Here is a 57,671-nt window from a genome sequence, read left to right on the forward strand (position 1 = left end):
CCAATCGCAGTCGTGTAGATTCCTTTACCGGTATAGGCGATGAAAAAGCGCTAAAGATTTTGCGTAAGGTATCGGAGACTTTCAAGGTGCCTACGGTAACCGACATCCACGAAATATCAGATGCCCAAATGGCGGCCGAATATGTCGATGTCTTACAGATTCCCGCTTTTTTGGTTCGCCAGACCGATTTGGTAGTGGCAGCAGCCCAAACAGGCAGGGTGGTGAACTTGAAAAAGGGACAGTTCATGAGTCCGGAAAGCATGCAACACGCCGTTAAGAAAGTTACGGATTCGGGGAATGGGCAAGTTATGCTTACCGATCGGGGCACCATGTTCGGGTATCAGGATATGATCGTTGATTTTCGGGGAATCCCCACTATGAAACAATATGCCCCTGTAGTCTTGGATGTGACACACTCCTTGCAACAACCCAACCAATCTTCCGGAGTTACAGGAGGTAGACCCGATATGATAGAGACCATTGCCCGGGCAGGTATTGCCACCGGGGTAGACGGACTCTTTCTAGAAACACATTTTGATCCCGCCAATGCCAAAAGCGATGGGGCCAATATGCTGCATTTAGACCATTTGGAAAAATTATTGACCAATTTAGTGGCACTTCGTAAGACCGTGAACGCTCTAAAATAATACAAATTACTTACATTGGGGCACCTATTAAACCAGCCTATGAAACGTATTAACGCCTATTCGATCTTAATACTTTTTATCTTTCATACAAATGCCTGTAAAGAACCTAAAACGGATACATCCAAGACAAAAAGACCCAATATCGTCTTTATCATGTCCGATGACCATGCGTACCAAGCCATAAGTGCGTACAGTGACAAACTGATACAAACGCCGAACATCGATCGGATTGCCGATGAGGGTATGCTATTCAGCAATGCCTGTGTCACCAACTCCATTTGCGCTCCATCACGTGCCGTAATCCTGACAGGAAAACATTCGCACATGAATGGGAAAATCGACAATCGCTCCCCTTTTGACACCACCAATGTCACCTTTCCCCAAATTCTCCAAGAATCGGGCTACCAGACCGCCATGTTCGGAAAACTACATTTTGGCAATAACCCGAAAGGATTTGATGAATTTAAGATACTTCCCGGACAGGGAGATTACTACAACCCAACGTTCATCACTTCAAAGGGCGATACGACGATTACGGGGTATGTTACCGATATTATTACCGACTTGACCTTGGACTGGCTAAAGAAACGAAGAAACCCTGACCAACCTTTTCTATTGATGTACTTGCACAAAGCCCCACATCGATCATGGTTGCCGGCCGAACGGCACTACAAGGAATTCACCCAAAAGACCTTTCCATTGCCCGAAACCCTGTTCGATGATTATAAAACACGTGGTGAAGCGGCCAAAACGGCCGAGATGAATATTTTGAACCATATGGTCTTGAATTACGACAACAAAGTCCTTCCTGGGATTATAGAGGAGTTACAGATTGAAGACCGTAAATTGCACGACCCCTTGGAAAGAATGAACCCCACCCAGAAAGCCGCCTGGGACGCCATATACAACCCGATAAACGAGGAATTCAAAAATGCTTATCCGACCATGAACGATTCGACCCTTATGGTTTGGAAATACCAACGCTACATGCAGGATTATTTAGGAACCATTGCAGCCGTTGACGAAAATGTCGGTCGTTTATTGGATTACCTTGATGATGAAAAACTTTCTGACAATACCATTGTCGTTTATACTTCGGACCAAGGCTTTTATTTGGGGGAGCACGGTTGGTTCGACAAACGTTTTATGTACGACGAATCATTCAAAACGCCTTTGTTGATTAGGTGGCCCAATGAAATCACCCCTGGGACCACGTCGGATGAAATGGTACAAAATTTGGATTTTGCCCAGACCTTTCTGGAGATTGCGGGCGTAATACCCCCCAACGATATGCAAGGTGAAAGCCTCGTCCCTTTACTAATGGGCCAAAAGGAAAAATGGGACCGTGATGCCGTGTATTACCATTACTATGAATACCCGGCCGAACATGCCGTAAAAAGACATTACGGTATTGCTACAAAAAAGTACAAGTTGATCCATTTTTATTACGATGTGGATGAATGGGAATTGTACGATCGGGAAAAAGACCCCACTGAAACCAACAATGTTTATGATACTCCTGAATATGCCAAGATCCAGAGCGATATGAAGCTGAAATTGGATGAAATTCGGAAAAAATACAAGGATTCTGATTCGCTTAGCAATGGTTACCTACAATGGTACAAGGATGAAGGTTGGATTGATTGGTTGTTGGCTACTGAAAGGCATATCCACTATACCCTGTCAACATTAAATGGTAATAAATGGCAAAAGGCGTTTTTCCCTGAATTATCGCTTTCCATTGCCCTTATTCACAGATGGGCAGTATAAAAGAGCCCTCAAAAATGCTTTCTTCCGCTATGGAGCTCGCTGACCGGTTCAATTTCATTTTTCCGGTAATCTCTGTAGCACTCAATGCAATTATCTCCACAGTGTTATCGATATTATTGAAAGGTATATCGTCCCCATCTTGGTCAACGATATTTATATCCTTAAAAACACCTACCCTATTGGGGACAACTGCACCAATTCTTAATTCAAAATCAAAAATCGAATCATCGCAATCGGCTAGAACATTCGTAAGATTAAGGCTAATACCGGGTTCATCATCAAAAGTAGTCGTATTAAAGGCTTTCCCTCCCTTAAAGGTAAATGGCTTTCCCTGTACGGTACCTGTCAATACTTGATCCTTAATGCCTTCCGAATCATTTTCTTCGTCACTGGAACAACCTAGTCCAACAACAGTTAACAGTAAAAGCAATACTATTTTTTTCATGATCAGGGATTTAACATTTTGTAATTAACGTAAAACCCCATCTAAAAGTATAAGTGTTCTTGATTTCCGTATTCCACAACCATCCATGTACCCATTGTACTATATCCTTTCATCAAACTTCAATATAAAACAGGTGCAATCCATATGCGGGAATTAAAAACGTTCACGGTAAATCAAACAAAGAAGATAAACTGATGTTGTTGTAGTTGAATAAATTCCATTCCTATTTGTCCCCAAATTACCCATCCGACTAAAACAGTAACCATACTACCCCCTGCAATTAGTATCCCATGCCACTTCCTCTGTATCTGATTAAAAGAATAATTAGGAATCCTCGAAATAAATACTAACTTTGTTTTTCAAAGTACTTTTAAAATGGAATCAAAAAAATACCTTGATGATATAACGGAGATTAAAGCTCTCATGACCCGTTCTTCCCGATTTATATCCCTTAGTGGCCTATCGGGAATACTGGCGGGCCTATATGCGATAACCGGAGCAATACTGGCCTATATCTTTGTAATGCCGGAAAGTGGGGAATATGTAACCTTACATAGTTATAAATTCAGATACCTTATTGCCATTCTCTTGGCTGTTGCAGCATTAAGTATTATAACCGCATTTCTCCTGACCACCAGAAAAGCCAAAAAAAACAAGGAAGCTATATGGGATATGACCACAAGAAACCTATTGGTCAATTTCTTGATCCCTCTTCTTACAGGAGGTATCTATATTATTATAAAACTAAATAGCCAACATTATGGACTTACGGCATCACTGATGCTTATATTTTATGGCCTGGCTTTGGTAAATGCCTCTAAATACACCTTGGGAAACGTAAAGTATTTGGGATATTCTGAAATCATCCTTGGATTGATCTGTGCAGCCTTGCCTGGATATGGACTTTTGTTTTGGGTGGCAGGATTCGGCATTTTACACATCATTTATGGGAGTATGGTTTACTTTTTAGAAGAAAAAAAATAAATGGGTCTCATTGATAACATCAATAAGCTTTTTGATCATCGGATACGGCTGGGCATCATGTCTATACTGATGGTGAATGAATATGTTGATTTCAACGGATTAAAGGAATTGTTAAACGTCACCGATGGAAACTTGGCCAGTCATACCAAAACTTTGGAAAATGCGGAGTACATAAAAATTGAAAAATCCTTTATCGGCAAAAAACCCAATACAAAATATGCCATTACCCCTTTGGGTAGAAAAGCTTTTCAGAAACATATCAATGCCCTTGAACAAATAATTAAACAACACGGATAATTTTTTTATCAATTTACTTTGTTTTTCAAAGTACTTTCAAATATAAAATATGGAAACAAAAAAGCAAAAAATCGGAAATTGGTTCAGAACAAGTATCTCGGCTAGAATGTTAGTGGTCGGATTCATTTTTCTTATTCTTCTTATTCCCCTTGGATTTGTCAAGGATTTAATTCGCGAACGTGAAACCAGACAAGTTGAAGTAATTGAAGAAATCAATGAAAAATGGGGTAACGAGGTTATATTAAATGGCCCTATTATCAAAGTACCTTATAAAACCTATACTGAAGAAAAGATCTTTGATGAGAAGACAAAAACCTTCATGAAGAACTACAAAGAGGTCTTGAACCATGCCTATTTACTCCCCAAAACACTTGACATTAACTCTAATGTAAACACCAAACAACTAGAACGTGGCATTTATGAAACCGTAGTTTACTCCTCTGATATCACAATGGAAGGAACATTTTCCGAGTTCGACTTTTCTACTACCGATATACCTAAAGAAGATATTGATTGGGAAAAGGCCACACTTCTTTTACAAACTTCAAATCTCAAAGGTATTCGAAATGAAATACGAATATCGATGAATCAAAAAGATCATACTTTAAAACCTAAATTCGATGAAGCCTATATGAGCACCTTGGAATCCGGGTTCATAAAAGACCAATTGAAAGGCAATGGTGATTCAAACTTCTCACTAAAAATAAAAATAAATGGTAGTGAGGCCCTTCGTTTTGTGCCTGTTGGGGCTGAAACCTCGGTAAGTATGTATTCGGATTGGCATTCCCCTAGTTTCAATGGAAACTACCTTCCCAACGACGAAACCAAGAAAATTACAAATCAAGGATTTGAGGCTCATTGGACCGTACTTGAAACGAACCGGCAATTTGGACAGCAGTTCTTTAACAACCTACCCAACTTAAATAAATTCGCCTTTGGCACCAGTTTGATAATCCCTATAGATGACTATCAAAAAACAGAACGAACCAGCAAATATGGTATCCTGATCATTGGACTAACCTTATTGGTATTTCTTTTGATTCAAATAATCAGTAAAATCCCCATCCATCCTTTTCAGTATTTCATGATCGGTTTGGCGTTGGTAATGTTCTATACCTTATTGATATCTATATCTGAACATCAAAACTTTCTACTGGCTTATTTTATCGCAGGTATAGCAGTCGTAGGTTTGATTACCGCGTACTCTAAAACTATTTTGAAAAACAAAAAATTCCCTTTACTGGTTTTGGGCTCATTGTCGGCATTATATGCTTTTATCTTCGTAATCATTCAATTGGAGAATTATGCGCTATTGGTAGGAAGCATAGGTTTGTTCATAATCTTGGCAATCGTTATGTTCACTTCCAAGAGAATCGACTGGACCAATCAATAATCCATCTAATAAAAATCAACTTGCCACCCTGCGGTAGGGTAAATTTCAGACAGCCACAGGATCTTGGGTCATCTTCTTTTTCGCATCGACCAATAGGGCATGCAAAATCTCTGTTGAGAGTCCATGCAAAGTAAGACGAAAAGCAGCTCCGTACGTAGGCAAGGGAATCATAGGATGCTTGTTATTGAGTCCGATCAATTTTTCGGGACAATCCATTATTGTTGTCGCATAGATTCCAATGACCTCATCTAGTTGCAATGAATTACTGGCCCTCCAAAAATCATTGTCGGTCAGGAAAAACTGATAGACCGGAGTGAATATCTCAATAGCCGTGGACAAATCCATGAAATTGGACCATTTGTCCCTAAAATCCTCGAAAGGTATTTCCCCTTCGGTCAGCGCACTAAAATCAGGTCGGTCAACTTTTTCCACTTTCAATCCTTTTTCAGCAATAGCTGCATTAAGATTGATGATAAAATTATACAGATTCAGGTCATGCTCCAGGAACAGGTCATCCTTTACTTCATTCACTGACAGTGGTTTTAGCGGATTCATGGGTATTTCCCCAGCGCCCTTGACATTGTCCTTTATAAACTTCAATATTTCCGAACCCAGGTAAAAATGCCTTAATATCAGATAATTAGCTTCCGGACTAACCATGTATTTCATACCTAGGTACAACGATTTGTGCAACAATTTCGGAGCATTTATGAGATTTGGGGAAATGGCCTTGAAAAGTTGCATCAAAATGATAAAGAACCTAGACATCACCCTTACGAAGGGCAACAGAAATTGTCTTGACTTCCTACCCGAATCATAAAGAAAAGCCGCTTTGGCGTCCGCACTGAAAGGAATACTTTTATCTAGATAAAGCGTATGCCAATGACTGGGATCCCTCGGGTCATTTTTCATATTCTCAAAATACTCACTCTTATGCAGCATAGGTCATTTTTTCAATAGTTACCGATTTCCTTCAATTGCATACGATACAATTTGGCAACGACCTTGGCGGTCTTCAGTATTTTATTTGCCAACTCTTGGGTCAAGGCATCTGAATTTATCGCATTTTCAAAACGCTCAAAATGGTTTTCGTTGCTATCGCTAATCTCGTGATAGGTAAAAAAGGAAACCTGATCATCATTCAAATGTAATAATTGTTGTACTGCCCTACCCCATTTACCAGCGATTCTGTTACCGAGCCCTTCAATAATGAACATGGCCCCTAGCAGATCAAAGGGGTTTGGTTTACTTGCGGTATGGAACATGAAAGCACTCAGTGCTTCACTTCCGATATTTTTCTCCCCACTGTAGAGTTCCTCTTTTGATCCTCCACAGTTGATATAATTTTTTTCCAGCATTTGATAATCACGGTGTTCATCCCTTGAATGGGAAATAAAGGAAGACCGTACATCGAAATATTCCATACTCACGTTCGAGGCGGCTCTGGCAATCCATTGGGATCCGTCGACCACTTGGTGTCGAAGGTTGAACAATAAGAGTCGATATTCCTCAAGTGTGATCGTACCGTTATATATCTTCTTAATAATCGGCACCCTGCGAAGGTCGTTTTCAAAATCCACCCAGACAGAAGTCAACCCCCTGACCAACCCTTCTTGTATGGGTTTTCCTTGAGTCGAAATCGAGGGGGCCAAAATTTCATCTTCGTACATCAAAGGCAACTCTTTCTTAGCGCTGGTTCCCTCCACCACCGTCAGCATCATAAACGAAGTAATAAACCGACCACTCTCAGGAACCATACAAAGAATCTTTTGGCCATCTTTAAGGTCTTTGTTGTACAATAGCTCTTCAAGCATTATAAAGATAGAGGCCGACCCTGTATTACCTTTTGTATGCAGATTGGTAAACCATTTTTCCTCGGGAATTTCGACACCGCCCTTTTGCAATAGGTCCAGTATCGGTTGCTTAAAATATTCCGAGGAATAGTGACAGAGAAACCAATCCAAATTTTTGGGATCTACCTTCCCTTCATCTATCAATTGAAAAAAATGTTGAACCCCCAAGCCCACGATATTGTTCACCAGACGAATATCTTGCTTAAGATTGATCGCCCCAGCCTTATCGGCCGCTGTAAAATTTTTATAATCGATCCATGATTTCCCCTGTCCGCCTTCATCGTTCTTGTTCATTCCCGCATACATACAAGGCTCAAAAAGTGTCGCATGCGATTTCAGTTCTATCCATTCCATTTTTAGGGAAAATGCGTCCTTTTTAGGTTTGTCCTGTAGTAAAAAGGCACCGGCCCCATCGGAAAGCATCCATCTTAAAAAGTCCGTTTCCAAGGGAAGTGACCCTTTTTCGGAGACTAAATCCTGATTTTCGAAACGTTGTGCCTTAAACATTCTACTTGCAAGTTCCCCCGCACAGGCGACCGCATTATCCACTTCACCGGAGCCTACATGCATAAATGCATTTTTAATGGCCATCATACCTGCGGCGCAGACACTTTGATGACTGGCTATGCCACAAATCGGCAATTCGGATTCCCCGTGCACCATGCTTGCAAAACCGGGAATGGGAAGATCCCCTTGTGTCGTGGCTGCACTCAAAAATTGAATGGCTTCTTTATCGATTGTACTTTTTTGCAAACATTCATTTATGGCCTTTACGGCCATACCTGCTACCGATTCTGTAGTTTCTTGGTCCTTGCCCAAGGCATAATAACGGTTCTTGATACCGTTTTGGGCCAGCATCCTACTTTTGCTTCGCGATGGTTTGCCATTGATCATCCCTAGATAGTTCTCCATCTCATCGTTATCTATAGGATTCCCTGGTAAAAATTTGCCAATGGCGTTTATGTAAACAGGTCTACTCATTTCATTTTATTTTTCGGTGTCGTTGTTTTAAAGCACATATCCAGATAGGGCAGCATAAAACCGAAATTACCTTTACTCCATTTATGGTGCATCGTATGTCTGAATGTAAATCTACCCAAATAATCGGGGTTTTTGGACGTTTCCGTTTCATGGTTCCAATGGCCTAAAAAGTTGAGCAAGATGCTCATTATCGGCAAACTTAATATGGATATGATATGGAAGGAATAAACAAGTATTGGTATAAAAATAACGGCGCCTAAGAGAAAAGCCTCGAACCAATGAAAACTATATACCGAATATAAGGTGGGTTCCCGGGATTCATGATGCTTGTAATGCACTTTCATAAAAAACCATTTCCGGTGCAGGAGCCAATGACTGGCATAAAAATAGATTTCGTTCCAAAGGAACAAAACAGGAATTTCCCAAAGTAGGTTCAAAGTTCCTGTATGAGCAAATTGTACGGCCCCATGTTGATACAATATTTGCAGGGGAATGGCCTGCAGGGCGAATATCAATATACTCACCATAGCGTTTTTGATCTCAACCTTTTCTTGTCCAGCTTTTTTGTAATCAACAATGGGACGAAGAACATTCTTCTCTTTTAAAATATTCAAAAGGTTCCGCATCAGGAAAATCCCCCCAAAGTATAGTACTGAAAAAAACAGGAAGGTAAACATGAAAGTTAACCACCATTCCGAAAAAACGTACGCTATGATCGAATCTATCATAAAAATACCCAATACCTTTTAAACGTTCAAATTCCGGTTGACGCACCTATGAACTTGACCATATTCACTTCCCATCCACATAATCCTGTAGATAAGCATAACGTTCGGTCAATTTTCCGTTTTGTGTCATACGGGCACGTTCCAGGACCCCATCCTTATCCTTATTGAAGAATGCGGGAATCACATGCTTTACAAAAGCCTCCCCAAACCCCCCACTGGCATCCCTTGGCAGTTCGGCTGGCAGGTTGTCCACTGCCATAACCGCTATGGCATTTTCTTTTCTAAAATCGGTTTCGGATTCCGATTGGGGATCATACCCGTAAATGGGGTCGGATATGGTCGATGCCCTTAAGGTGCTCGCTACCGGTCCATCAATATCACAACTGATATCAGCGACGGTGTTTATCTTGAATTCCGGTTGTTTGGCGTCATCCCGAGTGAAAAGATAAGGTGCCCCATCACCATGGAAATGACCGGCTATAAAGAAATCGGTTACTTTCGTAAATCGTAAAAAGTTAGATCTATACTCCTCTGGATTTGCGAAAAAATCGGCTTTATTACCACGTACACCGTCTTTTCGTTTATTATAATCCGAGGCATCAATCTGGCAATATACCGGCTCCTTAAAATCTTCCTCCAAATATTCATGGACATTGACTTTTCGCAAGCCCATACCATCGAGCATTTCACGGGCGCCATTACCTACCCTCCCCCTACCGGTAAGCAATATCTTTATATTGGGCAATGTTATTTTGTTCAACTCCTCGATCAAAGCCTTCTGATCTTTCACCAATTCCGCTTTCGGCATCTTATACAAGTTGTTTTTTAAACCGTAGGCACGAAAGCCATTATAGGCACCCACTATACCGGCATACCTACCAAAGGCCACCAAACGCACCCCTTTATCATTGGTAATGACCTCATGGTCGTACATTTCGATATTCTTGTCAAGTATGGCCCGTAACAAGTTTCTGTTGTACGGCTGCTTTTTAATGGTGTGGGAAAAGAAAAAATATTTCTTATTGGGAATCAGGTTTTTGATAGGTACTTCCTTTACCCCCAAAAGAACATCACATTCTTGCATTTTGGAAGCTACTTGAATACCGGCATCGCGATACTCGGCATCGGTAAAAACCCGAATGGGGGAAGGTTCTACCACGATTTGAGCGTCCTTATAATGGGAAAGGACTTTTTGACATGCCCTTGGTGACAGGACCACACGCCTATCTGGTGGGCTTTTACGTTCTTGAATGATTCCTATTCTCATAAATCGTAATTGGTATAAAATTTGTTCTAATGTAAGTGGAATTGTATGGGTACGCAAATTTTTCGGGCATTGCCAGATAAATGTTATCTTTGCTGCCCGCGTTAGGGATTGAGGTGAGTACCGTGTACTGCCGAAAGCCCGACCTGAAATCCTGCAAGGTTTTAAAAACCTTGTAGGTATTGAAGGAAACGCCCAGATAACCTCGATTCACCATTTGAAAACGAGGTTCTCGAAGCAGTTTAAGTTTAATGAAAAGGGAACAGAAAAAGGTTCTTTGGAAGAAAGGAACGTAGATTGAATCAGTTTCTTGGAAGAAAGGAACTAAAATAAGTTCCTTGAAAAGGGAACCGAAGAAGTTTTTTGAAAAGAAAACAAAATAGTTCCTTGAAAGGGGGACAGAAAAAAGTTCATTGAAAAAAAAGATGGGAAAATCCAATCCTGATGAAAATTCGGGAATGCATTTGATCCTGACGTTCGCCTAAAGGCTCAGTCAGGATTCAATTCGATAACGGCTCGCTTTGCGAGCCTATCTCATTGAAGGGGCCGACTGGTTTTGACAGCGAGACCAATGGCAATGTAAGCATGTCGAGCGCTGGGATACAGCTCGTAAATCTCATTTTCCACACTTTTAATTGGCGAAAATAATTACGCTCTTGCCGCTTAATCTGAATTATAGTAGGATAAGCCTCGTCCCTACTAGGTAGGGAAGCGAGATGTTCCTGAATAGCCTCTGTCGACGGCGATTCAATCCGGAGCACCATAAATGTCGATATAAGGGTAGTATTCGCTTTGGTACTACCACCAAAATCTTAAGAAGCTAAGTATGTATTAGGCTGTTTCCGGTCAGGTACATATCGAAAACCAATTGGAAACTAAACATGTAGAAAGCTTTGTAATTGCTTGTTTGGACGAGGGTTCGACTCCCTCCGGCTCCACCTTCGCCCACCATAGCTCAGTGCAACTGAGCTATGGTGGGCTTTTTATTTTAAATAATAATTTTCTAGGAGCGAGAAACAGCGGGCTACGGTGTATATGGATCTACTCTAAAAACCACCTTATGGGTGGTTTTTTTATTACCAAATATCCCCAAAAATAGCGAAGGGACAACCCGACAACTTGGTTTAGAACATAAATAAGTGGAAGTACATTATTTGTCGTGGGGTTGAACTGCGTCCTCCTGTTCTATGGTCTTGAACAGATCACTAAGAACGGCATCTGACAAGGGTTTCACGATAAAATCCTTTACAATAGTATAGGTATGGGCCTTTTCAATATCCCGTTGATCTATCGAAGAGCTTACAATATATAACCTAGGGATATTTTCGAGGGGTAGTTTCACAAATTCATCCAAGAATTCCCATCCATCCATAACCGGCATATTCAAATCCAGGAAAATAACATCAGGTAATTGCTCGCCCTTATTGATCATTGAGGTAAGATCCTCCAAAGCCTCCTGTCCGTTCTCATGTACAATGACCGTGGTGCAAAAACTGCAGTTGTGGTTCAATAAAACTTTTGTTCCATAAACAAAAATGGGATCATCATCAATAATGCAAACTGTTTCAATCTTCATAACCTTCAAAAGTGTAAAAAGGCACATTCAAATCAGCTGTGAACTAATTTTAGGATATGATGAAGGCCGATGATATCCAACCTACAATATCGATATAATTATTACGAACGATTTGGCAGTTCCTATTGTGGTAAGTCTATAATTTTAAATTGTAGTATTTTTCTTATTTATTTCGCTTTTTGGCAAATGTAACATAAAATTAAATACAAGTGTTGATTTTTTTGCGCTAACCCCCTAAATTCCAACAACAAAGCCCTTATTTTGCACTAAATCCAACAACCGAGCACCCTACATCCCTCTATAGAAACACAAAACGCTACCTTTTATGGGTAGCGTTTTGGTCTGCTGTTGCTTGTTATAGTATCCAATACGGATTCAAATTGATGTGAGGGCCATTGTAGTCCTGAATCAAGTGATTCATTCTTTCCATGGACAAGCCTATTTTATTTCCAATACTTTTCCGGGCATATCCCCTGTAGGCACCTTCAAATCCAATGTTTTTAAAATGGTTGGGGCAATCTGATTGCTATACAACTGTTCTTCCTTGGCAACCTCCCCTGTATCGGAAACACCTTTCCCGAAAAGTATCATCCAAACACTACCAGACCCGGCTATTTCATCCCCATGGCTTTTCCATGTTTTCAAAGGCATGGTGCCACGACCATGATCCGTGGTTACAATAAACAGGGTTTGGTCTTTATAAAAAGGATCCTGCTGGGTAAACTCCCATAGCTTTTTTATAAACCCATCCGTGGTATGGGCTGAATTCAAGTAGGCTTCATAATCCCCATCGTGGGCAAAATCATCGGTCTCCCCATAGGCTATATACAAGAGTTCGGGATGGTTTTTCTTCATTTCCTCCAAGGCATAATGATGGGTAAAGGCATCCAAGCGAACAGAATTCCATGGACTCGGAACATTGGGTTGCAATTCATTCAGGAATTGTTCCCGCTCGGAAAGATTGTTCCCTTTGGCCAATTCAAATCCAGCATTTACGGGTACCCCCGACCGTTCTTCATTGATAATGAACGGAAAGACATCCCAACTCCCAAAAGCAGCAACCTTTCCCTTATACCGCCCATCGTTATTCGCAATTTCCAAAAAGGTGGTATTGGGATTATTGACTTTTTTATTGCTGGTTATACGGATATCGTCCGCCTTACCGGTTAAAATTTCATTGTACCCTGGAAAGGAAAACCACATTTGATTGGTCAGATCCACGGTACTGCCCAGGGCCCTATTGCCATGTATCTGTCCTTGATCAACGATTTGGGTCCATACAAAAGGCAAAAGGGCCTCCCTGCGCTGTTCGGCGGTTTCCCTCCAAAATTTATCCTTTAATGCCGTGGTATCATGTACATAGGTTTTATTGGTGATCAATAAGGGATCGGCTCCCGTAAAAAGTTCCTGCCAACGAAAACCATCCAAGGTAATCAGCACTACTTTGGTATTGTCCTTTTGGGCATATACACCCAATTGTAGGAATAAAAAGGCGATCATTACTATATTTCTCATTTCATACTGGTTTTAAAAGTTGCTGTTTGCGACCATTGGCTCCAATTCAAATGCTGATCACGGTATCTCACCCGCCAAAAATAGGTGGCATTGGGCTTCAATCGGTTGGTAGGCTCATCGGTTAGGTCATCCCCTTTTTGTCTATCTTCCAAATAATACCAGTTTTCCGATTGTTTCCAGCTATCGAAAACCAAAGTAGTGAAATCAGCGGTTGTGGACACTTGCCAATGTGAGGCCGCATGATAGGCATCGGCAAACGTACTGGTAAAGGGTCCCGCTTTCAACAAGGCGCCGGTAATGGGAACTTCCGAGTCAATGGGAGCAATTACCGCTGGAGTTTCCGGTAGATGATCTTTCGCATAGATGGTGATCTCATCGGTCTGTTCATTTTGTCGAAAAACATTTTCGTTACCCCGGCTTATTCTTTTTAGGGTGAATTTTGGATGTTCCTTGCTGCCATCGACCTCAACCATTACAAAACCGTATTCATCCTGTGTCACTGTAAACTCATCATAGTCCCTACCTTCAAATTCACCCCAATTATCGATAGCGCCTCCGGCTGAAGCCACATTGACCCATAAATGTTTATGGTCTTTGGACTGACCGCGGGAGTACCCATGGGTATGCCCGAAAAAGTGAATACTGGGCTTCCCTGTCGATGTGGTGAAATTCTCCAACATCTTAACCACCTTCCCTGTGGATTCCTCTTCCCCGGGAATCCATAATTCCGATTTATGGGGATGGTGCAGTTGGGCAAATACAAAATCGATATCTTCATTCTGGGCTGTTTCCTCCAGCACTTTTTCAAGCCATTCATATTGCAGTCCTATATCGCGATACCCATCATTCGAATTCAATCCGATGATACGTGTATTGCCATAATCCTTATACCACCAATGTTCTGCATAGGCCGGCGTTCCGTTCTTTGGAAGGCTGAAATACTTAAAATAATAGGTGGAATTGCGTTCGTGATTTCCCAAAACCGGATAGACCGGTACTTCCGCGAATAATTTTTGGGCCGGACCGAAAAATTCATCCTGCCATTGTTCATAGGTAGAGCCCCGATCGACCAAATCGCCAGGTATCATCACCAATGCGAGGTTATCAGGCACCGATTTGCCGTATTCCTTATGCAAATAGGGAATGATTCCCTCATTGACGATCTCGCTGAACTTATCGGGATTCTGTTGATCTCTTTGCATATCGCTCATGGCCAACATATTGAAGGATTTGTGGTCACTGGCAAAGGGCGGTGTCTTAAACTGAAAAATATCGGAGACCCATTTTCCCGTCCTTACCCTGTAATAGTATTCGGTAAAACGTTTTAAGCCGGTAATCTTGACCTCATGGAGGCGGTTATCGGTAAAATTCACATCGAATGAAATACCCGATTGCTTTTTACCCAACTTGGGTGATGCACCCCATTCCACGATACTTTCCTCCCCTTCCGAAGTCTCCCACATAATAGTCATCCTATCGGGGCCCGCATCCTGGAGATACGGTTGTACCACAAATCCCACGTCGTTGCCCTGTGCCGAGCAAAGTACGCCGGTAATCAAACATAAAAAACTCAAAATACCTCGTGCTCCCATAATTTTCATTTAATTAACCCCATGGGCCAAAATCGGACCCAATCATAATCCATTATTACCGGACGGGACCTAAAGGCCCGACCGACAATTGTTTATTTCCCTAAAGTATAAAAATCCTCATTCCAACCAACATAGAATACAACGAATCTTATCATTTCCTATCCCCAACTGTCTTTCTATGTTTGCTGCCGTATTCGTTGTATTACAATTAAACCGGAATTTGGTTACATCCATTTTAAAGAAGAAATAGCTCCCGGCGAATCCTCCCAAAAGATTACCACAATTCGGGCGCTTTGTCTAACAAAGGTCAACATCGGTAGTCGATACCAAAAAGAAGGGAATGAAACGGAAATAGACCTAGGGAATAGACTTAAAAACGGTAGTAAAAAAAGAAGCCTTCCCCAAAAAAGGGAAGGCTCCATCAAAATTGTATCCAAGACTGTTGGCCGCATTGGATAGGATTTCCATTTATTTTTTGGCCCCATAGCCATAGCCATAGCCATAATTGTAATTCTTGGAGTTCCCCAAGCCCACATTGTTGAGCACAAAGGCCATATGATGCAGTTTCTTGGTGGCGTCCAGGTTTTTCGCAAATTCGATAACCCGCTTGTCGGTAAAACCGGCCCGTACTACAAAGAGGGTCAGATCGGCATATTCGGATATCAACAAGGTATCGGTCACCAATAAGGTCGGGGCCGTATCGACGATGATATAATCGAAATCGGCTTTTGCCTTGGCGATAAAATCGCCAAACCCATCGCCGGACAATAATTCGGCCGCATTCGGGGGAATGGCGCCACTGAAACACACCTTGTGGTAGTCCCCATTCATGCTGCCATCACGAATTATAGCTGACCAATCCATGGTCGGATCACTTAGGTAATCGGAAAGCCCTATACTTTTCTTACTGTCGAAATGGTCGTTCAAGGCAGGGTTTCGCAAATCGGCCCCAATAAGCAATACCCTTTTCTTCATACTGGCATAGGCCAAGGAAAGGTTATAGGCGACCAAGGTCTTGCCTTCGCCTTTGACCCCGGAGGTAACGAAAACCACCTGTGCCTGTCCTTTGTCGTTCTTGGGCAACATATAGTTTACATTCGTACAACCAATACGGAATGATTCGGCCAAGATCGAACGATCGTTCGGCCCATCAAAACCCTTTTTCCCTTTTATGAAAGGTACCTCGGCAATGATCGGAATATCCGCTTTCAATCTTTCGATATCGGAACGATCATGTACTTTGGTATCGAGGGTAAAACGGATATATAGCAAGGCGAAGGGTATGAACATCCCAGCCAAAAGGGATACCGCATAGACTATCGTCTTCTTTGGTGATATAGGTATGTCATTCGTAAGCGCGTAGTCCACCACCTTAACCGTAGGGGCCGTAACGGCATAGCTGATGGCGGCTTCCTCCCGTTTTTGCAAGAGCAATAAAAAGAGGTTTTCCTTAATGCTCTGTTGGCGTTCTATGGAGCGTAGCATTTTTTCCTTTTCCGGTAATCTAGAAAATACGGAGCCTGCCCTGTTTTCTTCACGTTTCAGTTGTTGGAGCGAATTTTTTAATTGGGTACCGTAGATATTTACGGATTTTATGATGTTGACTTTGGCACGTTCCAATTGGCCATTCAAATTCTGAAGCGTAGGGTGGTCACTCCCCATGCTCGGCAATAATTTCTCTCTTTCAAGGGACATTTCGTTATAGCCAACCACCAAATTGTTTAGACTGGAGTTCTCAATTCCAATATTGGCAGGCAACAAGCCGAAATTACTTTGATTAACGACCGTTTCTTTAAGGATTTGTGAAATGGATATCTGGTTTTCCAGCTGTATTACCTGTTCCTCGGTCTCTGATTTCCGTTGTAGGCTCATTCCTGCATCTGCCTCAATATAGGAGAGGCTGTTGGAGCGCTTAAAAACCTCCTTTCCCCCTTCAATGGAATCCAGTTCCTGCCCTAGGTAAAGGAAGCGTTCATCTATAAAGTTCAGGGTACGTTGGCTCACTAGTTGGCGATCCAAGACCCCGTCTTGGTTAAATTTTTCGATTAGGGTATTAATGATGGCCTCGTTAAGATCCATACTTTCACTTTCTAAGGTAAGGGACAAAATTTCACTGTTCTTACTCGTGGTCTCTACCTTAATATCCTTTACCAATTGAAGTACCGTACTTTTCAGAGGGTTTAATACCGCTTTATAGGTAATGCCCTCGTAAAAGACAGGGTCAATTCCTGGCACCATTTGGATGTCGAAGGGGAGGCCTTCCACCGATTGCCCTGGTTCGTTAATATTTGACGTATATGTCTTTTTATCGGCGTCTGTAATGCGAATCCCTTTTTCGCTTAATTTAATGATATATGGCTTTGCCCGCCCTAAACTATCCGCATCTATATGTTTTGTAATCTGAAAAGGTGGGGCCCAAATTCGACTGGTTTTTATATTGCCCACCTCATAGAATGAAATGTCAAGTTGTAATTCATTGACCACTTGCGATAAAATACGATAGGATTTTAGAATTTCAATTTCATTTTCCAGATTGATTTTGGAGCCTCCCCCTAAAAGTGACATGGCCTCTGAGGCAATATCCACTTCTTGGGATTCGTCTATGATCTTTATTTTGGCTGTGGATTGATAAATGATCGGGGCATATCGCATATAGACCACCCCCAACCCGATGCCAATGATAATTGCCAAAATAAACCAAGGCCAATATCGCAGGTATTTTAACAGGATATCCTTTATGGCGAAGGTATCATCGGTATCCTCAAAATCCAGATTAAAAGGAGTTTCTTTCATCTTTAATATTCAAATATAATTATGCTTAAAATAATTTAATTACAAATGTACATATTTACCTACTTCCAATATTATCCATTACGGGTCATAAGCACCATAAACAACTTATTTCTCAACTATCCGAGTATTTACATAGTACTTTTTAAATCCATTTAAGGACCATAGATATAATAAGTAAAATGAGCGGACAAAACTTAGTTTTTCTACGTCCCGATACACTTTCCAAACATAGGGGATTAGTTTTAGTTTATTTCTGGATATAGAATCCTTCCGCATTCTGTAAATTACCATAGGCTCTATAATGCCGTAAGCATATTCAACTTCCTTTAAAACCGATAGAAAGAAACACCAATCTTGTCGTTTCTTCAAATCGGGCATGTAGTGTTTCCCTATCCGACGTATATCAATAAACGTACTGGAACATAATATAGGACAAGATTTCAAAACATCCTTATAAGTGACTTTTTGAGGAACTATAAAATCACTGATCAAAGAATTTAAACCCTCATCTCTTCTTTCATAGGAAGAAAAGACAAATTCATAGTTATTGACCAAACAAGTATTCAATGATGTTGCCAAAAAATTGGGAAACCAAAGATCGTCACTGTCTAAAAAAGTGATAAAGGTACCCTTTGCAACCGAAATGCCTTTGTTCCTCGCAATACCAGCACCGGATTTCTCAAGATTTTTTATCAACTTAAAGCGCCTGTCTTTTTTCGCCAATTTTTCAATAATAGCTACCGACCCATCTTCGGAACAATCATCGATCAAAATCATTTCCCAATGGGAATAGGTTTGCTTTAAGACCGTTTCAATTGTTGCTTCAATAAATTGAGCCGAGTTGTGCACTGGGGTGATGATACTTATTAAATGCCTCTCCATTATCCTATAGTAGTTATAAAATCGTTTAATTTTTCTTCCATATTGTGAAGGTTTTTACCATAAAAAATGTTAAAATCGATTTCATCTTTAAAATACTTTTTCAACTCCTTTTCCAATATACCTTCGGAGTTTTCCTCATTTTGCTCAATATAAAGATCAACCACACCTTTCATGTGTTGCCTTGCTTGATAATTTAAAATAATGCCATGTTCGATGGATAAGTTTTTTATAACATTGTAAATCATCCTTCCTGGGAATTCCTGGGATTTTCCAATTATTTTAACCCCTACCCGCCCTTTAATATTTAAAATAACAGGGTGTGCCCTGCCACAGGAACATTTAAAATCCTTATCCGCCAACTCTATCATATCTCCCAACCGATATCTAATAATTGGAAAAGATTTAGACAACAGATTTGTTACCAAGATTTCACCATCCTCTTCCTCTACAATAACGTTTTCCATAGCAATATGCATATTCCCTTCTGGACATTCAAAGGCTATGACACCTGATTCTGCGGACCCATACTCGCTAAGGATTTTTAATCCAAATGCTTTTGTCACTTCTTCCTGATAAGCGTCAAAAATCATTTCGGAGGTCCCTTTAATCATTTTAAGTTTATGATCAATTTTCAATCCCGATCTGTTCACCAGTTTGGCCACTTCATAGATCATTGAGGAATACCCGTGCAAGTACCCTGCGCCTTTAAGATTCTTGGCAAAATATTCTATTTCCTTGGTATTATAAGAAAATATTCTAAATCTGTTTTGCAAACGATCCAACCATTTGATTCTTAGGGCTTGTTTTGGATCTATATTGTAACCCCAAAGATATCCATTCTTATCTGCGGGATGTACCCCGTACCAACTATAGCCCCTAAACATGGCTGCCCGATTACTAGAATCCCATTCTTCATTCTTCAAGAATTCCAAGGATTCACCAGTAGTACCGGAAGTCAAGGCCGGGAATACTTTTTTAAAGGGGTAATCAGAGTGTATTGAACTGTTATATCTTATCAAGGCAGTCTTGGAAATCGTTGGCAATAGCTTCATTTGTTCCAAGTCCTTAAATTCCGAGGGCTTAAAGTTAAGGTCATCAAAGGTGGTCTTGTAAAAAGACGAATACTTATAAGCAAACTCCAAGAACTCCTTGCACTTTTTAGTTTGATAAGCAATCAACCTTTTATGGGACCAACTATCGGATTTCTTCAAAAACGAAAGATAATCATATAAGGATGGATTCCTTAAACGTACACCATATTTAAAAAGTAACTTATGCATCATAGTATTTTAGTCCTTTTCACATGCCTATCCTTTTTGTATTTGGCTAAGCTTAATTCTATATTCGTATTTATGGATTTTTATTTGATTTTATTGCCTCATTAAAAACCGTATGTAATATGACAGGTAGTTCTTCTTGAGATTTTATTTTTTAAAAGCAGCATCAAAAACAAATCGATCTTCAATTTGATGCAAATGATGTATGGATATTATTCCTGCATGAAAATCGGGTTCAACGATGCTACTGATTTCCTCTTTATAGGAGTTGATCGTTAATTCCTTGATCTTATTAATATTCAAGGCCCTACCATAAATACCATCTACATTTCTTTGGGAAGGCCTATAAATTTCATCACCATAACTAAAAACCGCCCCACCATTCCTACCTGTTCTAGAATCTATAATAACCGGATTCTGTGCATGTGGGATTAATCTTTTGAGTTTTATAGAATCAACCTTATAAATAAACAACTCACTGTTTAGCGGCAAATTCTTAATTTCCTTTTTATTGACGAACAACCATTTTTGCCCCTCATTATCAGTGTAAAAGGATGGATCTGCCACCATCTCCCCCTCAAAGGCCGTTGTATATAGTTCCCATTTGTCTGGAAATCTAATGCATTTGTAAATCTCCAGCCTTTTGTTGTCCATAGTTTCCGGCATCAAATATATTTGCCCCTCTTCCTCAAAAACAAATGGGTAGGACAAATGATAGTCCAAATCAAGAATATCAATAATATGGGTCAATTGGTCTTCCTCAAGAATACCACAAGAAAGTTTTCCCTTTTTTGTTTTATAGCAAAAGGTTTCAAAAAACACATAACATTGATTGCCGTAGCGGAATAGAAAGGGATCTGCCCAAAATTCATCTTTTGGGGGTATTGTAGGCGTTAATTTAGAGAGTTTAGTGTTTAAAAAATTTCCTTGGCCCAAGAACAAGCTCCACCTTTGATAATTTGCCCCGAACAACGTGGTATTCATTGATTTATATAGCTTTATGGTAAGTGCCTTGTAAAACCTGATACAGTACTTCAAAACTTCATTGATTTTTGGCCGAGTAGGAATTGAATTGGAGTTACTCCGTTCAGTGCTGTCTAGATTTATGCCTTTACTTAGTAACCTTAAATTTTTAAGTAACAAAGAAACCGACCCCTCTAAAACAAGATCTCTTGTTTTTACCAACGACCAATGTAGACTAAAATAGGCCCTATCGATCACAGAATACTGGTTGTTGCCTAATCCTATCTGTTGCAAGGCCACTTCAATGGCCGGTTCTTTATATAGTAATTCAAAAAAGCCAATATAATTATAGTGATGTACAGAATTTTTAGAATGTAAAAGTGACCATACACCCAGTTGTGCCAAGGTGGCTGTTTCGGCTCCAATGTTTTGATGGCCCAGCTGTAACAGTAAATCCAAATCGTATGCTTTAATTTTTTTCAAATCCTCAGGCACAAAAGCATTTATCCCCTTTTCATCTTCGTCTTGTAACTTTATAGTAGCGCAAGTATTTAAAAAATCATATATGTTCTTTTTATTTATGGTATTGATTTTCTTAAAAAAGAACTTTCTTTCAACTGCCAATTGCTTTTTAAAAATCCATTCCCCCAAACCCCATTTTGGTACAGTTCGGTGCTTAAATCGTGCTTCTCCATTTTTTTTATTACTCCTAGGAAATCCAGCATCCAAAATTATTAGAGATAACTCAATTTCAGGATCCTTTCTTATCCCTTCTATTATCCGAAGCTCCCAATTCCCAAGGCTTTCAAGTTCATTTATAGATACACCTATTCTCATGTTTTTTTTCAAAATTTTTGTGCTTTCCAAGGGTATGTGATCCAGGCCCTCAAAACCAAACCAGTGTTAATTCTTTAAAGTGGTGATAAAGTTTTTGAGTTTACCATCCATTTTATGTATGTTTTGGCCATATCTTATGGTAAATTCAATATCATCTTTGAAATAATTCCTAAGTTCCTTTTCAAGAATAGGTCCATTGCCAAGTTCTTCTTGTTCAATATCCATATCCACAAGTCCTTTAAAGTTTTGTCTCAATTGATAATTCAATAATATCCCATGTTTCGTCGTTATACCTTTAAAGAAAATATTCAATAGAACACTCGGATATTCATGTACTTTACCTATTATTTTCTCTCCAAGACGGCCCTGGACGTCCAGGATAACAGCATGTGCCCTACCACAGGGACATTTATAGTTTGGATCTGCCATTTTTATACTGTCGCCCAGTCTATAACGGATAATGGGAAACGATTTTGACAATAAATTAGTGACCAAGATTTGACCATCTTCTTCTTCAACAATAACATTTTCCATGGCTATATGCATATTGCCCTCCGGGCATTCAAATGCTATTGCCCCTGACTCTGCTGATCCATACTCCTCGATTATTTTAAGTCCAAACGCCTTCTTAACTTCTTCCTGATAACTATCATAAACTTTTTCTGAGGTCCCCTTTATCATCTTTAAATCATAATCATCTTTTAACCCTGATTTATTGACCAGTTTGGCCACCTCATAAATTACTGAAGAATACCCGTGTAGGTATTTGGCCCCTTTAAGATTACGGGCAAATTTTTCAATTTCCGATTGAGTATAGGAGAAAAGTCTAAACCTATTTTGAAGCTTATCCAAAATCTTGATTTTCCTTGCTTCTTTTTGGCTAATGTTATACCCCCAGAGGTAGCCGTTTCTATCCCATGGATTAACACCGTACCAAGAGTACCCCCTAAATATTGCAGCCCTTGTCCCAGAATCCCATTCTTCATTTTTCCAAAACTTCAATAACTGTCCTGAAGTTCCTGAAGTACTCGATATGAACAACTTTTTAAATTGATAATTAGTTTGGATTTCGTCATTGTACTTTATAAGGTTCTCTTTTGTAAATGGCGGCAATTGCTTTAATTGCTCCAAGTGTTTAAATTCTGAGGGCTTAAACCCATTTCTATCAAAAAATCCTTTAAAATAGGGAGAGTACTTATAAACAAATTCCAAGAACTCCTTGCATCTTTTGGTTTGATAATCCAATAACTCCTTCTCGGACCAACCATCTGATTTCTTCATAAAATCCAGATAACCCATTAAGGAGGGATTTCGCTTTTTTACGCCAAAATTAAAAATAAGCTTCCTTAGCATCTCATCATATTTAAATAATCAATATACTATATTATCAATGTTAGCTAATGCCAACTTCATTTAGCCTTATGACAGCAACTTTTCCCATTGACCGCGAACATGATTCCAATCATACTCCTCTGCTTTTAATCTACCCTGTTGGGACAGGCCATGGGCCAGTTTTTCATCTGTGATCAGTTCCTGGATTTTATCAGCAAGACCCGTGGCATCATTGGATGCCACATACAGCACCTCCTTATGATCGGTTACCAAATAGGGAACCCCCCCTACATTGGTTGTAATTACGCACATCCCAAGTGCCATACCCTCTAACATACTTACTGGAGTATTGTCAATTATTGGGTTGCTTACCATAATATCAAAATCTTTGGATTCTTCGATCCAAACCGATTTTTCTTGCTTGGGCAAAATTGTAACACAGTCTTGAAGATTATGCTCAGAAACATAAGTTACGACCTCATTATAGTGCTCCTCATCAGTATTCCCCAATAGTCGTAGTTCAACAGGAATCCCCCTCTTTTTGAGAATATGAATCGCCTTTACGGTCATTAGAGCGTTATACACCTTTTTAAAGCCTCGTAAAGCCAATATTTTTGGGCGAACTTTAGCGCGTTCCAAATACGGATATTGTTCCAATTGAATAATATTGGGTATCAATTGCACCGTATACCCCTTAGTTTCAAAAAAAGTTTTTAGGTAATGTGAAGGAGCTACAATATGCAAAGCTCCATTAAATAAATACTTCATCGCCTTCTTTCCCTGACTGAAAACCGCTGGCAAATTCCCCCCGTGAAGTACCAGTATGTAGTTTTTCTTAAAAATCCGGGACAACAAACCAATCATCTCGGCGTAGATAAGTGCCTTGGTAGAATACACATCAATGACTATATGATCGGCAGCACGTACATTTGTCAAAAACCCCATTAACATATCGAACAATCGAAATAGTTTATTTACCTTATCGGAATATGTGCGTATATGCACAATTTTTGACAATAAAGGTTCTAAAGTTTCCAAGGTAGATTTTGCACTTTGGAATTTCGACGTCTTATTTCCGAAATAAACCACTTTTTTCATCCTTACTCTGGTGTTATTGATATGGTTGATGGCCATTATTAGTTTGTTATCACACTTTGATTCTTGAAACATTCAACATTAAAAAAACACAAATTTTCCTCTTAACACTTTGTCTTACATAAAAACAAATGTTTGAATTCAACCCGACTTCACTTTTTTATCCCCAAGCAATGTTAAATAATTTTCAATCAATACTTCGCTATTAAATAATTTATCAGCCAATATTCTATTGGTATCACCCATTTTATTAAGTTGTTCCTTTTCCGCTGCCAGTAACTTTTTTAGGGCATTAGAAATTGAAACGATGTCCTCTGGATTGCAGAAAAAACCATTTTCATCTTCCTTTAGTAATATTGGTATATCCGAAACCGTACTACAAATGACTGGTTTATTTAAGATCATCGCTTCACAGATTATGTTGGGAAAACCCTCATAATGACTGAATAGGCCTACCACATCCGATTCCTTAATTTTAACATTCACGTCCTTGATTGGCTCATGAAAGGCAAAAACATCAACCAATCCATAACGATCTATTTTTTTCAATGCCTCCAGGTCATGATCTTTTATATCTCGCTCTCCATACCAGTTTATCCGCAATCGCTTTCTTTCGTTTTCCCCCAACATATTAACGGCCTCTACCAAACCATTCAGGTTTTTCAACTTCCTTTGATTGGCCAGAATAACCATTTTGAGTTTGTCTTTAAAGAAGTTTGATTTATTGATATTTGCAGTATCATTGATCCTTAGCATATTGTAAATCACCTTACACTTCCTATTTGGCATTAAAGGGTTTATGCGCCTTACCATCTCCAAATTGGTCTGCGAATTGGCCACCACATAATCTGCGAATAAATGCACCCAGCGATAAAACCTCCGCTTAAAGGAAGAAAGAATATTCGGATCGGCACTTCTTTCGCCAACGACCAACTTCCATTTTCTATATGGGAATCCGGAGACCGTTGCAATAAAGCAGGGAGCCTCAAGAAAGGCCAACACAGCATCATATTGGCCACCCCTTATGAACTTTCTCATCTTTAAAAGTCTTTTTAAATAATTGGGTTCCACTAAGAAGGTCGTCGGAATATCATTTTCCAGTAATTCGGACGTATAGAAATTTTCATTATGATAAGCCAAAAAAGAAACCTCATGACCATTCCTTTTAAACCCAATGGCTAAATTTATAAGCTGTCGTTGTGCCCCTCCGGGACATAAACTATTAATTACACAGAGGATTTTCATGAACTATATTTTATAAAAAAATAAATTACCGATAAGGCTGAATAAAGGGCTATGGACGAATAAGAATAATACATTCTCTTCCTTTTCGGTAACATGTGCCTAATGTTCAGGTAAAGAATAAAGATCAACGGATAAATACAGAGAATCCTACGGGTATTCATTTCCGATGAATTTCCCAATAGAAAAACCAAGGCGATTACCAACATCACTATATTTTCTTTGGACAAATGTTTTCTAACCTTCTTATTGGTAAAAGCAAAAGTCATGAACAAAAACAGACACGACCAGAAAATGGCCCCACAGCATTCTATCAAGGAAATAATATATTCAAAGCTTGTTTCCGAAACCAAAAATTTCCCCCAGGCAGGAAAAGGCATTATTTGAGAAAAAAAAGTGACAGCAAGTTGCTTTAGACCTACGGGCAACTCATATAGCATTGCGCCTAATCCACCCCCTAAGTTCTCCTCGGTATAGCTGGAATAACTTTCAAAAGATTTTAAGGTAGCTTCAATTGAAGTGACCAAGAAGTTTAGAATCATCCCAAACACCGCAACACCTACAAAAATAAAACTTGTCAAAAGGAATTTATAATTTCGATGTTTTTTGCCCCTGAAATAAAAATAATATACGGGCATGAAAAAGCTAAACAACCCCATCTCCAACCTAAACTCCAAAGTGACAATTATGAGGGGAATAAATAACAAGAGCCTTTTTATGGTAAACCGGGTGTGCATCATATAAATGCCTATGGCATACAACAAGGCTATATGAACATCCCTTAAGATCCACGGGGCATAAAAAAACAAAGGTGAAAAAAAGGCAAATAGCAGTGCAAATTTTAATGCCTCGGACCGGTAGGTGTGAAATCGAATGGTTTTGTATAGAAACAAATTTAAAATCATAGCCATAAAACCAACATGCAAGGATTGCAGAAGAATACTATTGCCATCAAAATATTTATTGGCAACAAAGCCAATGAGGCCAAAAATAAAATATGCCCCTTCATTTTCCTCATGAATTCGCAGGATAAAACAGTCCTGAAAAATTTGGGATAAACCAGTGCCTTTACCTAAGGTTTCACCCACTTCAAAAAAGAGTGTTTGATCTGGAAATAAAAAAAAATCATTGATGGCGTTATAATCCAAATAAGACACCAAGGAAAACAACACATAAGCCACATAGGATGAAAAGAATATTTTCAACAAGTTCAACCTATCCCTTCTGTTGCCTTTGGTTAGCCAAAAACTGATTCCCGTACCAAGCGTAACAAAATATAGCAAGGATGTGGCAATGGAGGTACTGCCCGTTAGAACGATGACCCCAGCCGACACTAAAACCGCTAATAATATTAATATCACCATCAAAGGATTGTATTATTACTTCTTTATTACTTCTTTAAAAATTTCCCGCCATTGTCTTACTATGTTATCTGGAAGAAATTTTTTTACATGTTTTAAAGCTTTGGCAGAAAGTTCCAATCTCAATTGTTCATCATTTATTAGTCTAATTATGGCATTTTCTAACTCTTTTAGGTTTTGGTTTTCCACCAAAAGACCACTTTCATCGTTAACAATAATCTCCCGTGGCCCTGATATACAATCAAAACTAATACAACCACAGCCTTGCGACATTGCTTCAATGAGTACCATGGGCAAACCTTCAAATCTGGACGATAATACAAAAATCGATGTTTCTCTCAATACCCTATCAATATTTGGCTGAAACCCAATAAAATTAATCCGAGTCTCAACATTATTTTTTACACATAATTCAAAGAGATAATCAAAGTTGTTTTGGCTACCCTTACCTGCTATTTCCAGAGTCCATTCTGGATAGTTTGCAGCTATTTTCCCCCAGACACGAATTAAGTTATCAAAGCCTTTATGTTTCCATCGATCTAGACTTCCTACAGCAAGAATATTTTTTTTGCGCGATGTTTGTCCATTATAAATTGGAAAGGAAAGAGGATTATGAATTACAACCTTAGAAGGTAACTTGGTTCCAAGAAAATCATAATCGTGATGTGTAAGTATAATTAGCTTTCTTGCTAATCTACTAATCCAAAACCGCATAATATATTCTGAAAAAGTATGACGTCTATGAAGCGTATTATGTTCCGATGCTATGACGGGAATTTTCATACCTAGTGTTGCTATAAGCACAAAAGAGTTCATTTCGTACATAAAAGAAATTATGATATCCGGATGCACCTCTTTGGATATCTTTTGTATTCTTTTAAGTATTTTAATTCTATTTTGAAGAGGGGTTGGGCTGCCTTCTTCTGAAGGGTATAGGTCATGTAAATTTATACAAGATTCTAATTTATAAGCAAACGGAATTTTAGTATCGGTAGCCAAATGTATTTCATCATTGGAAGTCGCTAATTGATTGCACAACGTCGCCATTACACGCTCCGCACCACCACCATTTAAAGATGAAATAAAAAACAATAACCTCATCTCTTTTTAATTTTTAACTTAAATTTTTCCATACTCTTCATTGCCTTATTTCTTTCTGATTTATTTAAGCCAATACCCCAAAATAAAAAAACTATAAAAATAACAATAATCAATATAGAGATGATCGTGGTACTTAAAGAGTTTGATAACGTTAATAAATAATATACTAGAGGAATGGTAGAAAGAACCACCAAAACACAAGGCAATATAACGTTGGTAAAATAGCTCTTGATATCGAAATTCGCAACTTTATTGGCTAATAGTAAAAGGCAAATTAAATTTATAATTTCCACAACAATCATAACATTAAAGACTACAGAGAACTCCAATCCAAGTTTAAGTAAAAAATAGGAAAGCGGTAAATTCAAGAGCAGAATTCCACTATCGATTAATTGATATTTTTTAATCTTTCCCGTAGCCTTGAATAGGGTGTCCAAAGGACCATGAAACACGCGTATTAATACAAAAACTAGAATAAGACGAACAAAGATAAGGGTGTGTTCTGGAATAATTTCAAGCCATAACTTTAAAATTATATCCGCATAAACTAAAACCGGTAAAGTAATGGCAAACAAAAGGAAAAAGGAAATTTTGGAACTAAAAAAGATTAAATCCATGACAGGTTTATACTTTTTTTCGGCGTATTGTTTAATTATTTGGGGATTGATCGCCATCATCATGGTACTAGTGACTTGCGTACTTACATTTCTAACTTGATAAGCAACTGCGCGAGCTGCATTAATAGGAGTACCTCCAAAAATATTAAGTAATATATTGGTTCCCTCATTCGTTAATACAAAGGCAGAATTTCCGAGAAAATTCCATCCAGCAAAACTTCCCATTTCCTTGAACAACTTGGGATCCCAAAACAATTTAAATTTACATTCCCTAAAATTCCTTTTACAGTACCAAGAACTCAAAAATCTAATAATCAGTGACACCAATAGTACTAAGAAGCTATATAATACTAGTGGATTATTGACGACGCTATATGATAACACTAAAATAACCCCAATCTTTAGAAGAACATCGAGGATAGATAAATAAGCATAAACATCCATTTTTTCATTCGCAATTATAACAGCGTCAAAAGGAATGGTCAAAAGGGTAACCAACGAAGTCAATATAGAAAATTGATAAACCAAATTGGCAGAAGATAATCTTTCCGGATTAATCACTAATTTATTATTGACAAACCAGAGACCTACTGTTTCCGCGAGAATTAAAAGCAACAGTGCTAAAATCAAGTGAATTATAATACTTTTATTAAAAATTCTGTTTAGGCCTTCTTCATTTTTTCTGCCCATCTCAAAATTGAGAAACCGTTGCGTCGCCGAAGCAAAGCTACCTCTTAATGAAGTGAACATGGCCACAACCCCTCCCACAATGTTATATATTCCAAAGTCTTCTACCCCTAATTCCTTAAGCAGAATACGCGTCATAAAAAAAGCAACACCCATCATTAAAAGCATCCGGACGTATAACATCACGGTGTTTTTGGCTATTCTTTTATTGTTTGAATGGTTATTGTCCATAAATTCACTTCCCTATTCCAAATTTTAAAATTCAGGCTGCCGATTCAGTGGAATCTTCACTTACTCCTAATTTTACCAAAAAATATTGTTCCTGACCTGTAAATTGAATATAGTATGTGCTTTTCTTAATTTGATATTTTCTCTACCATTTACAGGAACAAGAAGCGTGCAATATCTTTAGAATTTTCTCGATTCAGTTATTATTCCTATAAATTACCATAAGCCTTATTGTTTTCGAATATGATTTATATATCCTTCTGTAGGATTGTCCCTGGCTAATATTTTAGCAGGATTTCCTATAACAAGTGAATTATCAGGCACACTTTTATTAACAAATGTATTGGGAGCGATTAAAACATTATTCCCAATGTTAATATGCCCTACTATAACAGAACCTGTGCCTATCCAAACATAATTACCAATTGTCGGGTAACCTTTTAATTTACCTCTATTCGCTTTTCCAATTGTTGTGCCATGAGCTATATTACAATTCTTTCCGATTTCAGCTTTTCCGTTAATAACAATTGTGCCAAAATGACCAATATAAAATCCTTCTCCAATTTTTGTATTCACAGGTATTTGGAATCCATATTTGTGGCTATATCTTTGAACGAGTAATCTGTAAAATATCCCGAAAGGCGATTTCTTTCTGTATTTAGAAGCCTTCCGTAAAAAGTACATGTATTTAAACCCCGGCACTCTTAACCCCTTTAAAACAGAGGTTTGACTGTCATATCTATACAAATCTGCTTTTATAATATTCTTCATTTACGCAAATAAGCCAATTTTCACTCCTTATAATTTACCATCTACCTTATTCCTTAAAACACCTTTTACATCGTACACCACAGTGTCCTTGTTTTTTAAGGGTTCTAGATCCAAATCCATAAATTGTTTATGGGCCACAGCGAGGATTATGGCATCGAATTGCCCATCCGGCACATTTTGGGTGGTAACCAGCCCATATTCGCGGCTCACTTCTTCGGGTTTTGCCCATGGATCATAAATGGTTACCACGGTATCAAAATCACGTAATTGCGCTACCACATCCACCACCTTCGTATTTCTTACATCGGGGCAATTTTCCTTAAAAGTAATGCCCAACACCAATATCTTGGAACCTTTTACTTTTTTATCGGCCTTGACCAATAGTTTAATAACCTCATGGGCTACATGTCCCCCCATGGAATCGTTTATTCGTCTACCTGCCAAAATTATTTCTGGATGATAGCCCAACTCCTGTGCCTTTTGCGCCAAATAATACGGATCCACACCAATACAATGCCCCCCTACAAGCCCGGGTTTAAAGGGTAGGAAATTCCATTTCGTCCCAGCCGCTTCCAAGACATCTTGAGTGTTTATGCCCATTAAGTTGAATATTTTGGCCAGTTCATTCACAAAGGCTATGTTGATATCCCGCTGTGAATTTTCAATTACCTTGGATGCTTCAGCAACCTTTATACTCGGTGCCAAATGGGTTCCTGCGGTTATTACCGATTTATACAAGCCATCAACGAGTTCACCTATTTCAGGCGTTGAGCCTGCGGTTACCTTTAAGATTTTATCCACCGTATGTTCCTTGTCCCCTGGGTTTATCCTCTCCGGGGAATAGCCAGCAAAAAAATCCTTATTATACGTAAGTCCAGAAACCTCTTTCAATACGGGCACACATTCTTCTTCCGTTACCCCAGGGTACACCGTGGATTCGTAAATAACCACATCGCCTTTCTTTAAGACCTTCCCCACCGTTTTGCTTGCTTGATATAGGGGGGTTAAATTGGGGCGGTTATTTTTATCCACTGGGGTTGGAACGGTAACGATATAAATGTTACAGTCCGCAATATCTTCAACATTTGAGGAGCAATACAACCCAATTCCATTATGAGGATTTTCATCCATAGCGGGCTGGGCAGTAGCCCCAACCACTTCAGCAACCATCTCGCCCTTTAGGGATGGAACAAGAACTTTCCTAAGCACTTCATCCGAAATCTCCAAGGTGCTGTCATGGCCATTATTCAACTGTGTTATCCTATCGACATTGATATCGAAGCCTACCACGGGATATTGGGTTGCAAAAAGTCTGGCCAATGGCAGCCCAACGTAACCTAACCCTATAATACCTATTTTAAATTGTGCCATATCAGAATATTGTGTATTGTAACTTTTCCGCATTTAAGAACGAACCAAAAAACCAATGATCATGCTTCTATCATATCCTGTACATCCATACCTTATACACCTGTTAATGAAGGGCAATGCCTTTAATTCGCCACCCTCTTTATCGGAATTTTGGGCTTTTCGGATTTTTTGATTTCGACGATGCCTTCTTCCCCCAACCGTATTTTCTTTGTCGCTATTTCCTTAGCAACCATCCCAGTTTCCTTAGGGCCCATAAAAACAGGTTTTAGTGTTTCCATACCACTAGTTCTAGTCTCTTGCCCCTCCCCTATTATTTTGCCTTGTTGGGTTTCCACTATTTTACCCACGATGTGCTTTTCAAAAAACCTTGAAAACGGTAAGAGGTAAACCAATGACCCGACCAAAACACTGATAAAGAGTTGCACATTAATGTACAGATCACCCATAAGCAGCACTAACTCGATAAGCAACACATTACTCACCGCGATATATATCGTCGCCTGAACATGGGAAAGTCCGACATCCAATAGGCGGTGATGGATATGGTTACGGTCGGCAACAAAAGGACTGCGCCCTTTGCGAATCCTTAGGATAAAAACACGTAAGGTATCGAACAACGGAAACGACATGACGGCCATAAGTAAAACCGGGGATTTAGCGAATACAAAAGACGTGCCCGCACTCTCGTTCATGCCCAAAAACCCGATCCCCAGATAGGTCAGCAGAAAACCGATAAACAAGGATCCCGAATCGCCCATGAACAATTTTTGCGTCTTGGAAAAATTAAACCCTAAAAACCCGATGATGGCCCCGGTCAAGGCAAAGGAAACCATGGCCAAAAAGAGTGCTTCGTTCAAGGCAAAGAACACCCCGAAAAACAGACTTGCCACGATACCGGTGACACCCGCCAAACCATCGATACCATCGATAAGGTTATAGGCATTGACCATCAATAAAAAGACAAAAAAGGTAAAACCGACCGAAACCCAATAAGGCAGTTCCCCGATCCCCAAAAGTCCCTCAAAATCTTGAATCCGAAGATCCGTGGCAAAAATGACGATCCCAGCCGCTATAAACTGGCCTATGAATTTTTTCCTTGGGGAAAGTAACACCAGGTCATCCTTGATCCCTAGGAACAACAGGATGATTGTAGCCCCCAAAACCGAAAGGAGCTTGACCAATTCGGGCCTTCCCAGCCCAACGCTAATTGCAAATAGGATCATGGTCAACGAAAATGCCAGGAACAAACCCACACCACCCAAATTGGGCACTTCATGGGTGTGCGACCGCCGCCCTTCCGGCACATCGACCAGCCCTTTGGTCTGGGAAACATAAATGATTACGGGATACATACGGATGCTTAACACCCAGGCTACAAAAGCAACCGCGGAAACAATGAAAAAAGTGTTCGAAAACAACGCTTCGATGTGGAACATAAGGGTACTTTTTTATACTTTTTAGCCAATTATCCACAGCATCCGCGACGTCAACAAAATCGGTTGAAAAAATACGCATCGAATGTATTCCATATAACTAGATTAACTCGTTTTAATCGACGAAAGGCATTAAAATGGGATAAACGTAAATAGGCCTATTCCTCTTCCTCAAACCTAAGACATTACCAGCACATTTCATTACGGAAATCCGTAATTACCCTGTTTTTATTTTTATATGAGGGTCATCACTTCCCTTTACGCTATTAGTTGAAAGAACCTGTTTTAGGAAGTACTTTTTTTTATACCAAAAAGAATTAGGGTCCACCTTATTTCACCGTGACCACCCCAACCTCGGCAAAAGACGTCTGATAATCATGCCCGGCCACTTTAATACCCCTTAGTTTGATATATCTACCCTGGGTAGGCTTGAACATTACTTTTTGTTCCGTACGATGGTTGACTATATTCGGGAATTCACCGCGAACAACCCTTTTCCAACTTCTGTTATCGGGACTCACATAAAACTCAAAATTGGTAATGATGCCAAAAGGATAACGTTGTTGTATGGGCCAATAAGTGAACCCTTTTAGATTGTAGGTCTTACCGAGGTCAATGATGACCTCCTGAATGGTAGAAACCCCATCGTCCGTCGCCCAGTATGTAATGGGATCGTCATCAAAGGCTTTGTACGCCTCGAACATATTCCCTGTGGTCGTATATACGATATTCCAATTCGATTTTGCGATATCGTACTCCTTCCTGGACACTTCGGTCCTGGCCTTGGTTTTGGAATCATAGGCGAAGTACTTGACGGTAGTGGGTTTGCTTACCCGAAATGGCTTTTTGTATTTGTTGGAGGAGATCGTAGGTTCCCTCCCATCCAGGGTATAATAGATTTCAACCTCCTCATCAGGGACCGTAAGACTTACCATCCCTTCCCGTGATCTTTTGATAACCGGGGGCGTCAATAAATTGGGAGCCCTATACAAGGCTATGTTCGAAAGGGCTATCGGTCCTTTTGCATCCATGATCTGTACCTTGATCTTATCCGCCTCAACGGTTTTGAACCTAAGGATACGCTTGTATCCTATGGTCGTCTGACCATCGATTTCGTGCCATTTGCCATCGATTTCTGCCGATACGATAAAATTCTTGATGCGTTGGCCCAAGGGAATATATTCCTGTAATAGGATACGGTTTACCTTCGTTGGGACATTGAATTCCAAAATGATCGAAGCCCTGGAGACCCCATCATTGGTCGCCCAATAGGTCTCCGGATTCCCATCGTTTACATTGGCGGCCTTATATTCGCTTTTATCACCCCGTTCATCGGTGGCCGTCAATTTGATTCCTTGGGCAAGTTCGGTGCCAAATTCCAGATCCAACCGCCGGCGAAAATCAATTAAGACCTCAACTTCGCTTTCATGTATCAATCCGCGCTTGTCTACCGGTAGGTTCAATAATAAGGAGGTGTTTCTTCCCACGGAATTGTAATAGATATCCAACAATTGGGGCAAGGTCTTTACCTGATGATCCTCGGCAGGATGATAGTACCACCCCGGACGCATGGAAACATCAGCCTCTGCGGGCAACCAATGTGTGCCATCCTCATGGCCAGAACGCAATTCCATATAGCGGGGCCAACCGGGATACATTCCATCCCTACGCATAATACTCCAATTGGTTTCTTCGGCCCAACCCTGCTCGTTGCCTACCCAACGTACATCCGGGCCTCCATCACTGAAAATCATGGCATTCGGTTGCAATTCACGTACAATGGCCACAGTCTTATCCCAGGCATAATACGTTTTATTATCGACCTTACGCACCTCATTGGCACCGCCATAATATCCTAATCCCCCATTGGCACCATCGAACCAAACCTCAAAGACCTCTCCGTAATTGGTCAATAGTTCCCGAAGTTGTTCGTGAAAAACATCTATATATTCCAGCTTGCCGTAAGTGCTATGGTTCCTATCCCAAGGGGAAAGGTATACCCCGAATTTTAGTCCGTATTCCTTACAGGCTTCCGAAAGATCCTTGAGTACATCGCCCTTGCCATCCTTCCAAGGCGAATTCTTGACGGAGTGCTCCGTGGTCTTGGTAGGCCAAAGACAAAACCCATCATGATGTTTGGCGGTAAGGATAATACCCTTCATACCGGCCTCCTTTACGACCTTGGCCCATTGCCGGGTATCCAATTCCGATGGATCGAACTGCTTAGGGGATTCACCCCCTGTACCCCACTCCATATTGGTAAAGGTATTCATGTTGAAATGGACAAAGGCATAATATTCCAACCCGTGCCAAGCCAATTGCCGTTCCGAAGGTAGAGGTCCTATAGATTCCGGTGATTCTATTTCATTGCAGGACTGGGCACAGACAAAGAGCGATAAAACCAATATTCTAAACCGTACCATATTCCCTGAAATATCTTGTGTAATCCGCCCCTACGTTATTCAACAAATGCTAAAACCAAATTTTCACATACCTAGGGAAGGCACTATTATGATTTCAATGTAATAAATTAATGTGAATTTTACACTTATAAAAGTCCATAATCCAATTCCCTTTGCCTTTTGGCTATAAGGAAATCCTAAAAACACAGGGGAACACTTCCCAATTGAAAACTTTGCCATAACTTTAATGTTCCAATTCTAATTAGCACATTATTTGTACACGATAGTCGATATAGAGACCACAGGAAACGGTATCAAAGGAAACAAAATCACTGAAATCTCCATTTTTAAGTATGATGGCCATAAGGTAGTGGATGAATTTACCTCCTTGGTCAATCCCGAATGTGAAATTCCGTATTTCATTACCGGGTTAACGGGCATTGACAATGATATGGTCCGTAATGCGCCTACATTGGACAAGATCGCCGATAAGATTCTCGAAATAACGGACGAAACCATTTTCGTGGCCCATAGTGTGGGGTTTGACTACAATGTGATAAAGAATGAATTCAGCTCCCTTGGGATCGACTTTGTACGAAAAAAACTATGCACGGTGCGCTTATCGCGAAAGCTCATTCCCGGATACAACTCCTACAGCCTCGGCAAACTATGTTCCGCCTTGAACATTCCCTTGACCGACAGGCATAGGGCCAGGGGTGATGCCCATGCCACTACCCTCTTATTCCATAAATTGTTGCGTACCGATGGGGCAGAGAGCGTTTTTAAAACCTTTCTGAATGCCCGGTCCCAAGAGACCACCCTTCCCCCTTCATTACCTAAAAGCATTTATGATGAATTGCCCACCACTCCGGGGATCTATTATTTTAAAAACGCCAAAGGCAAGATCATTTATATCGGTAAGGCCATAAACATTAAAAAAAGGGTTTTGAGCCATTTCTACGACAAGGCCACCAAAGAAATACAAATGTGTGCGGAAACGGCGGATATTGACCATGAACTCGCAGGCAGTGACCTTGTTGCCCTTTTGATGGAGTCGGCGGCCATAAAACACCACTACCCGCAATACAACCGTTCGCAAAAGAGAAACATACAACGGTATGGCATCTTCACCTATGAGGACCGCAATGGCATTCTTCATATGGCTTTCAATAAGATTAAACTGACGCCAGACCCCATTACCATTTTTTACAATACCACGGATTGCCGCTTGTATTTGGAAGAGCTATGCAAGACCTTTTCCCTATGCGCGAAATTCTGTCATTTACAGGAAAACGTGGCTACCTGCTCGCACTATCGTATAAAGAAATGCGATGGTATTTGTAGCGGTGACGAAAGCGTAGAGGATTACAATAGTAAAGTGAAAGAGGCCGTGGCCCATGCACGCCATAAGGAGGAAAGTCTGATGCTAATTGAAAAAGGACGGAATTTTGGTGAACATGCCTTCGTGATGATCAAAAACGGCATCTATTCGGGGTATGGATTTGTGGACAAGGACATCCAAATCAACACTACCGAAGACTTGGAAGCTTTCCTAATACCCCAAAAAAGCACCTTGGAAAGTGAGCGTATCGTTAAATCATACCTTATACGAAATCCACAAAAACTACAGGTATTGCCGGCTACCTAGGGATTAACCCCAAAAGTTGGGTGTGAGTTAGAAAAAGAAAGCATAAAATAGGCCGGGAAACCATTTGACTAGCTTTTTGACCCGAATAGGGCTATGATTTAAAAGGCTGACATTCTTTTTAAGGTCAGCCTGTCATTCCGAATGAGGCACGAAGAGGAATCGCACTAGCATAGGAGTATGGGATTTCCCGTGCTCGTACCTCGCTCTGTCGAAATGACAAGGTCTTATGCGTAAACACAACAATTAGTCATGATTTCCACCTAGGATAGATACAGTATCTAATCGTCCAATTTGTTGTACATACGGATGACAAAGATCATCCATATCACAAAAAAGACAGTAACGATAATAGAGTAAATGAGGATGAACTCCATTACTTCTTATATTTAAGATAGTTCATAAAGCCCAAAATAGTTGGAGCCCAAAAAGCAATGAAAATAGCATCCAACTTATCCCCTGTAAGAAAGATTATCTCCGAAACTATGATTATTGATAGAACGACGAGCAACATTATGAAGTTCATAACACCGATGCGCTCAATAAAATTTTTCATCATCACAAGTGTATTACAGCAATCAATATAGCCAATAAAAATATATTAGCGTAATATAAATTACCTAAAACCAAAGAAAATAAGGTTGTAGGATGTACTATACAACCGTCAAAAAACTTAAGAGAAAAATCTATCCAGGATTCACAAATACAGACAAAATCTTAGTTTTTGTCCTTTTTTCCACTATTCATGAATATCAAGAGCGTAACGACCAAACCTATTACCACAGCGCCAAAAACGCCGATCATAATAATTCCGTTACTCCAGTTTACCAAGGGTAGTATCAATGCCATACTATTCTGTTTTAAATCAAGATATTGTAAATATAACAGTCCATAGCAGCACAAAATATGATAAAAATCAGCTAATTACAAATTGGACGATTCCAAAAAAGTAGAAGTTTACTTTTTTCTACGGCAGGTATCCACTCCGAAAATACCGTACAATGGACAAAAGCCCACCAAACTTGTCAGCACAAAAACCGAGGCAAGCGCCAATAATATATAGGATACAGTACCATCTACCACACCAAAATAAACCAAAAGTCCTGCTATTAGGGCCAAAATTACCCGAACCAATTTGTCGATACCTCCCATATTTTTTTTCATATTATTCAGTTTAAAGTCACTACATATTCTATGGTCAATACGACCACAGAAATTATAGCGACACATAACATACATGCCATTGCAATCCTTATTCCCTTGGGTATATTCATTTATAACGTGGTTGGACACACATAATCCGTGACTTTGATACCTGATTCCTTAATGGCCGAAAAACCTTCAGCTATATCAATAATATTATGGATACCCCTACTTTTCAGTATCGATCCCGCAATGACAGAGCGATAACCCCCTGCACAATGCAGTAAAAAGGTACGGTCTTTTGGGAATTCCGCCAAATGTTGGTTCAATAATTCGAGTGGGGCATTAATGGCATTTACCACATGTTCCGATCCGTATTCACTCTCTTTGCGAACATCAAATACGGGTACTTCATTCGCGTTGATCATTTCACTTACCTCGTGTGCCGTAACTGCGGTTATCGTATCATAATCCTTGCCTTCATCCTTCCAAGCTTCGAATCCCCCTTTCAAATATCCAAGGGTACCATCAAAACCTACCCGTGATAAACGAATAACGGCCTCCTTTTCCTTACCCAAAGGGGCGACCAATAGTATAGGCTGTTTCACATCGGCGATCAAAGCGCCTACCCAAGGTGCAAAATCACCATTCAAACCAATGAAAATGGAACGCGGAATATGTCCCTTTACAAATTCATCCTGATGTCTAACATCCAAGACCAGTGCACCGGTTCCGTTGGCGGCTAGTTCAAAGGCATCCGGGGTCAAAGCGCTATTGCCACGTTCGAGCACATCCCCAATATCCTCATAGCCTTCCTTATTCATCTTTACATTCAAAGGAAAGTATTTTGGTGGGGGCATCAGTCCTGCTGTCACTTCCTCCACAAACTCCGCCTTGGTCATATCGGCACGCAGGGCGTAATTCATTTTTTTCTGGTTCCCCAAGGTATCCACGGTTTCCTTCATCATATTCTTACCACAGGCCGAACCTGCGCCGTGGGCCGGGTAAACGATAATATCATCTGCCAATGTCATTATTTTGGTCCTAAGACTGTCGAACAAAATACCTGCCAAATCCTCTTGGGTCATATCAGCGGCCTTCTGTGCAAGATCTGGGCGACCAACATCACCTAAGAACAGGGTATCCCCAGAAAAGATGGCATGATCCTTTCCGTCTTTATCCCTTAAAAGATACGTAGTACTTTCCATCGTATGCCCGGGGGTGTGAAGCACCTTAATCGTAAGGTCCCCAATTTTAAATTCCTGGTTATCCTCGGCTATAATAGCATCAAAGGAAGGGTTTGCCAAGGGTCCGTAAACAATAGATGCCCCGGTATTCTTGGCCAAGGTTACATGGCCACTGACAAAATCGGCATGGAAATGGGTCTCGAAAATGTACTTGATTTTCGCATTATCGGCCTTTGCCCGCTGCATATAGGGTTCTACTTCCCGTAATGGATCAATAATCGCAGCTTCCCCATTACTCTCAATATAATATGCCCCTTGGGCCAAACAACCCGTATATATCTGTTCTATTTTCATTTTTTCTTTCAAAATACGCTCAAAAATAAGGTTTTATCCTTCCCTATTTTGTAACATAGGTTACTATCGGGTTTTCCTTTGATGCGCAATTTTTCGATCGGTATCCTGAATACTTTCTGGATTATCAAAACAGGCCACCGCCTCTTTAGTCCTTACAAAAAGGAAATCCTTACCCAATACCTCGGCAATGCCACTATTGAAAATGATATCCCGAGTAGGACCAATGGCACCTGCAATATAGAACCGTATATCCCGATTGTGCAATTCCTCAATTACTGAGATCAACATATTCGCTGCGGTGGAATCGATGTAATTTATGGGTTCCGCATTTAAGATAATCCCTTTTAGTGTCTCCCCTTTGGCATTGACTTCCGCCAACAAATGTTGCTTGAAAAAATTCTTGTTCCCGAAATACAATTGCGAATCGAAACGAACGATAAGCAGGTCGTCCCTTTGTTCGATATCTTCCCCGAACCGATTGATATTTTTGTAATACTCCGACCCCCGAACCTTTCCCAAAACGGCAAAATGGGGTTTTGAAGTACGGTATACCATCAACAGCAAAGAAATGAGCACCCCTATAAGCACCCCCTCCTTGATACCCACAAAGAGGGTAATCAAAAAAGTAAGCATCAAAATAATATATTCATCCTTCCGATATTTAAGTAGTGTTTTGGGATACTCAAAATCTATCAGGCCAAATACCGAAACCATGATGATACTTGCCAGTACCGCATTGGGCAAATAATAGAACAAAGGCGTTAAAAACAAAAGGGTCACTACGACCATAATAACACTGAACAAAGCAAAACCCTTGGTTTTACCTCCAGCATCACTACTGATGGCGGAGCGGGAAAAACTAGCCGTAATGGGATAGGCCTGAAAAAACGAACCGACTATATTCGATGTACCCAAAGCAACAAGTTCCCGATTGGCATCTATGTTGTCTTCCTTGATTTTTTCTTCCATGGATTTCCCTATTGATATCGTCTCAAGATATCCGATCAAGGCCAAGGTCAAGGCTATAGGCCATAGATCCATGCCCTTTTTTAAATCAAAATCGGGGAACTGGAAATTAGGCAGTCCTTGTGGAATATCCCCAACAACCCGAACACCGTATTGTTCAAGATCCAATACATAAACGGCCAAGACACCCAATACGACCACAACCAATATCGACGGTATTTTTCTATTCCATTTTTTCAGTAACACAATTATAAAAATCCCAAGGATCCCAATAGCGAAATCATAGGGATTGGTATCCCCTACCTTTTCCAAGGCGTATACGACCAACTCATGCATTTTACTGCTTTTTTCGATATCGACACCCAGCAGATGCCTTAATTGACTAAGGATTATAATGCATGCGGCCCCAGAGGTGAAACCACTGATTACGGGCTTGGACAAAAAATTGACCAAAAAGCCCATTCTCAAAAACCCCAGTAACAATTGGATCGACCCGACCATAAAGGCCAGAAAGATGGCCATGGCGATATAGTTTTCGATGCCCGTTATGGCCAAAGTACCCAAACCGGCAGCCACCAAGAGGGAATCCATAGCGACGGGACCTATGGCCAATTGCCGGGAAGTTCCCAAAAACATATACACCAAAACTGGAAATACCGATGCATACAGACCGTATACAGGTGGGAGTCCGGCTACCATGGCATAGGCCATGCCCTGTGGTACGAGAATGACACCCACTGTAAGTCCGGCAATCAAGTCCTTTAACAGATAGCTTTTTTTGTAGTTAAAAATCCAATCTACAAATGGTAAAAACTTTTGCATTGTCCAAAATTAAACAAATCGCCCAGTATTACTGAAAAATTATTCCATCAGTAAAAACCACATCTGGGAATATCGCCTAAATATCCCTATGGTAAGACCGCTATATGACCCAATGGAAAACCGATTCCTTTAGGCCGTACATCACGAAATCGCCCTATGGAAACCGCGAATTAGTCAACAATCAAACAAGTGCAACCCGAAATACAGTACATGAACCCGCTAGGCCATTTCCTTCATTTCCACCAATTTTCGTATTTCAAGTGATAACAGCTGTAATCGCTCTTGACAATTATCCAATTCAGCAAAAATCTTGTCCTTTGAATCCTTAAAGGCTTCCGTTGAGGAATCGAACATTGATTCGTAGTACGCTATACCCTGATTAAGGTTCTTGACGAAAGTGGTAAAATAATTCTCCTGTTTTTTATTGGCAATCGCTTTGACCTCATCAATTTTTCCTTTCAGGTAATCGATATAGATCGATAGTTCCTTAACGAACATATTCGGACGTATACCATCGGCAATCACATTGGTCCTTCCATAAATATGATCTGTCATCTCCTTGAGGCTCATCAGTTTTGAAAAATAAGCCATATTGGGACCGGGACAGACCGAAACCCCTTCACCCTCAACCTTATGGTCTATTTGATTGACCATTAGGGCCGATGCACTCAAACCTACGCAGATACAGGATTTTTCAACGATTTTATCAAATTGTTGTTGATATGATTCTTTGGGCAAGTCCTGCGCATCCAATTCCTTCAATTTCAGACGTTGGTACTGTCTTGAAGCTACACAGATATCCTTTTCGGTAAACTCGTGGTTTAGGGATAAATATTGGCGTGGGCACGAACTTCCCGGTCTTCCCTTGGCTATCAATGCATCTTTTTCCAAATCCTTGGTATTTCCCCTAAGGCTATTGAAAGGAACCCCTAAAGGTGATATATTACTCAAATACAAATCTTCTTCCTTGGCTTGCACCAATTTTTCCAAGGTAACCTTATCGACCGTTGTGACCTCGGGTACCAAAAGAAAGGGAGTACCCCAACCTACGGAATCCAGCTCATAGGTATCGAGAAGGAATTGATGCTCCTCTGCCGTACCTACACCCCCTTGGGCCGTAACCTTAAGCGGTAAGGCTGTCTGGGGAACTATGCGATCCTTATTTTTCAAGGCCTGAACAAGGACTTCATGGGTCGATGAAATAAGTTCATCCCTTTTTTCCTTGAATTCCTGCAATATGGGGCCTAGCAAATAGCCATCACTGGCAAAGGCGTGACCCCCACAATTCAATCCTGACTCGATACGGTATTCAGATACCCAAAGCCCTTTTTTAGCCAAGAACTTCCCTTGGATCATGGCTGAGCGGAAATCACTTACCTTTAAGATGATCTTCTTTTTCATTTCCCCATTTTCATTGGGGTAGAAATCCTCAAAACGCTCCATGTACCCATATAACCTAGGGTTCATACCCGCGGAAAGGATTACCGAGGACTGTAGGTCACTTTCCGCAAACCCCCTTAGTGCGGCATGGGCATCATTATACTCGGAAGGCAATTTTTCGCCATTCCAATAATTTGCCTTATCCACTTTGGTCATGATATTCACATCGATGCTACCTAGGGACAAATGGTCCTTGATCCAATTCCCGGCCTCACTGATATGCATTTTTTCGGTAAGGTTCTTAAACTCTTTTTTTAAAGAATTCCCATCGGGCAACATACTGATGTATTGTTTCAACTCATTGCCTTTGTTAATGGTCGTATTTTTTAATTCCTCGAATTTCTGCTCTGTCAGGTTATTGATCAGATTGAGGTAAGAGGTTATGCGTTTGGCCCTAAAATCCTCTATTTTATCCGTAATTTCCTTATAGGGTATTTCATGTAGTTCGCAGTACATTTTCCTCAATTTCTCAAGAAGTACATCATCGACAATGGAAATAACCGAATCGATACCATATTGGGCTACTTTCAAAGGAGTATCTACCGTAAATCCTATGCCCATTACAGGAATATGGAAAGAATGTGCTTTTTTCATAAATTCATTGATTGTTAGATTGAACGGGAATCAAAACCCGTCTATGGCATCCATAAAAATCGCCAAAAAGGAAACAAATTTAATTAGTGAAAATGAAAAAAAACATGATAAATATCATTCAATCATAGCTTGTTCAAAACTTTTTCGAAACACACACTATTTTCAATATCGATATATGGCCCGTAGTTGGGAATGACCATATAGTCGTTTCTTTGGTATAATTGGATCGCTTCCGGCTGCTTTTTTCCGGTTTCCAAGACGCATTTTCCATAAGACATCCCGGCCGCCCACCTTTCAAGTTCCGTCAATATCCTGGTGGCAAGACCTTTACCGCGATACGCAGGCAAGATAAACATCCGCTTAACCTCCATAACGATCGGGGTCATTTCCTTGATGGCCCCACAACCACAGGGCTTTTCATCCTCATACAACACCACAACGTGTCTTAGGGCATCGATTTTATTGAATTGTTGGTAAAAATCATGGTCTTCCCCATCACGAACGGCCAGATCGGCATCGAGAAGCTTTACGAGGTTCTTAAAATCCGTATTTTCCGAGTTCGTCCTCACCAATCGTACCATAGCTCTTATTCCCTTACTTGTCCCGTGAACATGTTCACCTTTGCATTGAATGGATTACCATCGGAACGACGCATCATTACAATTTGGCCCGCATGCCATACCGCATCCTCGATCGGGCCGTTAATTTGATACCAAAATGGAAACTCGGTCAGCCCTTTTTTATTCTTATAAACGATCTTATGTGCTGACAAGTCTTCCGAAGTCTTGAACAAATTACTTGCCGTTTTCAGATTGATCAAGGTCTGTACCCTTAATTCATGCCTTGAAGGCTTTTCTTTTTCCACTGTTCGATCATTGGGCACCTTTTGGGCCGAATTCAGGATCAGTACCGACAATCCGTAAACATGCTCCATGGTTTCCGCGATGTTCCTGCCTTTTTCACTGGGCCTGTAATCCATATTCCCTTCCGTTAGTCCTTCCGTCGCCCAATAATACCGAAAGCCGAGGCCATCGATCATTCTGGATACGACGCCACCCGCCGAATAGGTTGTGGGAGCTTCGGGTATGGAAGCATAAGGCACTTCTTTGGGTTTCATTTCCTGAGCGTTTACGGTAACCACCATCAATAGGGTCAATAACCCAATATTCGTTTTCAAGGATTCCATATTAGTTGTCCGGATGCAAATGCACCTTAAAGTTATGGGTATCCTTGTTCAATTCAAGAAATCCCTGATGCAGGTTTTTCTCTTCCACGGCATAGGGGTAAAAAGTTATGGGCTCTATACAAACCATATTGTCAACTTCGGTCCATAACATGAAATTGCCATAACCCTCGGTCGTAATGGTCAAGGTCCTTTGATCCTTAAGGACGATTGAACTACAATTTGGAATTTCCATCGCCCGACTGCCAACCTCGATGATTTCAGGTATGGTAATCGACCTTCCCTCCGCTTCGATAGCTACATTTTCACCATGCAATTTAAAGGCTGGATGGTACCCCAACATAAAGGGCATACCGTTTTCCCCTTCTATGGCAAAGGTGATATACAATCCATCTTTTTTTAACTGAAAGGATTTTGTAAATGTAAAATCATAGGGCCAGAACAATTCAGCTGCTGTGGATTTTTCGGGATATTTAGCGTTCCCCACCTTGGCATCGGCCTTATATTCCTTTACTAGGATTACGGAATCCCCGGATTTATCGGCAACCACATACTCGAGTTCCCGAAGCAACCCGTGTTGGTCCTGAACGGCATTTCCCTTGGGTGTCTTGACCAAGAATCCGGCATCGGCCGTAGGACCTATGATCGGAAACATTTCGGTGTCCGCATTTCTCCAACCGGGGCTCCCTTTTTGATGGATGTACTCATAGCCATCAACATTATAACTTACCAGTTCACCTTTCTCGATTTTTACTGTTTGATTCCCTAATTTTAAGTCCACCATCTTCACTTGATTAATTCGTATTCGATTTGGTCTGGTTCTTTATTTGACCAACACATCGATTCTATTGGGTTCCACATTCCTTTCCACAGACCGATTCACTTTCCATGTATTGATTTCCACTTATTATAATCCGTCAATGGCACCATCCAACCAAATTAGGCGATCATCTATCCAATTTTTCAAATAGCTGATTTCCCCATCATAATTATTACCGATATAATTGTTTGGCCACACGTAAGTTCCCAACACATCCCATTTTTCAAAATTGGATGCTATAGCACCAGCATCCTTTAAGGTTTTGACGTACCCATCAATTTTATCATGGATACCTCCTGTTGAAAATGTACTTCCGCGTAAGGTGTTCCATCGCGCTTTTAAGGCGGTCACAAATACGGGGTCCTGCAAAAGTCTATCCCACCAAAAAGGCACTTGCCAATAATCCTCGGAACAGCGTTCATTAAACTTATATGCCCATACATTGGTCGCCCCACCACTACAATAATCGGCATTACCAAAGGCCAGGTTAAAATCCCAAATAGGACCCATTTTCAATTTTTCGTTTTTATCCTTGTACATATAGGTACTCAAACGATAACCATCTACATTATTGGAGATTTCGTTCAATAAAAAGAAATCTATAAAGCTATCGACATCCATATAGGCGGCATAACCCAATTCGGGATCCGCAAAATCCTCGGAGGCCAAAGCGTTTTCAAACTGGTTGACATAATCGGAAATATAAACTTTCTGCTCGGGGGTAATATCCTCCGCGTCGGGATATTCATACAGGAAATCAATAGTTTGCCCCATACTGGAATTCATCGGGGCATGGGATGACGTAAACGAATTTTGATCATTGAGTCCACCCCCCAAATTACTCCCTGCCGTTTTATCAATCTTCAATATATACCCTCCCGTAAGATCCTCTCCTGAATTCTCATCATCTTTCAATTTATTGATATCAATTCGATTGCCATCCCTTTTCAGCTTTTCCATAAAAACATAAACGCCTTGGTAATCATCATTAATGTTGAGTTCAGCAAATACCGTACGACTGGCATAAACATCGATTTCCCGGGAAAGGTCATATATCAATTTATTTCGGACAAGGGTTTTATCACTATACGGACCATAAAAAATCCAATCTTCTTCCTCAGGAAACCCAAATAAGGAAACATCGTAATCCTCATTATCTGCATCCCTGGTTTCCATTCCATAGGATTTCTTGGGAAACATTTGGGAGGAAGCCCCCCTGATCTCAATCCCGATTTTACCTGTATAGGAATCAACATCGGCCGTTGTGATGGTCATTTCGGCATCTATCTTCGGCTCATCCAAGATTGCCGCCCCATTGGTGCGTATTGTAATCAAAGGAAGTTTATCTTCTGGGGAAACAATAGTTTCGCCAGGTTCTTCCCCTTCAGTTCCCTGCATTGGGGAACCATCGTCCGAACTACAACCTAAGAAAGTAAGAACGGAAAACAGAATCAATAAGGACCCATAATAAAATGTATGTTTTTTAATCCGTTTCATTTTAGAATAATTTCACCCCAAGTTACCAAAACCAATCCATAGACCCAACGCCCCCTTACCATGAAAATCGAATATGCCATCCCATAGACCGCAATAAAATCAATATGGATTGTATGTATTGATTACTTTGGCCGATACGTCATCACAGGACCCTATCAAATCATTTCCGGTCTATTCGAATTTTATGGCCTTGACAGGACTGATCCTTGTTATGATATAGGAAGGCACCAACAGCATTAACAGACACAGCAACAATACCCCTAAATTAAGAAGCCCTATTGTAACGACATCAATATGCACGGGTATGTATTCCATATAATATTCTTGGGGGTTCGGAAACTTCAACAAGCGGTATTTTCCTTGTATCCATATAAAACCCAATCCCAACACATTACCCCAAAAAAGTCCAATGGCAATCAAATAGGCCGCATTGTAAAGGAAGATCTTACGTATGCTCCAATTCACAGTACCCAAAGCCTTTAAAATCCCGATCATTTGGGTGCGTTCCAAAATCAAAACCAAAAGGGCCGTGATCATATTTATGCCCCCAACGATAATCATGATTCCAATGATCAAGGCAATGTTGAAGTCGAACAACCCGATCCATTCGAAAATCTTGTAGTACTTATCGGTTATCGTCTGTGTATCCAAGGTGGATAATATCTGCCCATAAATCTCTCGATTCTTCTCCTCCAAATCATCAAAACCGTTCAAAAACACCTCGAAGTTCCCTACTTGGTTTTCATCCCATTTGTTCATTCGTTGAATATGGCGAATATCGACAAACACATACATACCATCGATCTCCTCAAATCCACTATCGTAAATACCCACTACCTGAAAACGTCTTTGATTCGGCTTTAACGGATCTTCCTCTTTGGGAAAAAAAGCCGAAAAGGAATCACCAACCTTCAATTTTAGCCTATTGGCCATTAATCGTGATAATAAAACCTCTGTATTCAAGTCCCCTGAATAATCGGGCAATGTACCTTCGACCAAGTATTCCCTAAGAACCTCCCAGTTATAATCCGCCCCCACCCCTTTGGCGATAAAGCCCTCAAAAGTATCCTCGGTACGGATTATGCCCCCTTTGGTCGCAACGGCCTGAATGTGTACAATACCGTCTACCGTAGTAAACTTGGGGTAAAAATCCTGTTCCTTGGAAACGGGAACCACGGATACATCCGACGTATTATTATCATAATTATATATCTGGATATGCCCGTTGAAGGCAGCGACTTTTTCACGTATTTTGTGTTTAAGTCCGACCCCAGTGGCAATAGCGATCAGCATCATAAAAACACTAATGGCAATAGCAGCGATCGCTATTTTTATTATTGGTGCAGATATGCTAATTTTATGCTCCTTTCCCTTAATGAGTCGTTTGGCTATAAAATATTCTAAATTCAAATTATGGCATTTTTATCCAGTTTCAAAAGTACAGTTTTCTTGTGGTTTTTAATTGTGTCATCCTGCGGAAACACTGAAAAACAACCTAAAAACAATACGATATCGCAAAACAATCCTATTGAAACACCCCAAAACAAGCCGATTATTGTTGGTGCCAACAGTACCCAGGATTATATCGGTATGTTAAAAGGAAAGAAAGTGGGCGTGGTCGCGAACCTCACCAGTGTCATCTTCAATGAAAATGGACATACGCACCTTGTGGATTCCTTATTGGCCTTGGACATCGATATCAAGAAAGTATTTGCTCCCGAACACGGATTTCGCGGACAGGCCGATGCCGGGGAAAAGGTAAAGGACGGATTGGACACGAAAACGGGATTACCTTTGATTTCGCTCTATGGAAAAAACCGCAAACCTTCCAAAGCGTTATTAGAGGATTTAGATATTGTCGTTTTCGATATTCAAGATGTCGGGGTTCGTTTTTACACCTTTATCGCCACCCTTCAACTGGTTATGGAAGCTTGTGCGGAAAACGATATTCCCATTGTGGTTCTAGACCGACCCAATCCGAATGCCCATTATGTTGACGGCCCAACCATGGAAAAAGAACATACCGGTTTTTTAGGCATGACCACCATTCCATTGGTCTATGGAATGACCATAGGGGAATATGCCATCATGATCAACGAAGAAGGCTGGCTTACAGATAAGGTTAAGGCAGATTTGACCGTTGTTCCCTTAAAGAACTACACCCACGATTCTGAATACAACCTACCCATTCGTCCTTCCCCAAACCTTCCTAACAATACTTCCATCAACCTTTATCCCAGTCTTGGTTTGTTAGAAGGCACAAACATCAATGCCGGTAGGGGCACCGAATTTCAATTTCAACGGTATGGGGCTTCGTTTTTAGACAGCACCCAATACCATTTTAAATATCGCCCCAAACCCAATTTTGGATCCAAAAGTCCCAAAGAGAATAACAAGGTATGCTATGGGGCGGATCTTTCCGAAATCCCTAGCATGAAAGAAGTTTCCTTACGATGGATCATCGATGCCTATACCAACACGACCGACAAGTCCAAATTTTTCAATACCAGTGGATTTACCAAACATGCCGGTACGGCCAAATTACAACAGCAGATAGAAGCTGGGCTGTCTGAGGAAGAAATAAAGGCCACCTGGCAAGAAGACCTAAAGGAATTCAAAGCCATTAGAAAAAAACATCTCTTATATCAGTAAACCTGCTTGTATTAAGACAATTATCTAAAAACCCACACGTTACTATATGGACTAACGTTGTGAAAAAATGAAAGTACGTATTCCCCAAATCAGTAGGTTTTTCAATATAATGGTTTTCTGTACGATGATGCTTACTATTGTTAATTGTTCCAAAGACAGCGATTCAGAACCGAGCATAGAAGTTCAAAATCCATTGGCAAATCCTGAAAACGGACCTGCGGCCGGAAATCCCGATGGCGACTCCCCCATACCTGCTGAAGCAGGGACAGAAGACGTAACCAATCCTGATACAATAGTTGGTGATGGCACCCCCGAAAGCTGCACCTGTGATGCCGTCGTTGATGCTGTGGCCAAAGGTGGCAAGATCACTTTTGATTGTGGTCCGGACCCTATCACTATTATCATGGATAAACCAGCCAAAGTCGTCAACAATGCCAATGAAGAAGTAATTATAGATGGCGGCGGACGGGTTACCTTAAGCGGAAACGGAACTACAAGAATACTGTATATGAATACCTGTGACCCTGATCAAGTCTGGACAACGGACCATTGTCAGAACCAGGAGTACCCACGGCTTACCGTCCAGAACATCACCTTTGCGGACGGTAACTCCATCCGTGAAACCGAATATGATGGCGGTGGTGCCATTTGGGTACGCGGGGGTCGGTTTAAGGCGGTGAATTGTCGATTTTTCAATAATATTTGCGCAAGCACTGGTCCGGATGTCGGCGGTGGGGCCATCCGTGTTTTTAGTCAGTACAACAATTTACCGGTATACATTGTAAATAGCACCTTTGGCGGACAGGACGGTTATGGCAATTCGGGCTCAAATGGCGGGGCCATTAGTAGTATCGGTGTCTCATGGACCATCATCAACAGCTTGTTCTCCCACAATAAGGCCATAGGGAATGGTGGTAATCCCGCAGAATCCGGATCTCCCGGAGGTGGCAGTGGCGGAGCTATTTATAACGATGGGAATACCATGACATTAACCCTTCTAGGCTCTTCGATAACACAAAACGAAGTAAATGCCTATGGTTCATCCCTATTTTTTGTCAGCAATGACCATTCAGGAAATATCAAAATTGACCATTCTACCATCACCAATAACATAGGGGGCTCTTGGTATCCCGTATACCCCAGTATCTCGATGCATAGTGATACTCCGATCGAGGTGACAAATTCGGTTATTGAATAGGTTTAGGGCAGCCTTTTTTTCATTTCCTCCACAATATTAAAGGCAGCCGGACAAATGGCTACATTCTTTAAGGTAAGGTTACCGATCTGCTGGAATTTTTTTCGGTCGGTATGCGGAAACTCCCTACATGCCTTCGGTCGAACATCATAAATGGAACAGCGATTATCTTCACCCAAAAAAGTACAGGGAACTTCTTGCAGTACATAATCATTGTCCTCATCGACCCGTAAGAATTGGGCGATGAACTTCTGTGGTTTCATTCTAAAAAATTTTGAAATCCGCTCAATATCCATATTGGTAAAAAGGGGACCCGTGGTCTTGCAACAATTGGCACAGGTCAAACAATCCGTTCTTTCAAATTCGGCTTCATGCAATTCCTGCATCACATAATCCAAATTCTTAGGGGGCTTCCTTTTTAACTTGGTAAAGAATTTCTTATTCTCCTTATGTTTTTCAGCGGCCTTCTTGGGCAACTTCCTTAAAATCTCATCCATTGTTAAATAGTCCCATGGAAATTCCGTAAAGTTCGCGACTCCAATTTTCGGATGCCATCGAAATTTGCTTGGTAAGCGCCTCCCGTTTATTGATGATTTTCTGACCCACGATGGTATTGTAAAAAGAATTCAATTCCTCTTTGTGCACCGTGGTCATCTTTGAACGATCTGTTGTAAGTAAGACTCCTGTCTCTGTTTCATAGAAAGCGGCCATTTGCTTGATATCCTCGTGGGAAAAATGTTCTTTGTAAATAGGCACCAACATATTTTTTATATCCTCCATAGCCTTGACCTCATGCTCCTCCAAAAACGTCCAGCTCTTTAAATTACCTTCGCTCTTGGGGTAACGACTTTCCATCATTTGCATCAACTGTCCGTAGGCGTATTCATATTGTTTCATGGTGCCGTTATGCTCCAGATAATCCTTAACATCCTTTGAATAGTCGGTCTCTTGTGCCGTGAAGCCGATTGGGACCATTAGGAAACAGAAAAGTAATATTTTAAATTGCTGCATATTCGGTTTTTTATAATGGAGTAAAAGTCCCACTTTTGCTTGCAAAGTACGAATTATATGGAAACCGATGTTTTCGGCAAGGCCTTATTGGATTATCTCAATGGGGATTATAGTGAGGATATTACCACCCATTCTTCCCTGGATGAAGAAGATACCATTCCCATCCCCTATCTTTTTAGAGGCTATACGGAAATGCCCAAAATAGAACAAAAGGCCCTGGACTTGTGTTGTGGAACAGTCTTGGATATTGGTTGTGGGGCAGGAAGCCATAGTCTCTACCTTCAGGAAAAAGGGTTGGAAGTTACGGCTTTGGACCATTCCGTTGATGCCATTGAAACCTGTAAACTAAGAGGAATCAGAAACACTGTCCTAAGCCCCGTATTAGACTATAAAGGCCAAAAATACAACACCCTACTCCTACTTATGAACGGTATCGGGATTGTAGGCAGACTCGAACTACTAAAAACCTATTTGGAACATTTTAAAACGTTGATGGGGAAAAATGCACAAATATTGTTGGATTCCTCGGATATCATCTATATGTTCGAGGAGGATGAAACCGAGGAGGATTGGGACGAAACCAATGATGATGGGGAGATGCCCGTCGATGAAAATAGCTATTATGGGGAAGTTGATTTCACCATGACCTATAAAGGGGCCTCAAGCAACTCGTTTCCATGGTTATATTTGGATTACGCGACCTTGCAGCAGGTGGCATCGGAATGTCAATTGCATTGTAAATTGATTAAGGAAGGGGAGCATTACGACTATTTGGCCCGCTTAACCTTTAAGTAATACCAAACACATGAATTTATTCGTTATCATTTAAATAATACGTTATGAGCAATCGTTTTTGGATAGTACTGATTCTATTTTTGGTTTTAGCGGGCAGTTGCTCAAAAGACGCCAATGATTCTACCGATCAGAACAAAATCGATAATTCGGCCAACTATAAAACCTCGGGGTCCTCTGCCAATGACATCCTCTCGAACAACACCTTTGATAAACTTCGGATACAAATCGCCTATGTAAAAACAGACGATCAAGACTACAGACCCACAACCAATGCAATGACCGATTTTGTTGCTTTCCTAAAGGAGCATTCACATAAAGAGGATATTGAATTGATATATACCGAACTACCCTCTCCTGATGAAGAAACATTATCATTGGAAGAAATAGATGACTTGGAAAAGGAAAACAGAACGGTCTATAACGATGGCAAGACCCTTGGTATTTACATCTATTTTACCGATGCCCCCTCTGAAGATGATGATGAAGAAGAAGACCTGGTCACTTTAGGTGCCGTGTATTGGAACACCTCTATGGTCATTTACGAAGAAACCATCAGGAACTTGGCCAACAAAAGCTTTGCCGTGGACATCGATGATGTGGAAACAGCAACCTTAAACCATGAATTCGGACATCTGATGGGACTCGTTAACCTAGGTACGGAACCGGTAAATGATCATGAAGGAACCACTACGGATGACGACGACAACGAAATAGGTGATAACCACTGTACGGAAGAAGGATGTCTTATGCGGGCAGAACTACAGTTTGGCCCCAGTATGAAAAAAATGTTGGAAAAAAGAACCTCTAAAGGTTTGGTATCCATCCCCGATTTGGGAACAGAATGTCTTTTGGACCTTCAGGCCAATGGTGGTAGATAGCAACCAAGACTTTGCTCGCTTAGCGCTAATCGCATTTCGCCTATCGCTTTTCGCTGACCGCTTAGCGCAGAGCGCTTATTGTTAATTGCTCATTGATAATTGTACACTGCTTATCGCTGACCGCTATTCGCTTAGCGCAGAGCGCTCATTGTTCATTGTTCATTGCTAATTGCACATTGCCAATTGTTCATTGATAATTATACACTGCGTACTGCGTACTGCTTACTGTTTACTGCTTACTGTTTACTGCTTACTGTTTACTGTTTACTGTTTACTGTTTACTGTTTACTGTTTACTGTTTACGGAATATTCAAATACTTATGGGTCTGCAAGGATACCTTCCATTTCGGATTTTTCATGACAAAATCGACGATCATAGGCATCACCTTGTCGCGTACACTCCATTCCGGTTGTAGATATAATATGCAATCCTTATTGACCTTCGCTGCCTGTTCCTCGGCAAAAATAAAATCGTGCTTATTAAAAACGATGACCTTCAACTCATGCGCCTTTTCATAAATGACCCCAGTAGGTAATTTATTCTTTTTTGGGGACAGACAGATCCAATCCCAAGTTCCACTAAGCGGATGGGCTCCGGAAGTCTCGATATGGGTCTTCACATTTTTCGCTTTCAGTGCTTTGGTCAAAGGCCCCATATCCCATGTCAGGGGTTCCCCTCCCGTTACAACGATCGTATCGGAATAGGTTACCGCTTTTTCAACAATACTGGTTATATCCGTCGGTGGATGCGTTTCGGCATTCCAACTTTCTTTCACATCACACCAATGACAACCCACATCACAACCCCCTACACGAATAAAATAAGCAGCCGTTCCTTTATGGAAACCTTCTCCTTGTATGGTATAAAATTCCTCCATTAATGGAAGCATCAAACCCTTGTTGACCAATTCTAAAACCTCATCTTTCATCATTGGGCAAAGATACTACTTACCAATCGTTTTATTGTTGCCTAAAAATGCCCTATTTTTATCAAAAATTTGACCTTATGAGCACCAAAGACGATTTCTTTGCACATATCGAAAAAGGATATACGACCAAAGGCGATTCAATTACCATGGGTGCTGCAATGCTCAATGGTGAAGCTGTCACCAACGCCCTAGTGAAAATTCCGCTGAAAACCTTGAACCGTCATGGTTTGATTGCAGGGGCAACAGGAACAGGAAAGACAAAAACGCTCCAGGTACTCGCAGAGAATTTATCGGATAAGGGAATCCCCGTTTTACTTATGGATTTAAAGGGTGACCTTAGTGGACTCGCACAACCCAGTCCAGGACATCCTAAGATTGATGAACGACATGCCAAAATAGGCATTCCCTTTGAGCCCAAGAGCTTTCCCGTGGAAATACTGTCGCTTTCAGAACAGGATGGGGTGAAATTACGCGCCACGGTTTCTGAATTTGGTCCAACACTCCTATCGAGGATATTGGATCTAACAGAGACCCAGGAAGGTATTGTTGCCGTAGTATTCAAATATTGCGATGACAAAAAATTGCCGCTGTTGGATTTGAAGGATTTTAAAAAAGTGCTTCAATATGCCACAGGAACGGGTAAAAAAGAATTCGCCAAGGAATATGGGCGGATTTCAACAAGTTCAACAGGCACGATTTTACGTAAGATCATTGAATTGGAACAACAAGGTGCCGATTTGTTCTTTGGGGAGAAATCCTTTGAGGTCGATGATCTCACACGCATCGATGAAAATGGAAGGGGATACATAAACATCCTACGCTTAACGGATATACAGGATCGGCCCAAATTATTCTCAACCTTTATGTTGAGCCTCTTGGCTGAGATATATGCCACCTTTCCTGAACAGGGCGATAGTGATAGACCCGAACTTATATTGTTTATTGATGAGGCCCATTTGATTTTCAAGGAAGCCTCAAAAGCCCTATTGGATCAGATTGAAAGTATTGTAAAACTAATTCGCTCCAAAGGGATCGGGCTTTACTTTGTGACCCAAAACCCAACAGATGTCCCTAATGAGGTATTGGCACAATTGGGACTCAAGGTACAACACGCCTTACGTGCTTTTACGGCCAGAGACCGAAAGGCCATAAAACTGACTGCAGAGAACTATCCCATATCCGATTACTATGACACGAAGGAAGTCTTAACATCACTCGGAATCGGGGAAGCATTGATTTCGGCCCTGGATGAAAAAGGACGTCCCACCCCATTGGCCGCCACATTGCTTCGAGCCCCAATGAGCAGAATGGATATACTTACTGATAGCGAGTTGAATTCGGTCATTAAAAGTTCGGACTTGGTTGTTAAATACAACAAAGAAATCGATCGGGAAAGCGCCTATGAAATACTGAATGAAAAAATAGAGAAAGCCGAAAAAGAGGCAGAAAAAGAACGAGAAAAACCAACAAGCAGAAGAACATCTACAAAAAGGAGCACACGACAGAACCCCATCATAAAGGTTTTGACCAGTGCCACTTTTATCCGTGGAGTCTTAGGAGTGTTAAAAAAGGTTATGAGTTAAAAAAATGAAAAAGTTATCTGTAGTAATTGGCATCTGTGTCCTTGCCGTAGTCGTGCAATGCCAAAAAGAAAAAGACACAAGCTTCATCATTACCAACCACAATGTGGGCAAACTTGAAAGAATTAGTTTAATCCGTGATTTGGATCTTATTTATGATGGGGATTCCATCGTCAGGGACACCATGCAATTAGCCTCCGGCCTTGGGGCCAGAAGCATCAAAATCTACGAAAAGGGAGGGAGCCATTTATTGACCCTGACCCCAAGTTCGGATAGTATTCCGAAAATCCAGAATGTACGGATCAACGATCCACGATTTGAGACTGAGAAAGGTATAGGCCTGAACAGTACGTTTAAGGATATCAAGGAAAAATATACGATTCAAAAAATCGTGACCTCTTTAAACAATATCATCATTTTCGTAAAAGACAGTGATGTCTATTTCACCATAGACAAGAGTCAATTGCCCGAAAGCCTACGCTATGTATCGAGCCCTAATATTGAACCTGTACAAGTGCCTGATGGGGCTAAGATAAAATATTTAATGATTGCCTGGGACTAACAGACTCTTACTAAGAGTTTTACAAGATACCCCTAAATCCCTCAAAATAAATGCGCAAATATCTAAATAAATATCTTCCCCTTTTTTACGGTGCCTATTTTAACACCTTATCCTACTTCTCCACAAAAAAAGCCGCTGAAAAGGCTTTTTTCTTATTTTGTACCCCAAGAAAAGGTAAGGTCCGTGAAGATCAGCAGGATTTTTTAGAGGAAGCCAAGAGCGAAAGGATCAAAACGAATGGCGTAGAACTCCAAACCTATCAATGGAAGGGCAATAAAGAGTCGGTTCTGCTTATCCACGGATGGGAAAGTAATGTGTATCGATGGAGAAATTTAATTTCATACTTAAAGAAAGAAGGCTTTAATATCATTGCATTTGATGGTCCTGCCCAAGGATATTCAACCGGCAAAGTATTGAATGTACCCTTGTATACCGAATGCACGCAAGCTATTGTTGACCAATTTAAACCAAAGTACGTTATTGGACATTCCATGGGCGGTATGACGACCTTATACCACCAAGAAAAATACCCCAATGACACCATAGAAAAGATAGTTACCATCGGGGCTCCTTCCGATTTGGAAGACATTATGGACCATTACCAAAGACTACTGAGGTTCAATGATACGGTATATGTAGGTTTGGATGAGTACCTTCAGGATAATTACGGATTTGGAATCCGTGACTTTTCCACTTCAAAATTTAAAGGCCATTTATCAAAAAAGGGGCTGGTTATCCATGATAAGGAAGACCCGATCGCACCTTTTATCGCTTCGGAAAAAGTGCATGCCAAATGGAAGAATAGTGATCTGTATGTAACCCATGGCTTAGGACATAGTATGCATCAGGACAAGGTAAACCTAAAAATCATGGATTTTTTAAAGTCCTAGAAAAAAGGTAGTTTTAATCTTATGATGATCCTTCAAAAGGAATCCCATTAAAGCCAAAACTTTTGCTCATGCACGATATAGCTCCTTTCCA

At 40.6% G+C, this 57,671-nt stretch carries 50 protein-coding genes and 1 other RNA gene (2 of these 51 running past the window's edge); 15 read left to right on the forward strand and 36 right to left on the reverse strand.

What is annotated here, in order from left to right:
* Positions 1 to 647, forward strand: partial view of a 3-deoxy-8-phosphooctulonate synthase gene (kdsA, locus tag HPE56_RS09740; RefSeq protein ID WP_188243588.1) — the 3' portion only. Its footprint begins 175 nt before the window's first position; only the last 647 of its 822 coding nucleotides appear in the window; its start codon lies off the left edge, out of view; it ends in the stop codon at positions 645 to 647.
* Between the two features lie 39 nt (positions 648 to 686).
* The gene (locus HPE56_RS09745) at positions 687 to 2,417 is read left to right on the forward strand and encodes a sulfatase family protein (protein WP_188243589.1); all 1,731 of its coding nucleotides are present in this window, start codon (positions 687 to 689) and stop codon (positions 2,415 to 2,417) included.
* Here the strand turns inward: HPE56_RS09745 and HPE56_RS09750 are convergent.
* Complete coding sequence (locus HPE56_RS09750) at positions 2,395 to 2,862, reverse strand: hypothetical protein (RefSeq protein ID WP_188243590.1); 468 nt, start codon at positions 2,860 to 2,862, stop codon at positions 2,395 to 2,397. The genes HPE56_RS09745 and HPE56_RS09750 overlap by 23 nt on opposite strands.
* Positions 2,863 to 3,237: 375 nt before the next feature.
* Here HPE56_RS09750 and HPE56_RS09755 point away from each other — a divergent pair, with 375 nt between their 5' ends.
* From HPE56_RS09755 to creD, 3 genes are read left to right on the forward strand one after another with little or no spacing between them, the layout of a single operon-like run.
* Positions 3,238 to 3,846, forward strand: coding sequence for a hypothetical protein (locus HPE56_RS09755; protein ID WP_188243591.1), 609 nt, complete (start codon positions 3,238 to 3,240; stop codon positions 3,844 to 3,846).
* The gene (locus HPE56_RS09760; protein ID WP_188243592.1) at positions 3,847 to 4,143 is read left to right on the forward strand and encodes a winged helix-turn-helix domain-containing protein; all 297 of its coding nucleotides are present in this window, start codon (positions 3,847 to 3,849) and stop codon (positions 4,141 to 4,143) included.
* A 49-nt stretch (positions 4,144 to 4,192) separates the two neighbouring features.
* The gene (gene creD, locus HPE56_RS09765) at positions 4,193 to 5,536 is read left to right on the forward strand and encodes a cell envelope integrity protein CreD (protein ID WP_188243593.1); all 1,344 of its coding nucleotides are present in this window, start codon (positions 4,193 to 4,195) and stop codon (positions 5,534 to 5,536) included.
* 45 nt (positions 5,537 to 5,581) lie between these two features.
* Here the strand turns inward: creD and HPE56_RS09770 are convergent, their stop codons facing one another.
* The 4 genes from HPE56_RS09770 to HPE56_RS09785 all read right to left on the reverse strand — a co-directional run bounded on the left by HPE56_RS09770 (position 5,582) and on the right by HPE56_RS09785 (position 10,365).
* Positions 5,582 to 6,478, reverse strand: coding sequence for a DUF6999 family protein (locus HPE56_RS09770; protein WP_188243594.1), 897 nt, complete (start codon positions 6,476 to 6,478; stop codon positions 5,582 to 5,584).
* Positions 6,479 to 6,489: 11 nt separating this feature from the next.
* Positions 6,490 to 8,370 carry a beta-ketoacyl-ACP synthase III gene (locus tag HPE56_RS09775; RefSeq protein ID WP_188243595.1) on the reverse strand — a complete coding sequence of 627 codons (1,881 nt, stop codon included), beginning with the start codon at positions 8,368 to 8,370 and terminating at the stop codon, positions 6,490 to 6,492.
* Positions 8,367 to 8,984, reverse strand: a complete 618-nt coding sequence (locus HPE56_RS09780; protein WP_188243596.1) for a sterol desaturase family protein — start codon at positions 8,982 to 8,984, stop codon at positions 8,367 to 8,369. The genes HPE56_RS09775 and HPE56_RS09780 overlap by 4 nt, the downstream gene beginning before the upstream one ends.
* A gap of 178 nt (positions 8,985 to 9,162) precedes the next feature.
* The gene (locus HPE56_RS09785; protein WP_188243597.1) at positions 9,163 to 10,365 is read right to left on the reverse strand and encodes an NAD(P)-dependent oxidoreductase; all 1,203 of its coding nucleotides are present in this window, start codon (positions 10,363 to 10,365) and stop codon (positions 9,163 to 9,165) included.
* Positions 10,366 to 10,904: 539 nt separating this feature from the next.
* On the opposite strand from HPE56_RS09785, the gene ssrA reads away from it, so the two are divergent.
* Positions 10,905 to 11,303: a transfer-messenger RNA gene (ssrA, locus tag HPE56_RS09790) on the forward strand.
* 209 nt (positions 11,304 to 11,512) lie between these two features.
* Here the strand turns inward: ssrA and HPE56_RS09795 are convergent.
* The 17 genes from HPE56_RS09795 to HPE56_RS09875 form a co-directional block, all read right to left on the reverse strand.
* Entirely contained in the window at positions 11,513 to 11,938 is a 426-nt protein-coding gene (locus HPE56_RS09795; RefSeq protein WP_223170262.1) for a response regulator, read from the reverse strand.
* A 438-nt stretch (positions 11,939 to 12,376) separates the two neighbouring features.
* Entirely contained in the window at positions 12,377 to 13,453 is a 1,077-nt protein-coding gene (locus tag HPE56_RS09800; RefSeq protein WP_188243599.1) for an alkaline phosphatase family protein, read from the reverse strand.
* A complete protein-coding gene (locus tag HPE56_RS09805; protein ID WP_223170263.1) occupies positions 13,450 to 15,045 on the reverse strand; it encodes a fibronectin type III domain-containing protein in 1,596 nt (531 codons plus the stop codon). Before HPE56_RS09805 ends, HPE56_RS09800 begins: the two co-directional genes overlap by 4 nt.
* A 468-nt stretch (positions 15,046 to 15,513) precedes the next feature.
* Complete coding sequence (locus HPE56_RS09810; RefSeq protein WP_188243601.1) at positions 15,514 to 17,838, reverse strand: GumC family protein; 2,325 nt, start codon at positions 17,836 to 17,838, stop codon at positions 15,514 to 15,516.
* A 105-nt stretch (positions 17,839 to 17,943) separates the two neighbouring features.
* Positions 17,944 to 18,720 carry a glycosyltransferase family 2 protein gene (locus HPE56_RS09815; protein ID WP_188243602.1) on the reverse strand — a complete coding sequence of 259 codons (777 nt, stop codon included), beginning with the start codon at positions 18,718 to 18,720 and terminating at the stop codon, positions 17,944 to 17,946.
* Positions 18,720 to 20,003, reverse strand: coding sequence for a phenylacetate--CoA ligase family protein (locus tag HPE56_RS09820; protein ID WP_188243603.1), 1,284 nt, complete (start codon positions 20,001 to 20,003; stop codon positions 18,720 to 18,722). The genes HPE56_RS09815 and HPE56_RS09820 overlap by 1 nt, the downstream gene beginning before the upstream one ends.
* A gap of 141 nt (positions 20,004 to 20,144) precedes the next feature.
* Positions 20,145 to 21,797 (reverse strand): glucosamine inositolphosphorylceramide transferase family protein, encoded by a 1,653-nt coding sequence (locus tag HPE56_RS09825; RefSeq protein WP_188243604.1) that lies wholly within the window; start codon positions 21,795 to 21,797, stop codon positions 20,145 to 20,147.
* A gap of 66 nt (positions 21,798 to 21,863) precedes the next feature.
* Positions 21,864 to 23,078, reverse strand: coding sequence for a phenylacetate--CoA ligase family protein (locus HPE56_RS09830; RefSeq protein WP_223170264.1), 1,215 nt, complete (start codon positions 23,076 to 23,078; stop codon positions 21,864 to 21,866).
* Between the two features lie 138 nt (positions 23,079 to 23,216).
* Complete coding sequence (locus tag HPE56_RS09835) at positions 23,217 to 24,263, reverse strand: glycosyltransferase family 4 protein (protein ID WP_223170265.1); 1,047 nt, start codon at positions 24,261 to 24,263, stop codon at positions 23,217 to 23,219.
* Positions 24,264 to 24,365: 102 nt separating this feature from the next.
* A complete protein-coding gene (locus HPE56_RS09840) occupies positions 24,366 to 25,469 on the reverse strand; it encodes a glycosyltransferase (protein WP_188243607.1) in 1,104 nt (367 codons plus the stop codon).
* A complete protein-coding gene (locus HPE56_RS09845; protein WP_188243608.1) occupies positions 25,466 to 26,830 on the reverse strand; it encodes a hypothetical protein in 1,365 nt (454 codons plus the stop codon). The genes HPE56_RS09840 and HPE56_RS09845 overlap by 4 nt, the downstream gene beginning before the upstream one ends.
* Before the next feature lie 15 nt (positions 26,831 to 26,845).
* Complete coding sequence (locus HPE56_RS09850; protein ID WP_188243609.1) at positions 26,846 to 27,928, reverse strand: glycosyltransferase family 4 protein; 1,083 nt, start codon at positions 27,926 to 27,928, stop codon at positions 26,846 to 26,848.
* Entirely contained in the window at positions 27,925 to 29,463 is a 1,539-nt protein-coding gene (locus tag HPE56_RS09855; RefSeq protein ID WP_188243610.1) for a lipopolysaccharide biosynthesis protein, read from the reverse strand. The genes HPE56_RS09850 and HPE56_RS09855 overlap by 4 nt, the downstream gene beginning before the upstream one ends.
* A 225-nt stretch (positions 29,464 to 29,688) precedes the next feature.
* Positions 29,689 to 30,231 (reverse strand): serine O-acetyltransferase, encoded by a 543-nt coding sequence (locus tag HPE56_RS09860; RefSeq protein ID WP_188243611.1) that lies wholly within the window; start codon positions 30,229 to 30,231, stop codon positions 29,689 to 29,691.
* Positions 30,232 to 30,258: 27 nt separating this feature from the next.
* On the reverse strand, positions 30,259 to 31,602 hold the full coding sequence (locus HPE56_RS09865) for a nucleotide sugar dehydrogenase (RefSeq protein ID WP_188243612.1): 1,344 nt from the start codon (positions 31,600 to 31,602) through the stop codon (positions 30,259 to 30,261).
* Between the two features lie 122 nt (positions 31,603 to 31,724).
* Complete coding sequence (locus HPE56_RS09870) at positions 31,725 to 33,038, reverse strand: MraY family glycosyltransferase (protein ID WP_188243613.1); 1,314 nt, start codon at positions 33,036 to 33,038, stop codon at positions 31,725 to 31,727.
* A gap of 326 nt (positions 33,039 to 33,364) precedes the next feature.
* A complete protein-coding gene (locus HPE56_RS09875) occupies positions 33,365 to 35,458 on the reverse strand; it encodes an alpha-L-fucosidase (RefSeq protein ID WP_188243614.1) in 2,094 nt (697 codons plus the stop codon).
* 253 nt (positions 35,459 to 35,711) lie between these two features.
* Here HPE56_RS09875 and HPE56_RS09880 point away from each other — a divergent pair, with 253 nt between their 5' ends.
* Positions 35,712 to 37,085 (forward strand): exonuclease domain-containing protein, encoded by a 1,374-nt coding sequence (locus tag HPE56_RS09880; protein WP_188243615.1) that lies wholly within the window; start codon positions 35,712 to 35,714, stop codon positions 37,083 to 37,085.
* A gap of 373 nt (positions 37,086 to 37,458) precedes the next feature.
* On the opposite strand, the gene HPE56_RS09885 is transcribed toward HPE56_RS09880, so the two are convergent.
* From HPE56_RS09885 to HPE56_RS09930, 11 genes are all read right to left on the reverse strand, one after another.
* Positions 37,459 to 37,641, reverse strand: a complete 183-nt coding sequence (locus HPE56_RS09885; RefSeq protein WP_188243616.1) for a hypothetical protein — start codon at positions 37,639 to 37,641, stop codon at positions 37,459 to 37,461.
* A 158-nt stretch (positions 37,642 to 37,799) separates the two neighbouring features.
* Complete coding sequence (locus HPE56_RS20460; protein WP_262890270.1) at positions 37,800 to 37,931, reverse strand: hypothetical protein; 132 nt, start codon at positions 37,929 to 37,931, stop codon at positions 37,800 to 37,802.
* 108 nt (positions 37,932 to 38,039) lie between these two features.
* Positions 38,040 to 38,246, reverse strand: a complete 207-nt coding sequence (locus tag HPE56_RS09890) for a YgaP family membrane protein (RefSeq protein ID WP_188243617.1) — start codon at positions 38,244 to 38,246, stop codon at positions 38,040 to 38,042.
* Positions 38,247 to 38,356: 110 nt separating this feature from the next.
* On the reverse strand, positions 38,357 to 39,766 hold the full coding sequence (locus HPE56_RS09895; RefSeq protein WP_188243618.1) for an MBL fold metallo-hydrolase: 1,410 nt from the start codon (positions 39,764 to 39,766) through the stop codon (positions 38,357 to 38,359).
* Between the two features lie 63 nt (positions 39,767 to 39,829).
* Positions 39,830 to 41,554, reverse strand: coding sequence for a SulP family inorganic anion transporter (locus HPE56_RS09900; RefSeq protein ID WP_188243619.1), 1,725 nt, complete (start codon positions 41,552 to 41,554; stop codon positions 39,830 to 39,832).
* A 219-nt stretch (positions 41,555 to 41,773) separates the two neighbouring features.
* Positions 41,774 to 43,588: a hypothetical protein gene (locus tag HPE56_RS09905; RefSeq protein WP_223170266.1), complete on the reverse strand. Its 1,815-nt coding sequence runs from the start codon at positions 43,586 to 43,588 to the stop codon at positions 41,774 to 41,776.
* Between the two features lie 122 nt (positions 43,589 to 43,710).
* Complete coding sequence (locus tag HPE56_RS09910) at positions 43,711 to 44,169, reverse strand: GNAT family N-acetyltransferase (protein ID WP_188243620.1); 459 nt, start codon at positions 44,167 to 44,169, stop codon at positions 43,711 to 43,713.
* Between the two features lie 5 nt (positions 44,170 to 44,174).
* Positions 44,175 to 44,765, reverse strand: coding sequence for a DinB family protein (locus HPE56_RS09915; RefSeq protein WP_394355045.1), 591 nt, complete (start codon positions 44,763 to 44,765; stop codon positions 44,175 to 44,177).
* Between the two features lie 10 nt (positions 44,766 to 44,775).
* Positions 44,776 to 45,555 (reverse strand): aldose 1-epimerase, encoded by a 780-nt coding sequence (locus HPE56_RS09920; protein WP_188243622.1) that lies wholly within the window; start codon positions 45,553 to 45,555, stop codon positions 44,776 to 44,778.
* A 123-nt stretch (positions 45,556 to 45,678) separates the two neighbouring features.
* Positions 45,679 to 47,088, reverse strand: a complete 1,410-nt coding sequence (locus HPE56_RS09925; RefSeq protein ID WP_188243623.1) for a CotH kinase family protein — start codon at positions 47,086 to 47,088, stop codon at positions 45,679 to 45,681.
* A 171-nt stretch (positions 47,089 to 47,259) separates the two neighbouring features.
* Entirely contained in the window at positions 47,260 to 48,498 is a 1,239-nt protein-coding gene (locus HPE56_RS09930) for an ABC transporter permease (RefSeq protein ID WP_188243624.1), read from the reverse strand.
* Positions 48,499 to 48,501: 3 nt separating this feature from the next.
* Here HPE56_RS09930 and HPE56_RS09935 point away from each other — a divergent pair, with 3 nt between their 5' ends.
* Both HPE56_RS09935 and HPE56_RS09940 read left to right on the forward strand, forming a co-directional pair.
* Positions 48,502 to 49,740, forward strand: a complete 1,239-nt coding sequence (locus HPE56_RS09935; RefSeq protein WP_188243625.1) for an exo-beta-N-acetylmuramidase NamZ family protein — start codon at positions 48,502 to 48,504, stop codon at positions 49,738 to 49,740.
* Positions 49,741 to 49,807: 67 nt separating this feature from the next.
* The gene (locus HPE56_RS09940; protein ID WP_223170267.1) at positions 49,808 to 50,938 is read left to right on the forward strand and encodes a hypothetical protein; all 1,131 of its coding nucleotides are present in this window, start codon (positions 49,808 to 49,810) and stop codon (positions 50,936 to 50,938) included.
* A 2-nt stretch (positions 50,939 to 50,940) separates the two neighbouring features.
* Here the strand turns inward: HPE56_RS09940 and HPE56_RS09945 are convergent, their stop codons facing one another.
* The gene (locus HPE56_RS09945; protein ID WP_188243626.1) at positions 50,941 to 51,432 is read right to left on the reverse strand and encodes a YkgJ family cysteine cluster protein; all 492 of its coding nucleotides are present in this window, start codon (positions 51,430 to 51,432) and stop codon (positions 50,941 to 50,943) included.
* On the reverse strand, positions 51,425 to 51,946 hold the full coding sequence (locus HPE56_RS09950; RefSeq protein ID WP_188243627.1) for a DUF2059 domain-containing protein: 522 nt from the start codon (positions 51,944 to 51,946) through the stop codon (positions 51,425 to 51,427). Before HPE56_RS09950 ends, HPE56_RS09945 begins: the two co-directional genes overlap by 8 nt.
* A gap of 57 nt (positions 51,947 to 52,003) precedes the next feature.
* Between HPE56_RS09950 and HPE56_RS09955 the strand changes: the two genes are divergently transcribed.
* Positions 52,004 to 52,741, forward strand: coding sequence for a class I SAM-dependent methyltransferase (locus HPE56_RS09955; RefSeq protein WP_188243628.1), 738 nt, complete (start codon positions 52,004 to 52,006; stop codon positions 52,739 to 52,741).
* A 44-nt stretch (positions 52,742 to 52,785) separates the two neighbouring features.
* Positions 52,786 to 53,619: a hypothetical protein gene (locus HPE56_RS09960; protein WP_188243629.1), complete on the forward strand. Its 834-nt coding sequence runs from the start codon at positions 52,786 to 52,788 to the stop codon at positions 53,617 to 53,619.
* A 299-nt stretch (positions 53,620 to 53,918) separates the two neighbouring features.
* Here HPE56_RS09960 and HPE56_RS09965 read toward each other — a convergent pair whose 3' ends face one another.
* Entirely contained in the window at positions 53,919 to 54,551 is a 633-nt protein-coding gene (locus tag HPE56_RS09965; protein ID WP_188243630.1) for a 7-carboxy-7-deazaguanine synthase QueE, read from the reverse strand.
* Between the two features lie 74 nt (positions 54,552 to 54,625).
* Between HPE56_RS09965 and HPE56_RS09970 the strand changes: the two genes are divergently transcribed.
* From HPE56_RS09970 to HPE56_RS09985, 4 genes are all read left to right on the forward strand, one after another.
* Complete coding sequence (locus HPE56_RS09970; RefSeq protein WP_188243631.1) at positions 54,626 to 56,131, forward strand: helicase HerA-like domain-containing protein; 1,506 nt, start codon at positions 54,626 to 54,628, stop codon at positions 56,129 to 56,131.
* A 4-nt stretch (positions 56,132 to 56,135) separates the two neighbouring features.
* Complete coding sequence (locus HPE56_RS09975) at positions 56,136 to 56,690, forward strand: hypothetical protein (protein ID WP_188243632.1); 555 nt, start codon at positions 56,136 to 56,138, stop codon at positions 56,688 to 56,690.
* 50 nt (positions 56,691 to 56,740) lie between these two features.
* Positions 56,741 to 57,580, forward strand: coding sequence for an alpha/beta fold hydrolase (locus HPE56_RS09980; RefSeq protein WP_188243633.1), 840 nt, complete (start codon positions 56,741 to 56,743; stop codon positions 57,578 to 57,580).
* 68 nt (positions 57,581 to 57,648) lie between these two features.
* Positions 57,649 to 57,671, forward strand: partial view of a VOC family protein gene (locus tag HPE56_RS09985; RefSeq protein ID WP_188243634.1) — the start only. Its footprint extends 400 nt past the window's final position; only the first 23 of its 423 coding nucleotides appear in the window; its start codon is at positions 57,649 to 57,651; the stop codon falls past the right edge of the window.

It is taken from the genome of Maribacter aquimaris (assembly GCF_014596745.1).
Taxonomy (GTDB): Bacteria; Bacteroidota; Bacteroidia; order Flavobacteriales; family Flavobacteriaceae; genus Maribacter_A; species Maribacter_A aquimaris.

Bases quoted from the DNA above. Each gene is read 5' to 3' on its own strand.
- HPE56_RS09745 (WP_188243589.1), top strand. From the start codon at position 687: ATGAAACGTATTAACGCCTATTCGATCTTAATACTTTTTATCTTTCAT.
- HPE56_RS09750 (WP_188243590.1), bottom strand. From the start codon at position 2,862: ATGAAAAAAATAGTATTGCTTTTACTGTTAACTGTTGTTGGACTAGGT.
- HPE56_RS09755 (WP_188243591.1), top strand. From the start codon at position 3,238: ATGGAATCAAAAAAATACCTTGATGATATAACGGAGATTAAAGCTCTC.
- HPE56_RS09760 (WP_188243592.1), top strand. From the start codon at position 3,847: ATGGGTCTCATTGATAACATCAATAAGCTTTTTGATCATCGGATACGG.
- creD (WP_188243593.1), top strand. From the start codon at position 4,193: ATGGAAACAAAAAAGCAAAAAATCGGAAATTGGTTCAGAACAAGTATC.
- HPE56_RS09770 (WP_188243594.1), bottom strand. From the start codon at position 6,478: ATGCTGCATAAGAGTGAGTATTTTGAGAATATGAAAAATGACCCGAGG.
- HPE56_RS09775 (WP_188243595.1), bottom strand. From the start codon at position 8,370: ATGAGTAGACCTGTTTACATAAACGCCATTGGCAAATTTTTACCAGGG.
- HPE56_RS09785 (WP_188243597.1), bottom strand. From the start codon at position 10,365: ATGAGAATAGGAATCATTCAAGAACGTAAAAGCCCACCAGATAGGCGT.
- HPE56_RS09795 (WP_223170262.1), bottom strand. From the start codon at position 11,938: ATGAAGATTGAAACAGTTTGCATTATTGATGATGATCCCATTTTTGTT.
- HPE56_RS09800 (WP_188243599.1), bottom strand. From the start codon at position 13,453: ATGAGAAATATAGTAATGATCGCCTTTTTATTCCTACAATTGGGTGTA.
- HPE56_RS09805 (WP_223170263.1), bottom strand. From the start codon at position 15,045: ATGGGAGCACGAGGTATTTTGAGTTTTTTATGTTTGATTACCGGCGTA.
- HPE56_RS09810 (WP_188243601.1), bottom strand. From the start codon at position 17,838: ATGAAAGAAACTCCTTTTAATCTGGATTTTGAGGATACCGATGATACC.
- HPE56_RS09815 (WP_188243602.1), bottom strand. From the start codon at position 18,720: ATGGAGAGGCATTTAATAAGTATCATCACCCCAGTGCACAACTCGGCT.
- HPE56_RS09820 (WP_188243603.1), bottom strand. From the start codon at position 20,003: ATGATGCATAAGTTACTTTTTAAATATGGTGTACGTTTAAGGAATCCA.
- HPE56_RS09825 (WP_188243604.1), bottom strand. From the start codon at position 21,797: ATGAGAATAGGTGTATCTATAAATGAACTTGAAAGCCTTGGGAATTGG.
- HPE56_RS09830 (WP_223170264.1), bottom strand. From the start codon at position 23,078: ATGAAGAAATCAGATGGTTGGTCCGAGAAGGAGTTATTGGATTATCAA.
- HPE56_RS09835 (WP_223170265.1), bottom strand. From the start codon at position 24,263: ATGGCCATCAACCATATCAATAACACCAGAGTAAGGATGAAAAAAGTG.
- HPE56_RS09840 (WP_188243607.1), bottom strand. From the start codon at position 25,469: ATGAAAATCCTCTGTGTAATTAATAGTTTATGTCCCGGAGGGGCACAA.
- HPE56_RS09845 (WP_188243608.1), bottom strand. From the start codon at position 26,830: ATGGTGATATTAATATTATTAGCGGTTTTAGTGTCGGCTGGGGTCATC.
- HPE56_RS09850 (WP_188243609.1), bottom strand. From the start codon at position 27,928: ATGAGGTTATTGTTTTTTATTTCATCTTTAAATGGTGGTGGTGCGGAG.
- HPE56_RS09855 (WP_188243610.1), bottom strand. From the start codon at position 29,463: ATGGACAATAACCATTCAAACAATAAAAGAATAGCCAAAAACACCGTG.
- HPE56_RS09860 (WP_188243611.1), bottom strand. From the start codon at position 30,231: ATGAAGAATATTATAAAAGCAGATTTGTATAGATATGACAGTCAAACC.
- HPE56_RS09865 (WP_188243612.1), bottom strand. From the start codon at position 31,602: ATGGCACAATTTAAAATAGGTATTATAGGGTTAGGTTACGTTGGGCTG.
- HPE56_RS09870 (WP_188243613.1), bottom strand. From the start codon at position 33,038: ATGTTCCACATCGAAGCGTTGTTTTCGAACACTTTTTTCATTGTTTCC.
- HPE56_RS09875 (WP_188243614.1), bottom strand. From the start codon at position 35,458: ATGGTACGGTTTAGAATATTGGTTTTATCGCTCTTTGTCTGTGCCCAG.
- HPE56_RS09885 (WP_188243616.1), bottom strand. From the start codon at position 37,641: ATGATGAAAAATTTTATTGAGCGCATCGGTGTTATGAACTTCATAATG.
- HPE56_RS20460 (WP_262890270.1), bottom strand. From the start codon at position 37,931: ATGGCATTGATACTACCCTTGGTAAACTGGAGTAACGGAATTATTATG.
- HPE56_RS09890 (WP_188243617.1), bottom strand. From the start codon at position 38,246: ATGAAAAAAAATATGGGAGGTATCGACAAATTGGTTCGGGTAATTTTG.
- HPE56_RS09895 (WP_188243618.1), bottom strand. From the start codon at position 39,766: ATGAAAATAGAACAGATATATACGGGTTGTTTGGCCCAAGGGGCATAT.
- HPE56_RS09900 (WP_188243619.1), bottom strand. From the start codon at position 41,554: ATGCAAAAGTTTTTACCATTTGTAGATTGGATTTTTAACTACAAAAAA.
- HPE56_RS09905 (WP_223170266.1), bottom strand. From the start codon at position 43,588: ATGAAAAAAGCACATTCTTTCCATATTCCTGTAATGGGCATAGGATTT.
- HPE56_RS09910 (WP_188243620.1), bottom strand. From the start codon at position 44,169: ATGGTACGATTGGTGAGGACGAACTCGGAAAATACGGATTTTAAGAAC.
- HPE56_RS09920 (WP_188243622.1), bottom strand. From the start codon at position 45,555: ATGGTGGACTTAAAATTAGGGAATCAAACAGTAAAAATCGAGAAAGGT.
- HPE56_RS09925 (WP_188243623.1), bottom strand. From the start codon at position 47,088: ATGAAACGGATTAAAAAACATACATTTTATTATGGGTCCTTATTGATT.
- HPE56_RS09935 (WP_188243625.1), top strand. From the start codon at position 48,502: ATGGCATTTTTATCCAGTTTCAAAAGTACAGTTTTCTTGTGGTTTTTA.
- HPE56_RS09940 (WP_223170267.1), top strand. From the start codon at position 49,808: ATGAAAGTACGTATTCCCCAAATCAGTAGGTTTTTCAATATAATGGTT.
- HPE56_RS09945 (WP_188243626.1), bottom strand. From the start codon at position 51,432: ATGGATGAGATTTTAAGGAAGTTGCCCAAGAAGGCCGCTGAAAAACAT.
- HPE56_RS09950 (WP_188243627.1), bottom strand. From the start codon at position 51,946: ATGCAGCAATTTAAAATATTACTTTTCTGTTTCCTAATGGTCCCAATC.
- HPE56_RS09955 (WP_188243628.1), top strand. From the start codon at position 52,004: ATGGAAACCGATGTTTTCGGCAAGGCCTTATTGGATTATCTCAATGGG.
- HPE56_RS09960 (WP_188243629.1), top strand. From the start codon at position 52,786: ATGAGCAATCGTTTTTGGATAGTACTGATTCTATTTTTGGTTTTAGCG.
- HPE56_RS09965 (WP_188243630.1), bottom strand. From the start codon at position 54,551: ATGATGAAAGATGAGGTTTTAGAATTGGTCAACAAGGGTTTGATGCTT.
- HPE56_RS09970 (WP_188243631.1), top strand. From the start codon at position 54,626: ATGAGCACCAAAGACGATTTCTTTGCACATATCGAAAAAGGATATACG.
- HPE56_RS09975 (WP_188243632.1), top strand. From the start codon at position 56,136: ATGAAAAAGTTATCTGTAGTAATTGGCATCTGTGTCCTTGCCGTAGTC.
- HPE56_RS09980 (WP_188243633.1), top strand. From the start codon at position 56,741: ATGCGCAAATATCTAAATAAATATCTTCCCCTTTTTTACGGTGCCTAT.